The sequence below is a fragment of the Mycobacterium appelbergii genome (assembly GCF_032883035.1).
Classification (GTDB): domain Bacteria; phylum Actinomycetota; class Actinomycetes; order Mycobacteriales; family Mycobacteriaceae; genus Mycobacterium; species Mycobacterium appelbergii.
Map to the genome: position 1 here is coordinate 395391 of NZ_JAMQTH010000006.1, position 51956 is coordinate 447346.

The following is a 51956-nucleotide window of genomic DNA, read 5'->3' on the forward strand; positions in this document are numbered from 1 at the left end:
GTTGGTTTCGGATGTCGGTCACCCTGGGGTCGTCATTGCTGGCCGACTGAAGAAACGTCAGGTCGTGCTGCTGGCGTTGGTCGGCGGCCACAGTCAGGAACTCGAGCAGTGCGGCGCCGGCGTCGGGTGAGCTCGCCAACCGGTGCGCCACGGTGGTGAGCGCGGCCAGATGGTCGCAGACGATGGCCGCGATCAGATCCTCTTTCGTGGCGAAATGGCGGAACACCGTGCCCTTTGCGACACCGGCCCGGCTCGCGATGTCCGCGATTGAGGCGGCCGGTCCTCGTTCCGCGAATTCCGCCTCGGCAGCGACCAGGAGCAACTCGCGGTTGCGGGCGGCGTCAGCGCGCAGCGGGCGGTGGATGGACGGCGGCACGGTGCCACACTATCAAGTTGACCGACCGGTCATGTTTCGCTTACCGTGACTCAGGCAACGTGACCGCTTGGTCATATTAGGTGGATGGGAGATGTAATGAGACTCGAAGGCGCAACCGCACTGGTCACCGGCTCGAACCGGGGTATTGGACGCAACTTCGCCGAGGAATTGCTGCGACGCGGGGCCAAGGTTTACGCCGCGGCGCGACGTCCTGAGTTGGTCGATATCCCAGGCGCCGAAGCGGTGCGAGTCGACATCACCGATCAGGCTTCGGTCGACGCGGTCGCTGCGATTGCCCAGGATGTTGACGTGCTCATCAACAATGCTGCGGATACCGCCGGGGGCAACCTCGTCACCGGCGATCTGAGTGCCATCCGATCGACGATGGATTCGAGCTACTACGGAACCCTCGCGATGATCCGGGCTTTCGCGCCCATCCTCGCGCGTAACGGTGGTGGCGCCATTCTCAACGTGTTGTCGGCAGCCGCGTGGAACACCGTGGACGGCAACACCGCTTACGCCGCGGCCAAGTCAGCGCAGTGGGGTCTGACTAACGGGGTGCGCGTCGAACTTGCTGACCAAGGGACTCTGGTAGCCGCTCTGGTGCCGGGTCTGGTGGGTACCCAGACGCTGTTGGACTATGCCGACAAAGCCGGAGTTGTCCTGCCCCGTGACGCGGTGATGGACCCTGCCGATCTGGTCCGGCTTGCCCTTGACGGGTTGGACGCCGGCGAGATCGAAATCTTGGACCCGCTGGGCGTTTCCGCAAAGGCGTCGCTGTCGGGCCCACCTCGCGCCTTTGCGTGGTGACGGCGTTGCTAGCTTCGGTTCTATGGGGTGGTCTGGCAGAAGCGGATGGTGTTGGAGAACGGATCGACGACCTCCATGGTGGGTCCGCCCGGCGAGTCGGCTTCGATGCCGGGATTCATCCGCGGGTAGCCGGTGGCGTGGAGTTCCTTGTGTAATGCGGTGATGTCGCTGACCGGCACCCACACTGTCGACCCCGGGGTGCCGTCGCCGTGGTGTTCGGACAGGTCGAGGACAAACTGGTCGCGGCGCAATCGCATGTAAAGGATTGATTGTGCGTAATCGAAGCGGTGTTCCCATTCGATGCTGAAATGCAGGTAGTCGAGGTAAAACTCGCGGGCGCGGGTCTCGTCGAGGCTGCGGAGGACGGGCACGGGTGCGCTCATACCGTGGTGAGCCCGCAACTCCGTTGATGCGGTGTTCCAGTCGCGAAAGCCCAACTGTTGGGCCACGATCTCCAGTGCTTTGGAGTGCGTGAGATCGGCGCCGGGTAGTTGATCGCGGAGTACGCGCGCGGCGCGGTTGGCGTCGGCAACCGACAGATCCATCACTTCACCTATGTTTTCGGTGCTGCAGTGCACTCCAAGGTATCGTGACGGTTTCAGTTGAGCAAAGGTAGTGCAGCTTACGCGCGATGCGCGGGCCGATATCACCTGTTCGGCTTTAGTCTTGGCTGCTGTGACCGGACTGGACCGTTATGTGAAACGCTGGAGCACAGCGCTTCACGTAGCGGTTGTGGCATTGATAGTGGCGATCTCCGGACTGGCGATCACGCCGGTAGCGCATGCGGCTGCCGCCGCGGCGAGGTTGTCGGTGTCGTCGACGTGGCAGACCGGTTTCATCGCCCACTTCACTGTCGTCAACGCGGGTACGGTGCCCATGACGGATTGGCGGCTCGAATTCGACTTGCCGGCGGGCGAATCCATCTCGCACGCGTGGAGTGGCACGGTTACGCACTACGGCACGCACTATGTGCTGACCCCCGTGAATTGGAATCGCATCATTGAGCCGGGTGGTTCAGCCAAAGGTGGTTTCAGAGGGGTCCTGACCGGTCGGTACTCACCACCGTCGAATTGTGTGCTCAACGGGCAATATCTCTGCAGCTAGCGGCGATTGTGCGTCGAAGTTCGACTGCTGCCGGCACCGGCGACTGCTCTATGCAGATGCTCTGGCTCGCCCCGTCGCCCATGTGATTCGGTTATAGTCCCGGCCGGGCGAGGATTTCAGCCGCAACTTGACACGGACCACAAGCAGACGCGAGAGGAAACCCATGAGGACGATCGCATACCGGCGCACCGCAGTCGTCGGCCTGGCCGCCTGCACGCTGATCACTGTGGGCTGCAGCAATGGCAACAGCGTCGATGCGTCGGCACCGGCTCAGGTCACGTTGATCGCCACCTCTGCGACTGAAACCCCGGCGCAGGACCCTGAAGTGAAGCTGATCGGGGAGAGAGACGTCGAGGTGACGCTGACCGGTCCGATTGCCGCCAAGTACGCGTCGGCAACCGAAGATCAAAAGGATTTTCTCGGCAAGCCACTGACGGGTGACCACAATGCGGGAACCCGGGAAAGTGGTGTGGTGTTTCAGCAGTTTCAGGGTGGCGTGATCGTCGCCAAGAACGACGAGGCGGGCACGCCGGCATACATCACCGGGGGCAAGACCCGGGAGGCCTGGAATGTCGAACGCAACGCGGACGGCGTACCCGAGATCGGGGGCAAGAACGGATCGCCCGGTCCGCTGGGTGTTCCCACCAGCGACGCGAACGCCGTCGGCGACCTGCAGGTGACGACGTTCGAGCACGGCAAGATCGTGTACAACGCGAAGACTGATCAGGTCGAGGTGACGGTCAACGGCAAGGTCGTACCATCCGGGCTGTAGAGGGTGCTATACAGCTGGAGCAGGCTCTGATCAGCCGACCTAGTTGTTCGCCGGTGGTGGTTGGGGTTGGAATGGGTCGTACCACCACCATTGGGCGCGTTCACCGGTCGGTCCGGGGTATGGGGCTACTGCGGGTGGGGGTGTGGTTGGTGGGCGGGCCAGCGATCCCGCTTCAAGTGGCCGGCCGGCGTTGTCGGTGACTGTGAGCTGGTGGGCGGGGCCGGCGGGTCTCGTGTGCGGACCCGATGACGCGGCCGTGGCGTTCGAACCAGACTTCGCAGGTGGCGTCGCAGGTCAGGTAGCGGTGCTCGTCATCGGAGAGCAGCGGACCTAGATGCAGTGCGGCGATGCGCGTTTGGAGGTCGAGGTGTACGACGACGGTGGTGCGTTGTCCGTGCGGGCGGCGCGCGACCTCGCTGTCCCAGCCGGCCTCGACCAGACTCATGAACCCGTCGACCGTGTCGGGGAACGAAGGTGAGTGCTGAGAGATGTCGTTCCCGTCGGCGTGGTCGTGTTTCCAGTCGGTGACCAGGGCGTCGCGATGTGAGCCGAGTGCGGCCTTGAACGTCGCGGCCTCGTCGTGGGGCAGGGTGATGCGCCAGGTGGTGGACTGTTCGTCGGCGGTCTCGGTGATCGATCGTGGCGGTTCCGCGCGTGGTTCGGGGTCGGGTTCGGGTCGCGGTTCGAGCTTGACGGCCGTGCGGAGTTGGCTGACGGTGGCGCTGGCGGCGAGTTCGGCGTAGTGCTGGTCGGATCCTTCGGCCGCCCGTTCGGCGATGACGCCGACCTGATCGAGGGACAGGCGGCCCTCGCGCATGGCCTCGGCGCAGCGAGGGAATTCCTCGAGCCGACGGGCGACCGCGACGACAATCTCGGCGTTACGCGGGGAGGTGCCGATCTTCCAGGCCACCAACGCCGACACCGACCGCGCACCGGTGGCACCCCAGAGTTCGTCGTGGTCGATCTCGGCCACGATCTCTGCCAGCCGCCCGTCGATCGCGTTGCGCTGCCCGGCCAACTCCGACATTTCCTCGAACAACACTTCAAGCCGCTCAGTCGGACTCACCCCGGAGTCCAAAGACGTTGCAGCCGAAGACATGACTCCATCAAAGCAGAGGCGTCCGACAAGTTAGAGCGTCGGCTCAGACTCGCCGCCGCATCAGGCAGGGATGGCGTTGTCGATGAGGACCGTGGCGATGGCGGCGGCGGTGGCGAGGGTTTCGGTGTTGAGGACCCGGTTACGGGCCGAAGCGCCATCCAGGAGCAGCGCTAGTTGTTCGCCGAGTTGTTCGGGGTCGGCGGCGCCGGCCTCGCGGGCAGCTTCGGTGAACCGCGCGGCAAAGGCCGTCTTGTAGTCGCGGGCGTGGAGGCGTGCCGGGTGGTCCGGGTCATGGATTTCGACGGCCGCCGCGATGAACGGGCACAGGGGTGCCTCAATGTCGAAGGCGGCGAGGAGCCGTTCACGGGGTGTGAGGTCGGTGCGGTCGAACACCTCGGGCAGGATGTCGGGATCGAATCGGCGTAGGTGTTCGGCGATCAGTTCGTCCTTGCCGGTGAAGTGCTGGTAAAACGTGCGCTTGGACACCTGGGCCACCGCGCAGAGCTGGTCCATGCCGGTCGAGTTGATGCCTTGATCGCGGAACAGCTGTCGTGAAGCGTTGAGGATGCGCTCTCGTGCGCCCCTGCCGCGGCGCAGGCCCCGCGGCCCCTTCTCTAACTCCGTCATAGCGCCAGCGTAGTCCAATTCGGTACGGATCGGTGTGCATAGCTTGCGCTCCTCAGCGCCGTCCGCTACGTTAAGCACGCGGATCGGTGTACATAACATCGCCACTATTCGATGAGGAGTGATCGTGGGAAAACTCGATGGCAAGGTCGCGGTGATCACCGGCGCGACAAGCGGTATGGCGCTGGCCGGTGCCAAGTTGTTCGTTGACGAAGGCGCTCACGTCTTCATCACGGGCCGACGCAAGGACGCGCTGGATGCGGCCGTCGAACTGATCGGTCGGAATGTGACTGGCGTGCACGGTGATTCGGCCGATCTGGAGGATCTGGCCCGCTTGTTCGACACGGTCAAACAGGAAAAGGGCGCCATCGACGTGTTGTGGGCAAGCGCCGGGGTGGGCAAGCAGGCCAAGCTCGGTGAGATCACCGAGGCGGACTTTCATGACGCCTTCTGGCTGAACGCGCGCGGCACGCTGTTCACGGTCCAGAAGGCGTTACCGCTGTTCAATGATGGCGGCTCGATCTTCATGACCGGATCGAACGCCTCGTTGCGGGGTTACCCGAACTGGAGTGTGTACGCGGGAAGCAAAGCCGTGCTGCCCGCCTACGCGAGGGTGTGGGTATCCGAGTTGAGAGACAGGAAGATCCGGGTGAATGTGCTGACCCCCGGCCAGGTCGCCTCACCGATGTTGGCCGAAGTGATGGACGAGGAGATGAAGGCGCAGTTCGAGTCCGTGATCCCGCGGCGAGAAATGGGTCAGCCCGAGGAGATCGCGTCGGCCGCGTTGTTCCTCGCCTCCGACGACTCGAGTTACGTCAATGGCATGGAATTGGTCGTCGACGGCGGCACCACGGTGATCTGATTGACCGCCAACGATTTAGGAGCAGTGGTGACCATATTCGCCTCGCACCGCGACACGGTGGAGTTCTTTGTCGACTGCATGCACGGCGGTGCAGACAAGGACGCTCTTGCGGGCATCCTCGCCGAGGACGTCGTGCTGTACGGCCCGCTCGGCGATGAGCCACTCACCGGCCGCGAGGCCGTCCTGGACGCCATCCGGACTGTCGGCACGGTGGCGACCGACCTCACCTACAAGGAAGTCCTCAGCGGCGAGACGCACCACGCCGCATACTTCCGGCTGCAGATCGACGACACGGCGGTCGACGGGATGGACTACATCCTGCTCGACGCCGACGGCAAGATCGCCGAGGTGACCATCTGGTGGCGCCCGCTACCGACCGGCGTCCAGATGCAGGGAAAACTTGCCGATCTCCTCGGCATGCAGCCCTGGGAACTTCGCACGAACGGGGAGTAGCGATCTCTCCCAGACCGCTTGACACGCAGACCAATCCGCACACAGCGCAAGAATCAACCTTCTATTCGAACAAGCAGATAGGACACCTTGTGAGCAACATCAGCATCATCGGTACCGGGAACATGGCCCGCAGCATCGGCGCACTGGCGGTAGCGGGCGGCAACACCGTCGAGGTCGTCGGCCGCGATCAGTCCAAGGCCGCTGACCTCGCCACGGCCCTCGGCGGCAGTGCCACGACGGGGGACTTCGGCGCCGTCCCGGCCGGGGACATCGTCATCGTGGCCCTGAGATACGCCGATGTCGTTCCGGTCGTCACCCAGTACGGAAACGCTTTGGCGGACAAAGTCATCGTCGATATCAGCAACCCTTTCAATGCCGAGGCTGACGGGCTCGCCATCCCCGATGACACCTCGATCGCACAGGAAGTCGCCAAGGCGGCACCGGGCGACGCCCACGTGGTGAAGGCTTTCAACACCGTCTTCGGTCATGTCCTGGAGAAGGGCCGGACGCCGGACGTGTTCTTCGCCGGCGACGATGCGCAGGCCAAGGCTGCCGTGGCGGAATTCATCAAAAGCCTTGGGCTGCGCCCGCTGGATGTCGGTGGTTTGCACATGGCGCACTGGCTCGAAGGAACGGGTTTGGTCCTCATGGGTCTCGCCCGTCATGGGCTGGATAACTTCGACGTCGCCCTCGGCGCCATCGAATTTCCCGGCTGAGTCGCAGATCGTCTGTCTGGAGAGGATGCACGCGATGAAGCTTGGTTTCGTCATTCCTATAGTTGGGCCCGCTGTCAGCAGCGCCGTTGGTCTGAGCGCGTTCTGCCGGGGACTTGAGGAACTTGGTTACGACACGCTGTGGGTCGGCGATCGCCTGGTCACGCCCGTTGAAATGCACAGCACGTATCCGGGTAAGGAGCAGCCATACCCGCCGCAGATGACCCGTTACCTCGATCCGGTGCTGCTGTGGACGGTCGCCGCGACGGCGACCAGCCGGGTGCGGCTGAACGCCAGCACGCTCAGCACGTTCTACTACGAGCCGGTTCACCTGGCCCGGCTGCTGACAACGCTCGACGTGCTCAGCGACGGCCGACTCGACGTCGGTGTAGGAGTCGGGTGGATGAAGGACGAACATGACATCGCCCGCAGTGCGGACTGGCGCCGGCGTGGGCGGATGCTCGATGATGTGCTGGCGTTCCTGCGGCAGTGGTGGACGACCACCCCGGTGTCCTGGGACAGCGAGTTCTTTTCCGTCCCACCGGTCCACGCCGACCTGCGTCCGGTCCAGGCTGGTGGTCCGCCCATCTGGATCGGCGGGACCAGCGAGGCTGCGATGCGTCGGGTCGGCCGCGTCGGCACCGGCTGGCTCGGGGTCGACGGGCTGCAGGACTCTGACCGTTTGTGGTCGATTGCGCGCCGTGCGGCACAGGACGCCGGCCGCGATCCTGACGCGCTGAAGACGGCCATGCGGATCAACCTCGAACCTGGCGTGTCCATTGACTCGGTGGTCGACAAGCTCGAACGTTTCTCGGCGGACGGTGTCGACGAGGCGATCGTGGATGCCTTCGCACTGTTCCCCAGCCTTGACCAGCTGCTCGACTTCGCCGGCCAGATAAAATCGCTTTGGATCCAGAGGTCGTTTCATACTGGTGCAACGCCGAAAGCAAACGTTTAGGCAGTTGCAGATTGACCGAGCAGACCTGTGCCGCACCAGTTCTGCTGGTTGAGGTGGTCGAGCATGGCCACCTCGGCCGCACCCGGATTTCGCCGTGCGCCGACGAGGACGGGCTCGGTCAGGGCAGGCAGTAGTGGGCAGGCCAGTTCTTCGAAGCCTTCGGGAATGGCCGAGGCCGGGACCACAGTGACGCCCAAGCCCTGCGCCACGAGCCGCACCGCGGTGGAGATCTGTGACGCTCGGGCCACCGTGTGCGGGCGCAGGCCCGCGTCGGCGAGCAGGCGGGCGATGTAGTCGTCGAGCAGGCTGGCACGCCGGAACCGGATCCACCCTTCTGACGCCAGGTCTTCCAGGCGCAGGGCGGTGCCGCTCGAGAGGCGCGGATGCCCCTTCGGTAGGACGGCGACGTAAGCTTCCTCGCCCAGAGGGTGGGTGTCGAAGGTGCATCCGGCGGGGATGCGGTGCACGAGAACCATGTCGAGGGTTCCCTGGCGGAGCAGTCGTTCCATGTCCGCGGGATCGGGCTCCTCGTGGAGGGTCACCTGCAGCTTCGGGTGGCGATTGCGTAGGTGTCCCAATGCCTGTGGCAATTGGCGTGCTCCAAGGCCCATGTGGACGGCGATGATGAGCTCGCCTGCCAGTTCGCCGTTGGCGGCGCGGGCGGCGGTGATCGCACGCCGGGATGCTGTCGTCGCGATCTCCGCCTCCGCGAGGAAGGCCCGCCCGGCCACCGTCACCGTAACCCCGCTCGGGGTGCGCGTGAACAGCTCCACCCCAAGGTGCTTCTCCAAGGCGCCGATCTGCTGCGACAGGGACGGCTGAGTGACCCGCAGACGTTCTGCTGCCGCTGTCATGGAGCCCTCGTCGGCGACGGCCAGGGCGTATTCGTACTGGCGCAGGCTCATGCGAATCCACCTTCGACAAGACATAGAGATTGTCAATGCAGACTATACGTTGCCACTATTTGCCTCTATGTCGGGACAGTCATACCGTGGTGTACACCCAGCCGCCCGGGACTGCGCCAATCATCAACGGCAAGAACAGAAACGAAGGAAACGCGCATGAGTCGACCGGTACGCGTTGGAGTGCAACTGTGGCCCGGCGGGGCACCGGACTATCGGACGTGGCGCAATGCGGTGATCCGCGCCGAGGTCTTGGGCGTCGACATCATCTTCGGTTACGACCACTTCCATGCCCCTGCGGCCAGCGGTGTCACCGGCGGCCTGCCGGTACTCGACGAGGTGCAACCCGACGTGAACAACTTCGAGGGATGGACCGCGCTCGCCACCTGGGGCGAAATCACCCAGCGCCCCGAGATAGGGACTTTGGTGACCGGAATCGGCTACCGCAACCCCGATCTGCTCGCCGACATGGCCCGCACCGTCGACCACATCAGCGGCGGCCGACTGATCCTGGGAATCGGAGCCGGCTGGTATGAGAAGGACTACACCAGCTACGGATATGACTTCGGCACGGTGAAGTCGCGGTTCGACCAGTTCGACGCCGGGTTGGAACGCATCACGGCACGGCTATCGACGCTTCAACCTGCCCCGCTGCGCAAGATTCCGATTCTGATCGGCGGCGCAGGCCCCAAACGCGCCCTGCCGGCAGTTGCCCGGCACGCCGACATCTGGCACACCAATTTGCAAACTTTCGAAGAATTCAGCGATGCCACCGCCCGCGTCGACGACCTCGCCGCCGAAATGGGCCGCGACGGCTCGGCCATCGAGCGTTCGGTGCGCTGGCATGGCGCCCCCAGTGCCGACGCGTTTCGGGGTGCGGGAGTAACCACATTCACCACTGAAATTCACCCCACTAGTGATGGCTACGACTTCTCCGTTGTCGAACACATGCTGGCCTGGCGCGATGCGCAGCAATGATCAGTCGTGTTTAGCCTCGTAGCGCAGCAGGACCGTGCCACCCGGGAAGGTGCGGTTCTCCAACAGTCGCAGCGAGATCCATGACGGTAGGTTCGGGAAGAACCGGGTGCCGCCGCCAATAGCGGTGGGCGCGACCACGATCCGGTACTCGTCCACCAGTCCGGCCTGCACGATCGGTGCGGCCAGCGTCGCGCCGGCCACCTCCAGGTGGCCCTCGGTTTCGGCTTTCAGCTTCGTTACCACCTCGACCGGGTCGCCGCGTTCCAGGCGCGAGTTCCAGTTGACGGACTTGCACGTGCGCGAGAACACGACCTTGGGCATGTCGCGCCAGATGTGGGCGAAGTCGACGATCAGGGGGGTGGCGTCCGGGGCCTTGTCGGCGGTCGGCCAGTACGCGGACATCAGTTCGTAGAGTCGCCGCCCGTAGAACGCCACGGCAGTCTGCCGCTCGAAGTCGTTCCAGTACTGGTGTAGTTCGTCGCTCGGATCGGACCAGTCGATGCTGCCTTGCCTGTCGGCGATGTACCCGTCCACCGACACGTTGAATCCATAGATGAGTCTGCCCATGTAGATCAGACTGCACCGGAGGGCAAAACTCATCTCAGGTTTTGTCTCGTTTCTCTGATGCCAGGGTGAACGCTCGGTTGCGGGCATCGATTTGATCTTGGGTGGCCGGCACCTGCCGGTCGCCTCCTCTTAGGACGATGCGCACGGATGGCAATAATGCGCACACATGCGAGAATGTTGACGCGGTCGGCACGCGTGGACCGGATCGGAGTCGGGTGATGCGACCGCATCAGGTGGTGGTCCTCGTACTCGATGGGGCGCTCCCGCTGGACGTCGGGATCCCGGCGGAGGTGTTTCATCCGGAGACGGGCTTCCCCTACGAGGTGTCGGCCTGCGGGGTCACCGCCGGAACGGTGCCGTCGAACGGACGTTTCGGCTACGCGGTCCCGCGGGGCCTGGACGCACTGGCCGGCGCGGACACGATCGTCGTCCCGGGGTACGCCCCGGCGGGTCGGCCGATACCGGTGGAGGTGCGCGAAGCGCTCCGGAGCGCCGCGTCCCGCGGGGCACGCATCGCGTCAATCTGCTACGGCGCGTTCGCCCTCGCCGATGCCGGCCTGCTCGATGGGCTGCGGGCGACGACGCACTGGGATGCGGCGGAGCAACTCGCGCAGCGGCATCCGCAGATCACGGTCGAGCCGAACGTGTTGTTCATCGACGAGGGATCCGTCCTCACCTCGGCGGGGGCCGCCGCCGGTCTCGACCTGTGCCTGCACATCGTTCGCTGCGACCTCGGCGTAAGCGCGGCGAACCAGATCGCGCGAGGGCTCGTCACTGCTCCCTACCGGACCGGCGGTCAGGCCCAGTACCTGCCGAAGACCAGCTCGGCAGCACATGGCGAAACCCTTGCCGCGACGCGCGAATGGGCAATGACGCAGCTCGACCAGCAGCTCACGATCGCCGGACTCGCCGAACACGCGCGGATGTCGCCCCGCACATTCCTGCGCCGCTTCGCCGAAGAGACCGGCACCACCCCGCTGCAGTGGATCCTGCGGGCGCGGGTCGACACCGCCCGCGAACTCCTGGAGAACACGAGGCTGTCGGTCGACCGCATCGCCGAACAGGTCGGCCTGGGAACCGGATCGAACCTCCGCCTGCATTTCCGCCGGCTCCTGGACGTGTCTCCCTCGGAGTACCGCGCCACCTTCGCCGGGCGGAGCTGACGAACTACGCGACGCGACGGGGGAGCGCGACGGTGTCGCCCGCCACGTCGATCGCGACCTTGCCGCTCAGCGCATACAACCGCCTGTTCTCCAGGAGTTCGTGCGCTTCGCCCATGCGAGCGAGCGGAAGAGTCGCGCCGATGACCGGCTTCACCAGACCGCGCTCGACGAGAGTCGTGAGCGCGTCCAGCTTTCCTCGGTTCTGCCGGGTGAAGACGAAGTGATAGGCGGCGTTCTTACCCCACGCCTCGATGAGGTTCTGCGGCTGCCCGATGTCTACGATGCTGACGACGCGTCCAAAGTCAGCCAGAGTCAACGGGCTTCGGGTGAGCGCGTCGCCACCGATCGTGTCGAAGACGACATCGACGCCCTTGCCTTGCGTAACCGCGACCACGGCATCGACGTAGTCCGTCGAGGTGAAGTCGATCGCTGCGTCGGCTCCGAGAGACCGCACGAGCTCATGGTCGGCGGTCTTTGCTGTGGTGATCACTCGCGCGCCGATCGCCTTGGCGATCTGGATCGCGATGGTTCCGACACCGCCCGCGCCGCCATGGATCAGGATTGTCTCTCCGACGGCGAGCTGAGCCCGCGTCACCAGTGCTTCCCAGACCGTGCCGCCGACGAGAGTCAGGCTGGCCGCCTCCAGGTGACTGACGTTATCCGGTTTGCGGCCGACGAGGTCGACGTCGGCGACGTGCTGCTCGGCGTAGGAGCCGGGGCCACCGAAGATTTGGGGCGTGTAATACACGGGATCGCCGGCGCGGAACTCGCCCACGTGGGATCCGACTTTCTCGATTACGCCGGAGATGTCGTGCCCGATGATCGCCGGTAGCGGCACCTGATCGGCGTAGTCTCCGCGACGGATCTGATAATCGAGTGGGTTGACCGCGGTCGCATGGACGCGCACCCGTACCTGGCGGGGGCCGACGTGCGGGACGGGGACGTCGCGAAGCTCGAAGGCGTCGGCTCCTCCGAAACGGGTGAGCACAACGGCCTTCATCGGATCAGTCATAGCGGCATTCCTCATCGTGGTTCTGGGCGCGCCACGCGCCGGGACGGTCGGTTCGGTCTCAGTGTCGTGCGTACCATCCACCCACGCCAGTGGCGGCAATGCCAATATCCGCGAGGATAGCGACACACCCGTCGTGAGGTCGAGATCCGGGACTTGGCCAGATGAGCCTGCCCGTGCAGATCCGACTGCACCGGGGGGCAAAACTCATTGCGACGTGGCGTCTCCTGTTGCTTGACATATCGCCATGTTTGGGTTCGTCGCCCAAGCTGACCCGGTCGCCGGGGTCCAGGCATTCGTCACGTTGTGGAAGGACCTTTTGACGGGCTGCAACTGCTCGCCGGGCTCGTCGCACAGCACACGCGCGGCGCATCGGAAGAACTCACGTGATCGTGAGGCTCGCGGGACGGCAGGTCCTGAGGTAGCTGAGGAACGAGGCCTGCAGTCCGGTGACGTGCGTTTCGTGCAGGATCTCGCTGGTGACCGTTGCGCGGCGTGAGGTGAGGCGGTGAAGGACTGCGGCCGTGTTCTTCGCGAGGCTTTGGTAGACGGCCAGGTCTCCGAGCAGTTCTCGGTCGTTGAACGTCAGGTGAAGCTTCGCGGCACGCTGGCTGTCACCCATCTCGTGCAGCTGGGCGAAGATCTGACTGTCTTCAGCGACGACGCCAGGGCTGCCCGCCCCGATGCTCTCGAAGACTGTGGCGCCGGTGAGCCAGGTGTAGAGGCTGAAAAGTCCTCCGTAGGAGTAGCCGAAGAGGCCGTGACCGCTCGCGGCTGTGCCGTAGTCGCGTTCGATCCGCGGATGCAGTTCCGCGGTGAGGAAGCTCAGGAATGCATCGGCGTGGGTGTCGCGTAATTCGGCGAGGTAGGCGTCGGCTTCCTCGCGTGTCCTCATGCCCGACTGCAGCCCCATCTCCACGGCATCGACGAGCTCCTTGGCGACGGGCTCGCCGGGTGGCACGAAGTCTCTGTTGCGCAGCCGATCCCAGTCCTGTGCCTCCTTGCCCGCGTAGCCGACGCTGACCTGGATGTAGGGCTGGATCCGTTGCATCGGGTCCATCTGGGTGACGATGAGAGGAGCCGTCAGGCCCACGGCCCAGTTCCCGTCGAGCACATACACGGCAGGCGCTGGCGTCGTGGCCTCGTCGTAACCCGGTGGCGTGGTAACCCAGACGCCGTAGTCATGCCCACCACTGGAACGCATCTCGAAATAGTCGGTGTCGGGGAGGCAGCCCTGCCACATGGCGCTCATCGGAGGTCCTTCACAATTCGGCCGGCCTCGCAGCGCGGCACCGTCGGTAGGTCTTATCCATTGGATAATTATTATCCAATGGATAAGCTGCGAGGGTGATCTTGTCAAGCGTGGAACGCAGAAGCGACGCACGCGAGCGTCTCCTGGCTCGGCTTCTCGACGCCTACGGGGAGACCCTTCCCTCGCCGGAGGTTTCGCTGCGTGAGGTCGCCGCCCGGGCCGAGACCAGCCATGCCCTGCTGCGGTACCACTTCGGGTCACTCTCGGGCGTCTTGGCGGCGATGCTCACGGTGCAGCGAGCTCGCGACAACGAGGCGCTTTTCAAGACCGCCCAGCGGGGCACCTTTGACGACCTCGTCGTGGGGATCTGGCGGGCCTACACCCGCCCGAAGCAGCTGACGCGCGCCCGCGGCTTCTTTCACGTCGTAGGACTAGCCGCGTACAGCCCAGGGGACTTTCATGAGTTCATCGACTCGCTCGACGACCTGACCACGTTGCTGGCCTCGCTGGCGGAAAGCGAAGGACACGACACCAAGGAAGCGCGGACGATGGCCACCGTCGCCATTGCCGCGATTCGTGGCCTGCTCTTGCAAGAGGTTCTCACCCCAGCGGTCCGCTCGCGGGACGCGGTCGCCTTGATCCTGCGTATGAGCAAAGGCGGATGCGATCCACGCACATGTCCGGGGCCTCAGGCAAATAGCCGTCGTCCCTAAGATGATCACCGTGAAAACAGATCGAGAGGACGAAGGCAGACGTTCTGACCTCGTTGCGCAACTTCCGAAGGTCGAGTTGCACGTTCATCTCGAAGGCACCCTGGAGCCGTCGATGATGTTGGCCCTGGCAGGGCGCAACGGAGTCGATCTGCCGTGGTCCTCGTTGGAAGAACTGCAGCGGGAATACGATTTCGACGGTCTGGAGCATTTTCTGAAGCTGTTGTTCCTTGGCGCAGGTGTACTTCGCCGGCGCCGCGACTTTCACGACCTGACCTATGCCTACCTGAGTCGTGCGAGCGCGGATGGGGTCACACGTACCGAGATGTTCTTCGGGCCCCAAACCTTCCTGGACACCGGGGTTGAAATCGATGAACAGCTTGGCGGTGTTTTCGACGCGATCGAACACGCACGCACCGACCTTGATATCGACGCGGCGGTGATCCTGACCGCGCAGCGTCATCGGACTGAGAGCGCCGCAATGGAACTCGTCGATATGACCGAGAGCTGGCATCGTCGAATACTCGGGTTCGGGCTCGGCGGGGCCGAGCGCGGCAATCCACCGTCGAAGTTCGAGCAGTATTTCGCGCGCTGTCGCGAGCTCGGTCTGCGCACGACGATTCATGCCGGCGAAGAGGGGTCTGCCGAGAACGTACGCGAAGCGCTGGAACTCTGTAAACCCGATCGGATCGACCACGGGGTTGCCGCTGCGACAGATGCGAACCTCGTGAAACAGCTGGCGGACGAGCGCATTCCGTTGACCATGTGTCCGCTGTCGAACCAGCGCCTGCGCGTGACACCCGACCTGCGCGAGCACCCACTCCTCGGGCTTTACCGTGCGGGTGTGCTCGTCACAGTCAACTCCGACGATCCGCCCTACTTCGGCGGATACATCAACGACAACTATCGAGCGATCGGTTCGGCGCTGGACCTTGGGCCGGACCAGATCGCAGGTCTCGCCCGCAACAGCTTCAGCGCGTCTTTCGCCGATGCGCGCACCGTCGCCGCGGGAACGGCGGCGATCGACGACGTCGTCAACGATTATCTGGGAAGCGTTTGAGGCGCATCGGTTCTAGTGCGGTGCCGGCCGCGGCCGGCGCGGCCTCACCCGTTGTCCCGCCAGGTGAGCACCTCTTTGAGAGACGTAAGGTCGTAACCGTTGTCGGCGGTGAGTTCGGTCTGGAACAACGTCACTCCTGCCTCGCGGAAGGCATCGGCGCTCTCGGCGTTCTCCCACAGCGTGGAGCGTTCGATATCGGCGCCGTTGCGGTCGAACTTCGCCGCCAGCTCGTCGACCAGATCGCTGGACTTGCGGAAGGCATCGAGACTCTGGAACGCGTGCCAGATGTCGGCGTGCTGGGCCACGGCAGGCAGCGAGCGCTTGGGCCCCGTGCCGCCGATGAGGATCGGTAGCTTGCGCACGGGCGGCGGAATCAGTGCAGCGAGCCGGTTCTCGATGCGGATCAAGCTCTCGTCGAACAAATCGAAGCGGGAACCGAAAGTGCCGAAGTCGTAACCGTAGGTGGTGTAGTCCTTTTCATACCACCCCGCGCCGAGGCCGAGGATGAGCCGGCCGCCGCTGATGTGGTCGACGGTGCGCGCCATGTCAGCAAGCAGGTCCGCGTTGCGATAGCCGACACCGGTGACGAGAAGCCCGATCTCGGCGTGTGAGGTGATCTCGCCCCACGACGCGAGCGCGGTCCAACCCTCGAAGTTGGCGACGTCGGGCTGCTCGTCGAACATGACGGGTTTGCCGTCGACGATGCCCTTCATCGCCGGGCGGTGGAAGTGGTCGTAGCCGAAGATGACGTCGACGCCGAGGTCGTCGGCGGCCAGGACCGCCTCGCGCCATGTGCGGTAATCAGGGGTGCCGCCGGGCTGGATCTGCACGGCGACGCGGATGGGACGAGTCATGAATGCTCCTGAGTCGGGAGAGTGCGACTCTTGAGCCAAGTTCACCGGCCGCGGAGTTTATTCCCCGGCCGCTTATCCCAGGATCGCTCGCGCTGCGCGTTCTGCGATCAGCATGACCGGCGCGTTGGTATTCCCGGACGTGATAGAGGGCATCGCCGAGGCATCAACCACTCGAAGGCCGGCGACCCGGTACACGCGACAATCGGTGTCGAGCACGCTAGCGGCCGACCGCGGCAGACCCCGCGTGTCAAAGGCTCCCATCGCGCAGGTGCCCACGGGATGAAAGATCGTGGTACCGAGTTCACGGGCGGCCTGCTGCAGGTCTTCGTCGCTCACCAGTTGCGGGCCGGGAAGCAGTTCCTCTGGGCAGTAGCGGGCCAGGGGCTGCGCTGCCATGATCTGCCGGGTCATCCGAAGGCCGCGCACGGCAATTTCACGATCTGCGTCAGTGGACAGGTAGTTGCAGGAGATCTTCGGATAGGTCAGCGGATCTGCGTCGGATATGCGTACGTGACCGCGCGAGCTGGGACGCAGATTGCAGACTGAGGGAGTGATCGCTCCGAAAGGATGCAGCGGTTCGCCGAACTTGGGCAAAGACAAGGGCTGCACATGCCACTCCAAATCGGGACTGGCCAGTGCGGGATTGCTTTTGGCGAAGGCTCCCAGCGTGGAGGGCGGCATGGTCATGGGTCCTGAGCGCAGCGACAGGTACTGAAGCCCCATGCCTGCCCGCGTGATCCAATTCCGGTACAGCGTATTGACGGTCTGAGCGCCCCGTATCCGGTAGACCGTTCGCAGCTGCAGGTGGTCCTGGAGGTTTTCACCCACTCCCGGCAGATCGACGGCCACCGGCACCTGATGCTCGGTCAGAAGCCCGGCCGGGCCAAGACCCGAAGCCTGCATGAGCTGTGGCGACCCAATCGCTCCGGCGCTCAGGATCACCTCCCGGCGGGCCTGGACATCGATGATCTGGCTGTCTTTGAGCAACCGCACACCGGTGGCGCGGCGCTGCGCAGTGATCCACGCACCGCGACGCTGATCCTCGTGGACCTGGTCGTCCATGAGCAGCTGTAGGGCCTGGGTGTTGGTGTAGATGGTCAGATTTGGTCGACGGGCGACGGGATGCAGGAAAGCATCGGCCATGGACCAGCGACGGCCACGCCGTTGGTTGACATGAAAGTACGCACTGCCGGCGTTGTTTCCGCGGTTGAACTCGTCGATCGGGGAGATACCGACCTGGGCAGCGGCGGCCTGCCAGGCGTCCAAGATCTTCCAGCGCACCCGCGGCCGCTCGACGGCGATCTCACCCCCGGAGCCGTGCCAGTCGTCGGCGCCCCCGAAGTAGTTCTCCAGCTCCTTGTAGATCGACAAGGTCTGGCCGGCACCGTCCCAAAGCCACCGCTCGTCATCGGTGGCCTGTGCCCACAGTTCGTAATCACTGGCCTGTCCGCGCATATGGATCATGGCGTTGATCGACGAGCAGCCGCCGATCACGCGGCCCCGCGCGTAGTGAATGCTGCGGCCGGCCAGACCAGGATCAGCCTCGGTTGTGTAGCACCAGTCGGTGCGGGGATTGGCGATCGTGTACAGATAGCCCACCGGCACCTTGATCCAGAACCAGTCGTCTTTGCCGCCGGCCTCAATCAAGAGCACACGGTGATCAGGGTTGGCGCTGAGTCGATTGGCGAGCAGGCAGCCTGCACTGCCTGCCCCTACGATGATGAAGTCGAAGTCGGCGACGGGGCTCATTTCCGGCATCGTTCCTCCATAGCATCGGACGCGTGTCCTCGTGTGCGATGACCGTCTCATGAAAGGTCGCGAAATGCGTCACCGCGTACTTTCTGCGAATCGGGCGAGCTGGTCCGCGACGGTGCCCCACCCCTCGGCGAATCCCAACTCGGCGTGGCGGTCCCGGGCGGTCGGGTCACCGTGGCGTGCGACGATGCGGTAGTCAGTGCCGTCCGCGTGGTCGTGGAGACTCACCTCTGCCGTCATCGCGACGGGATCTGGGTTCGCCGGACGCCACTGGCTGTCGACGGCGTTGCTGAACACCATGCGCTCGAACTCGTCGACCAGCAAGAAACATGCGTCAAGGTGGGGGACAAATGAATGACCATCGTCGCTCATCTGCGTGACGAACGCACCGCCGGGACGGACCTCCAAACGCTCGACACGGCATGACATCGGCGCCGGGAGCCACCACTGCGCCAGGCTGTCCGGATTGGTCCACGCTTCCCACACGACCTTGCGCGGTGCGCGAATGATCCGTTCGACACGGAGATCGAGATCAGGGTTCATTTCGGGTTCTACTCCTTGGGATTGGCGACGAATTGCTCAAGCCGATCGGTGCGTTCCTCCCAGACGCGTCGCTGCTGTAGCAGCCAGTCTTCGATGACAGCGAGCCGTTCCCGGTTCAGCTGGCATGTCCGTACGCGGCCGACCTTCTCGGTGCTGATCAATCCATTCGACTCGAGCATCCGCACGTGCTTCATGAACGATGGAAGAGTCATCCCGGTGTCGCGGGCCAGGTCGCCAACGCTCGCTGCTCCATGCCCGAGCTGGTGTAGCACAGCCCGTCGGGTGGGGTCTGAAAGTGCCAGGAAGACCCCGTCGAGTTCGGCCAAATACTGTGCCACGAAGCTAAGTATGCATCCGACGCGATAGTTAGCGCAAGGGCTAAGTATTGTGCGCTCTACCGGGCGAGGGGGACCCTGGCAGTACCCGTAGTACGGGGATCTCCTTGGTGTCTGGAATACCGCCTAGCTTGCTATGAGAACGGTCTTGTCCGACCAACGAGAGAGCCGACACGTGGTAGAAAGCCAATTCTCGACGCATGCAGAACTTTTCGACCTGAGTGGTAAGCGCGGCCTCGTCACCGGGGGTACCAGGGGCATCGGAATGATGATCGCGCGCGGACTTCTGCAGGCGGGCGTCCGCGTGATCATCAGCTCACGCAACGCAGAAGCGTGCGCTCAGGCGCAGGAACAGCTGTCCGAATTCGGTGACGTCCGGGCGGTTCCCGCCGATCTGTCTCAGCACGAGGAGTGCGAGCGCCTCGCTCAGCTCGTCATGGCCGATTCTGGGAGTCTCGACATCCTGGTCAACAATGCCGGTGCGATGTGGGACGAGCCGTTGGAGACATTCCCGGACGCGGCCTGGGACACGGTCATCGACCTGAACCTGAAGTCGCCGTTTTGGCTGGTGCAGGCGCTGCTGCCGGCACTTCGTAACGCTGGGACCGCCGACGACCCCGCGCGGATCATCAATATCGGCAGCATCGCCGCCATCCACATCCCCGCGCGGCCCAACTACTCGTACTCCAGCAGCAAGGCTGCACTGCATCAACTCACCCGAGTGCTCGCCAAAGAGCTGGGCCCGCAACACATCACGGTGAACGCGGTGGCGCCGGGACCGTTCCCGTCGACGATGATGGCGGCCACCCTCGACGAGCTCGGCGAGGTGATCGCCGCATCGGCCCCGCTGGGCCGGATCGGCCGCGACGACGACATGGCGGGTGTCGCCGTGTTCCTCGCCGGCCGGGCCGGCGCTTACCTGACGGGCACCATCGTGCCCGTCGACGGAGGGATCGCCACGACTGCGTGAGCCTTTGGCCAACATCGACGCGACGTCAGGCCTCGCCGAGCCTCCAAGGTACTGCCGGTACCTCCCTTCGCTTGCGGTGCGGGCCTACGGTGAGTGGATGCACGCCACGCTTGATCTGCGCAACGAGATTCGAGAGTTTTTGAGGTCGCGTCGCGCCCGCCTCGCGCCTGAGAAGGCCGGCCTGCCCGCTTACGGTGGTCATCGTCGGGTCAAGGGCCTGCGTCGGGAGGAGGTAGCGCTCCTCGCCGGGGTCTCGGTCGAGTATTACGTACGCATCGAGCGCGGCAGCCTGGCTGGCACCTCGGAGCGCGTGCTCGACGCGCTCGCCACGGCCTTGCAGCTCAACGACGCGGAGCGCGATCATTTGTTCCATCTCGCACGCCAGTCCGGGGCGACCGGCGGTCGACGGCACCGCAAACCTCCCGTGACGGTGCGTCCGGCGCTGCAAGAGATGCTCGACGCCATTACCGGCGCGCCGGCGCTGGTCCGCAATGGGCGCTACGACGTGCTCGCCATGAATCAACTTGGTCGTGCGCTGTATTCACCGGTGCTGGCCGACCCGCGACGGCCCGCCAACACTGCGCGGTTCGTGTACTTGCATCCCAGCGAGGCCGAGGCGTTCTTTGTCGACTACGACCAGGCGGCGCGAAACGCGGCTGCGATGTTGCGTATGGAAGTGGGTCGCAATCCCCACGATGAGGAGCTCATCGCCTTGGTGCGCGAGTTATCAACATGCAGTGAGCTATTCCGACAGCAGTGGGCATCTCAGGACGTGCGGCTGAAAGGATACGGGAGCAAGCGTGTGAACCATCCGGTGGTGGGGCTGCTCGAGTTGAACTTCGAGTCCATGGATCTGCCCACCGAACCCGGCCTGCAGTTGAATGTGTACACCGCACCTGCGGGAGCGCAGGGCGCTGACAAGCTGGCCCTGTTGGCGTCGTGGGCCGGCCAGGAGACATTGGCGACCGAGCTTCATGCCGCCGGTGGATAACGCCCTTCAGTCCGTCCGCTTCGTGGTTTGCCCTCGTATACCCGCAAACCTGGTGACTTCTCTGAGATAACCCGGCTAGACCCTGCATGTGGTCACACACCCGGATCCCTGATTTCAATTCGCCGTCTTGGGGAGGCGGCGAGACGTTGGGCACCGAGAGAATCATCAGTTCTCATATGAAATTTGACCCAATCGACAGCGCGGGTGGCTATGTTTAGGACAGTCGATCAGCTACCCGAGGCTGGGAGTGTGAACGGCCGTATGCAAAGAATGGTATCGGCAACGCAAGGAGCTTGACATGGCGGCCCGGGGGATCAAGGCACTGAAGAAAATCATGCAGACAACATTTGATCCAGAGCAGGTGATTCCGAAAGAATTCAGGGTGACGGAACTTACCGGCGATAACAGTTTGTCACGGAAAGACCTATTTCAGCATCCGATTCCCCGTAATTCCCTGATATGGAAATATTGGGGGCGTCTTGACGTTGCATTTTTCGGCAGTCCAGTCATGGGTCCCATTGCAGGGGCGTGGCCGCAGATGGGTCAAGCGACCGCGAGTTCTGTACTTTTCACCGGTGATAGTTCCTTCGGTGCGCGAGCTAAAATTTATAGAATGCGGACTCGGAGATCTCATGAGTACATATATGGAACGGTGTACGATGCTCCAGAAGATGCAAAGAAATACGGGCTGAAAACTCGGAATATGCACAAGCCTGTAAAAGGCACCCTTCAGAATGGCACGTATCATGCTTTGAATGCGGACACCTTCTATTTTGCGCACGTCACCTTCTTTTATCATCTGCTGATAGTAGTAATCGAGCAGCTCTATTTCTGCGGGTCCATGCCGCGCGCGATGAAGGAGCAGATATTTGAGGAATCCAAAGAGTGGTACAGCATGTGGGGCGTGGACGATAGCCCTCAGCCGAGTGCATATGACGATTTCGAGCGGTATCTGGAGAACATCGAGCGTAATCGTTTGGTGAACTCGCAGGTAACTCAGGTCATGCTGGAACAGTTTATGGAGCCCCGCCTGGCGCCGCGGTGGTGGCCTCCGGTCATGAAGAAATTTGTGTGGCCTTGGTTGGTGGGGCGTCGGCAACTCGTTGTCAATAGCTTTTCGCCGCATGTGAAGGAGCTGTTCAATTTAGACTGGACCTCTGAGGACGAGGACATATCTCGCCGCTTTATGCATATGTATCGGCGGTTTTACACGGTTGTCGAGCGACTCCTCCCGCTGAAGTTTTTGTACTTACCAATTGCGGTGAGAGGCTTTGAGCGGGAGGGGATCGATCCACGCAACATCACTCTGGAGTCCGCACAGGAAGCACTCCGGGAGAACCGCGCCCGCCGCGCCGCGCAAGAAAATGCTCCAATAGGTGAGAACAACAGGGTGGCACCTTGACTTCAGCGTGGCCCAGGGCGGAGAGAGGGCGAAGCGCTGGTTGATGTCCTGGATAGGTCGATCACCGCAAACGGGTCACCGGAAGCCCCTTTGCAGGGTTCGGCCTTATCCGCGACATTGGGCGGGATGCTGGCAAACTTAAATAGATTGTCCGACAAGGCGGTAATACAGCGTATTTACTGGTAATCCGCCATATTTGATTCCGCTACATTCCGTGCCGGGGGCAGGCCGTCAGGTCGCCACCGGCGCCCAGATATGTATCCTGGGGCCGTCACCATGCGCTCTACTGATAACTCTGCACATTTGGACGCGGAAAGACCTGCACGGCAACCGAAATGGCGGGAGAGCGGTGGTCGGGACGATGACGCATCTCATGCAGAATGTGTGGTGTTTGCCGGTAACGCTGCGTACTCGATTCAGCCGTTTTCTTGCCCATGCTTCGCAGTCGAACCGTGAGTGGGGCTGGCGGCGATTGTTCGTTTGCTGGCGCGGTTCGAGCAATGACCGACCGGGGCCGGCTTCACCGCCGACTGTGTTGAGCACGACGTCCAGATGCCGGTCACCTGCCCTACTGGATCCCGCCCGAGGCCGAGAGAATTGTTCAGGACAGTGGTAAGTCGATCTTGACGTCGCTTCGGGCGATCTTCCAAGCGTCGTCGCGAAGTTCAAGGTCCATTTCGAAATATCCGGACTCGACCGGACGGACCGGTGGCTCGGGGGCGGTTCGTACTTCGTAGACGATGAATTGCGCGCTGATGTGCGCCTTCTCCTCGTCGACCGTCACAATGTGATCGGCGGTGACGTGGTGGCTGAACCCGCCCGGCGGATGGGGCTTGATCATGGTCGCCACAGCATGTTCGATGTCCTCGGTGTGGAACTCCGGCGCGGCTTCGACATATCTTCCGTCCACTGACCTGCTCCACATCTGGATTACGGCTCCCGGGGCGAACAGTGCGGCCTGTGCGGCGCCGTCGCGGTTGTCGCTGGCGCGCACGTAGCGGGCGAGGATCTCTTCGATTTGTCGTTCTATGCTCATCATCTTCTCCGACCACTTGGGATTTCTTGCTAGGGGAGGGGTTCGGGACTGGCAAGGTCAGGCGGTGCGCCGGAAAGGCCCTGTGAAGTCGATGCCGAACCAGTGCCGCAGAGCGCGTTCGAGGCCGTTGTGGTCGGGTTGCTCGGTCGTGCCCGCCCATGCGACGAAACCGTCAGGCCGGATGAGCATCCGGTCGGCGGCGAGCGGTTCCGTTGGGCTGCCGACGACGATTGCCACGTCTTTAGCAAGTTCGCTGTGGAAGCCGGATACGTCATTGCCGGTGAAGTCGAGCAGGATTGGCTTGCCGTCGCGGGCTAGCTCGGCGAGCCGTTTGCGCCCGGCTCGGGTCTCGATCGTCAGGTCGGGTGCCCACCAACCCGCGAGCGCGTGGGCCCCTTCCGGCACGGGATAGCGGACGTCGGCTCCCGAGAGGAGATCGCTGATGCGACTGGCGGTGTGCGAGTCGGCGAGCAACTCGCCGAAGATCTCCCGCAACGCGGTCATCTCGGGCCCCGGCCGAATAAGCGCGAGCTGTGCCCGGCTGCTGGCGAGCACGCGCAGCGCCATCGGCCTACGTTCTTCCTCATAGGTGTCGAGAATGGCCGGATCCGCCTGGCCGCACACGACTTTGGCGAGCTTCCAACCCAAGTTGACCGCGTCCTGTAAACCCAGGTTGAGTCCAGGCCCGCCCATGGTGAAGTGCACGTGCGCGGCGTCGCCGACGAGGAAAACGTTGCCTGCACGGTAATGGGACGCGGTGCGCGAGTTGATGCCGATGAAGCGGCGGAACTCCACGTCTGCTTCCGACCCGTTGAGCCGCACGGGAAATGGCGCACCGGTGACGCGTTCGAGACTTTCCTGTAGCTCTGTCAGCGTCATCGGCACGACTTCGTCGTCGGGTGCGCGTTCGTCTCGTGCTGTGGGGTCGAGTTCTAAAGTGCCGACCATGGGCGGTTTGCCCGACGGTTGTCCCCAGAAGAACAATCCGCCTGGGCCGCGCCGGAACGGCAGCGGGCCGCCTACGTCATCTGCCCGGTCCCCGGGTGGCAGTACCCCGAACGCCAGCCGGGTGATCACATCCTGGCTGGACATGCCGGGGAAGTCGATTCCGGCGAGCTTGCGCGTCAGACTGTGGCCGCCGTCCGCGCCGACCAGATAACGGGTTGTCAGCTCGTACGGGCCGTCGGGTCCCTCTGTCTCAACGGTGATCGAGCCGTCGTGCTGGACGAAGCCGGTGAGGCGGTGCCCCCACCGTACGTCGATCCCGCGCTCGCCCGCTTCCCGCGCCAACGCTTGGGCCAGCTCGGCCTGCGGTGCGGCGAGCATGTACATCCGCGAGTCTGCTGCCTCCCTGAAATTCACCGGCATCGCACCGAACGAGAACTCCGCGATCGGACGGGGACGCGCAGTGGTTCCGGAGAGCTCTTCATAGAACCCTCGGTGGTCAAGCAGACGGGGTCCTTGGCCGGTCACGCCGGCCGCCCTCGGCTGCAGGTTCGGTCCCAACGTTGGGTCGAGCACCACAGGCCTGACTCCCGCAAGGGCGAGTTCGCATGCAAGCATGAGGCCGTTCGGACCGGCCCCGGCGATGAGAACGTCGATCATGATGCACCTTCTTGTCGAGTCGGAGGCCGGATCGGCGGCTCTCCGTACTGAGATCGGGTTCGATGTTTCTGGCGATGACTAGATGTCGATGACGACTTTGCCGTGCACGTGCCGGCCGGCCTGACGCTCGACCGCGGCGCGGATCTGCTCCATCGGGAAGCTCGCGGCAATGGGCACTCGAAGCAGGCCCGACGCGACTAACCGGGCGATCTCCTCGACGGCACCGGGAGCGGCATGGGCGCCATTGGCCGGGGTGATGCCGTCGATCTGTGCGGCGATGGTGGTGATCCGCTCGTCGGGTACGCCAAGTTCTCGTGCCGCCTGTACCGTTTCGACCCCGTGCAGGTCGATGGCGGCGCTGACTCCGGCGGGGGCCATCGCGCGAACCCTCTCGACCAGGCCGTCGCCGTATGCGACGGGCTCGGCTCCGAGCGAGCGGAGTGCGTCGGCCGACGATGTCGATCCCGTCCCGATCACCCGCGCGCCCGCGATACGGGCCAGCTGGACGGCGAACACACCGACTCCGCCGCCCGCGCCGCCGATGAGCAGGGTGTCGTCCGGACCGGGATTGACGACGGTGAGCGCGGCGATAGCCGTGGCCCCTGCGATCGCGAGGGTGGCGGCGGTGCGGTCGTCGACGCCGTCAGGGGTGTGGTGGGCGTCGCCGCCGGCCGCGACCGTTCCTGCGACGTCAACGAGCACGTAGTCCGCGACCGCGCGGGAGAGGGCACCGCCGAACACCCGGTCGCCGACCGCGAAGCCGGTCACACCGCGGCCGACCTGGTCGACAACGCCGGCGTAGTCGGTGCCGAACCCGCACGGCAGGCTCAACCCGAACCGGGCGGCGGTGTCCACATCGGAGGTCATGAACCAGTCCATCGGGTTCAGCCCAGCGCTCCGGACCCGCACGCGGATGTGCCCCTCGCCGGCCTGCGGTGCCGGTACCTGGTGGAGGGCCAGGACCTCGGGACCTCCGAACGACTCGAGCTGGACTGCTCGGCTGGTGGTCGGCGACGTATCGACGCGCTGTTCCTGCATGCTCAACCTGCTCTTTCCTCCGGCGGAACCATGAACTGGAAATGGACTATGCTCCGTTTCGTGACCAACCGTAACACAAGCGGAGCGTGATCCGTTTTGGATGACTCGGAGGATCGTCGGCCGCGGGCAGACGCGACTCGCAACCGTGAGCAACTCCTCGAGGTGGCGACGCGGGTGTTCGCGTCCGCCGACAGCGAGCCGTCGATGCGGGCAATCGCGCGCGAAGCGGGGGTCGGCATCGCCACCCTGTACCGGCACTTTCCGAACCGCGAATCCTTGGTCGACGCGGTTTACCGCGATCAGGTCGCGCGGCTCTCTATGGGCGCGCGTGACCTGCTCGCTGAGCGTCCCCCGCCGGCAGCGCTACGACGCTGGATGGACCTGTTCGGCCACTGGATCGCGACCAAGAATGGCATGCTCGACACTCTGGTTGCGATGGTCGAATCCGGCGAGATCGCTCACGCCCAGACCCGCACCGAGTTGCTCGCGGCCATCGACAACATCCTCGACGCCGGTCGCATAACAGGTGAGCTCCGCGACGATGTCAGCGCTGAGGACATCGCGGCCGGACTCATCGGAATCTTCACTGTGGCAAAGCCGCCCGAGCACAATGCCCGGGCGAGCCGCCTGTTGAATGTCCTTATGGACGGCCTCCGCATCAGAACGTGAACCGCCTGGGACCGCGACCGGTGTGAAACCGCCTCTGTGGCAGCAGAAACCGCAACTGTCCGAGTCCGCCGTACCGATTCTGAGCGGCCGGCGAAAAGCGTTACCCGCCATATTTCTCTCGTTGAGGAGTACCGCATCGGTCGGTGGAAGGGGAGCGCGCGGTCCTAGCCGACACCCCGAAATACGTGCGGCTGCCTAGATTTTTCGTAGCTCAAATAGCGGGATGACCCGGTCGGGCTTTGGATACGTCTCTATGCGGGGACAAAGTTGCACTACCTTCGTGTACAGATCGTCACGCTCGTCGCCTGTAATCTCCTGTGCCTCGACGTCATAGGACTCTGCTCCGATCTCGACGTGTGCGGCAGGATTGACGCGAAGATTGTGCACCCACGCCGGATTGCGGGGCGCCCCGCCTCTGGTGCCTGCAATGAGAATCCGGTCGCCAACAGTGAAGTATTCCAATGGGGTCTGACGTGGCTGGCCAGATTTGGCGCCCGTCATCGTCAAGAGGACAACATCGGAGTCCGCGAACGGACCACCGACCTTTCCGTGATTGGACCGAAACTCCTCGACGACCGCAGCATTGAAGGCCCGTAGGATCTCCGGATTCGACTGTGTCTCGGCGTGGGTGGGTATCCGAGGGATCCTTGTTTCCTCGTGGGCGGCACTATGCGTCGCCGCGCCTTCGGTGCGAAACGAGGGTGGTTCGTCGAGTATCCGGTCGTCATTCGTCACGACGCCATTGTCAGCGCGCCCACCCCGCCCATCCAGACCCGAGCGCGTCCCGGGAATGTTGAACCGGGGTACCGAAAGACCCATGGTCACCCCGAACCTGGTGCGCGATGATGGAGTCGTGAGCAACCCCGAGTTCGGCGCGTTCCTGCAAGCACGCAGGGCAGCCGTGTCTCCTAGCGCCGCCGGAATACCGGACACCGGTGCACGACGTCGGGTACCTGGGCTACGGCGCGAGGAAGTCGCCGCACTGGTCGGGTTATCCACCGATTACTACGTTCGGCTTGAGCAGGGTCGCGGTGGCCGGCCGTCGGAGTCGGTCCTCGAGGCGATTGCGGCGACACTGCTGCTCGACGAACCCCAGCGCGAGCATCTCCGCCACCTGGCCCATCCGCCTCACCGGCGACCACGCGTGACGAGGGATCGCCTCAGCACCTCGACCCGGACGCTCGTCGACACTTTGACGGTGCCCGCACTTGTGATGACGGCCACCACACAGGTCATCGGATGGAACGACCTCGCCTGTGCCGTGTTCACCGACTTCGGCGGTCGACCCATCCGGGAGCAGAACACGGCATGGCTGCTGTTCCGCGACGTCGATCTGGCGGAGAGGCATCGCAATTGGGAGGCGTCCGCACGCGACACCGTCGGCATGCTCCGGATGGCAGCAGGCCGCAACCCTGACGATCCTGAACTGACGGCGCTCGTGGGCGAGTTATCCGTGCACAGTTCCACCTTCCGGCAGTACTGGAACGAGCACCACGTTTACGAGAAGTCGACCGGGATGACGCAACTGCGTCATCCCGAGGTCGGAGACATCGACCTCGACTTCATCGCGTGGAGAACCCTTGCGACACCGAACCAGACCCTCGTGACCTACACCCCCGAGCCGGGATCCCCGTCGGCCCACGCCGTCGACTTGCTCGGCTCGATGATCGCCACGCATCGCTGATCAACCTCGGTCGATCGCCCGGAGACCGGACGGTTTCGTCGCCCAACCTCTCACATTGTGTGCGATCCGGGCAGGGCCACACGACGAGCAGCTCCACCGTCGGCGGCCGCGACCTCGGTGACGTGTCGAACCGTCGCGAACGTCGGCGAGCAGAACGGCTCGGGCTCGCATTGTCAGCCGATCCAGCACGTTGCCGAATGAATCTCGAGGAATGAGGTGTCGGGTGAAGGTGCGACGATGTGTGGATCATGGTTCTGATCGACCGCGGCGCTGAACGCAGACTGCTCGATGCGGTGCTGCGGGATGTGGGTTCGGGTCACAGTCGGGTGCTGGTGCTCCACGGCGACCCGGGCATAGGGAAGTCAGCGTTGCTGGAGTACCTGGCTGGCCAAGCATCGGGCTGTCGATTGGTTCGTGCTGCCGGGGTCGAATCGGAGATGGAGCTCGCCTACGCCGCGCTGCATCAGTTGTGCGCGCCGATGCTGGATCACCTCGAGCAACTCCCGCCGCCCCAGCGGGATGCTCTGGGGACGGCGTTCGGGCTGAGCGCGGGGCCTGCACCGGATCGGTTTCTGATCGGGCTGGCCGTGTTGAGCCTGTTGACCAATGTCGCCGACGAGCAGCCCCTGCTGTGTCTGGTCGATGACGTGCAGTGGCTGGACCGCGCCTCGGCACAAGCCCTGGCGTTTGTCGGTCGGCGGCTGGTCGCCGAATCGGTGGCGTTGGTCGTGGCGAGCCGTGTCCCGCTCCCTGACCTGGCCACCCTGCCGGGAATGCACATCGCGGGATTGCGGGAGGCCGATGCGCGGGCACTGTTGGATACCGTGCTGACCACGCCGGTCGACGAGCAGGTGCGCGACCAGTTCGTGGTCGAGACTGGCGGAAATCCGCTGGCGTTGCTGGAGTTACCGCGTCGTCTTAGTGTGCATGAATTGGCCGGCGGGTTCGGACTACCTGGGTCTGCGCCACTGTCGGCGGCGGTCGAGGAAAGCTTCCGCCGTGGGGTCCAGGCCCTACCCACGCAGACCCGCCGGCTGCTGCTGCTGGCGGCGGCCGAGCCGCTGGGTGATCCGGTCTTGTTGTGGCGGGCGGCCGCAACGTTGGGCATAGGCACCGACGACGCGGCACCGGCAGCCGCAGCGGGGCTGGCCGACTTCGGTGTTCGGGTGCGGTTTCGCCATCCGCTGGCGCGTTCGGCGGTGTATCGGTCTGCGTCTCTTCGGGAAAGACAGTTGGCGCATGGTGCGCTGGCTGAGGCGACTGATCCGGACCGCGACGCCGATAGGCGTGCGTGGCACCGGGCTCAGGCGACCGAGGGACCTGATGAGGAGGTCGCCGCTGAGCTTGAGCGCTCGGCGGCCCGCGCGCGGGCGCGCGGCGGTTTCGCTGCGGCCGCCGCGTTTCTTGAGCGGGCAACGGTGCTGACGCTTGATTCGGGCTTGCGGGCCGAGCGGGCGCTGGCGGCCGCGTCGGCCACGGTACAAGCGGGCGCGTTCGACGCTGCGCTGGAGCTACTGGCCGTGGCCGAGGGCGGCCCGCTCGACGATCACCAGCAGGCCCGCGCCGACCTGATCCGCGCCCAGATCGCCTACGTCACCGGCCGAGCGGGCGATGCTCCGGCGCTACTGCTCAAGGCGGCTCAACGGCTGGAGACCATCGATGCCACGCTGGCCCGTGCGACCTATCTGGAGGCGCTCACGGCGGGAGTTATCGCCGGCCGACTCGCCGTCAGCGGCATCCTCGACATAGCGTGCGCCGCCCAGGCGTCGACGCGTCCGTCGACTTTGCGGCTACCCGACCTTCTCCTCGATGGACTCGCTGCGTATGCCATCGACGGCTATGCGGCGGCGCTGCCGATCTTTCGCCGGGCAATGAGCACCGCCCGCGTCGCGTCGTCAGATGAACAGCTTCGCTGTCTGTTCCAGATGAGCGTCGCCGCACGGCGTCTCTGGGATGACGAAAGCTGGGAGGTGCTCACGGCGCGCTACCTCGAGGTGGCGCGCGCCGCCGGCGCGCTGGCCGAGCTGCCTCTGGCCCTCGGCGCGCGCGCGTACATGCACGTGTTTGCCGGCGAGCTGACCGCCGCAGAATCGCTGAACGAGGAACTGAAGACGGTCGCAGGCGAGCTGCAGATGGTGACCGAGGCCATCGGCAGCCGCCTCTACCAATACGTTGCTTACGTTGCCCACATGCTCGCTGCATTTCGCGGTGACCAAACGGCGGTAGCCCAGCTGACCGAGGCCACAACGAAGGGGGCGACGACTCGGGGAGAAGGCGGCGGGCTAACGCGGGTCGAGACGATGAATGCGATGTTGTATAACGGGCTGGGCCGCTACGGTGACGCAGTCACCATTGCGCAACGTGCCGCCGAACAGACCGGATTTGGCGAGGTATCGCACTGGGCCGCCGCCGAACTCGTCGAAGCCGCGATACGTAGCGGTGCCACGGACATCGCGGGTGATGCCCTGCACCGGCTGATGGAGACGACCAGTGTCTGTGGCACCGATTGGGCGCTGGGCGTTGAGGCCCGTTCGCGCGCGCTGCTCATGGAAGGCGCCGAGGCCGAGAGTATGTATTGCGAGGCGATCGAGCGGCTTGGCCGGACGAAGGTGCGTACACACCTTGCCCGTGCCCACCTTGTCTATGGTGAATGGCTGGGCCGCCAGTCCCGCCGGATTGAGGCGAGGGACCAGTTGCGCATCGCACTCGACATGTTCGAAACGATGGGTATGCAAGCGTTCGCCGAGCGAGCCCGGCATGAGTTACGGGCCGCCGGGGAGACCACGCGCAAGCGCACCGTCACCGGTTCGCAGCTGACCCCCCAAGAAGAACAGATCGCCCGGTTGGCCGCCGAAGGCCTGACCAATCCCGATATCGGCGCGCGACTGTTCGTCAGTGCCAAAACCGTCCAGTACCACCTGGGCAAGGTGTTCACCAAGCTCGACATCAGCTCGCGCAGCCAGCTTCCTCACGTGCTGCCACGCTGATGCAACCCAGGAGGCGTTAGCTCCGAATCAGCTTGCCTCATAACCTCCCACGTAGCCAGATACCCAACCGGGGAGCTGCCAATATCGTTCTCCGTGACGATGTGAGCATGTCGCGACCGACGGATGAAGCGTGGTTCGTGGGAAAGAAGTGATAGTCACTGGGACCGCTCGGTTCACGCGACACTGCTGACGATCGCGATAACCAACCCGCCCAGGGTCAGGACCCCGACCATCACCGCCGCGGCGATCGCCCGGCCCCGTCGGTGCCGGCATGCGTCGTAGATCGCCACCGCGATGCCGACAAAGATCAACGCTGCATAGGCCGCCAGCCCCACCGTCAGCGCCGCCGTTGACGCGGCGCTGGCCAGGGTCACGTTGTGCACGCCGTGAGGCTACGGCGTGAAACGGAAGCAGCTTCGCGCCGCGTGTCAGTTCGGACCGGTCAGCGCCACGCAGTTCGCGCGTGTTTGAGGAATGCTCCAAGGCTCGATATGGGTGTTTCCCGCCAAACGCGCAAGGGGAGCGTTGCGGCGACACCTACCGGTAAACCGCCATATTCGGTTACGTCGTCTTCCTTCCGACCCGAGGTGCGGAATTCGCCAGAAGCGGCAGGGGAGCGGCTCGGGTCGGGCGACTACCGCAGGGTCGCGTAGATTCTCTGAGAACAATCCGAGCACCTAACGCAGCATTCAACGAAGGCCATCATGTCCGAGGACCAGAACACAGACGTTCCACCGAATCACCTCTCCATCGATCCGCGCAGCGCCTTCTATAGCGAAGAGGTGCTTCGCCGTGACGTGGGTATTCGCTTTAATGGCGTCGAGAAAACCAATGTTCACGAATACAACGTGGCCGAGGGTTGGGTGCGTGTTGAAGTCCCTACCGCGAAGGATCGCCGCGGAAATCCTATGGTCGTCAAGCTCAGTGGCACGGTTGAACCCTATTTCCGCTGAGCAAGATAGCGGTCGCGCCCGTATTTCTGGCGCGACCGTCAACCGGGCGCTGGCAGCGATTTCTCGGCCAGAAGTAGCTTGTTTGAAAACTTGATGCAACGTGGCATGGGTGAGGGCCGCCTGGAACATCGGCGATTCAGCAGATGAAAATGGCGTACTTTACTGGGAGCCCGGCATATTCGATTCGGCCGTATTCCTCGTGGATCGGGCGGCGACGCAAGTGCGCCGGGGAAGACTGGAGCCGACCCGAGGTTGAAATCGGCGGTCGACCCGGGCCGACTCGGCACGAGCATCGGGTTCCTCAGCTTCGACGAAACGCGCCGCGTCGCTGCGGCACTGCGCATCGTCCTCGATCTCTGAGCGCTGCGCAGTCACCACATTGGACAAAAGCAATTGATAGGCAATGTGATACGGCGTGGGCAACTGATGCACTGCCCGAACGGCGCAAAGTACCGTAAATCGTCAAGGGAACGGGCGGTACTGCTGTCCGTCGGGGGGGTAAGGAATATCGTGCGATGGAAATGATCAAGTACGGGACATTCTGTGCGGCCGCCGTCGCGTTGGTAACCGCGTGCGGAGGGGGCGTCTCGCACGACGCCGCGCCTACTGGGCAAGCGGTCGCGCCCGTTACCCCAAGTGAATCCGCATCCCGGTGCTCGTCGGCGACGGCGGATGTCTTGAAGTCGGCCGCGCAACTCGATTACGGGGACGTCTACAAGGTGCTGTGCTCCGGCGATTGGGCGAAGGTCCTGATTGACACGAGGGCCGTCACCAACGCGAATCCCCCCAGCATCGTGCTGTTCCACGACGACGGCGGCGGTTGGCGCGAAGTGCAATACGGCAGTGGGTTCGATTGCACCAACGAGGGCGTACCACCGTCGATCGCCGCGGAACTCGAATGCTAGTTCTGGGAATTCGCCGGAGTTCTCCGATGGGGTGGCGCTGCGCCTGCGTGTCGTCAAGATCGCGCGTCGTTGACATCCCGGCCACACCCTGCCCGCGGAAGTTCACGGCCCGCCTACCAACCCAACTGATATGCCACACGATGATGAAGAACTGTGCGGTCTAGGGGCGGCACCTCGGGCTCAAACGCTCACTTCAATGGTTCGGGCGTGAAGGTGACGTCGATTCCGCCCACGGTCATCGTCACCTGACCTTCGAGCACCATCACCTGAGCCGAGACCCGTCGATCGACAGTCTGGGCCAGTTGCTGCACCGGTGTGTGCGGTATCTGCACCACCGACAGGTTCGGCAGTCCCGCCACTTTGGGGCCGACTGTGCGCCACCAAGTGCCGACGCCGGCCGCGAACGGAAACAGCAGCACCTGGTCGGCCTGGCCGGCCGCCTTGCCCAAGCCGCGTTCATCGGGCTGGCCGACGTTGATCCATTCCAGGATCCGGCCCGTGTAGTCCGCGAGCCGCAAGTCCGGTACGCCAGGGGTGGACAGTCCCGCCCCGAACGCCAACTCACCGTCGATGTCGCTGAGTCGGTGTGCGCGCAGCCCGAAAGCCAACAACCGCACCACCATCCGCTCATCAGTCTCACTGGGATGACGGGCCACGGTCAGCGTGTGATCGGCGTAGTAACCGTGATCGACATCGGAGACTCCAAGGTCGAATTTGAATACTGTTGCAGAAAGGGCCACGCCATAGTGTCCACCCTGATGGTGTTCCCGAGCAGTCAGGCCGCTTCACAGCGGTGGAATGGTCGAAAGTGTCAGCCGCGCTCGATGTTTAATCGCCTGGAACACACACCCGTGCCACGCTCGCGTGCAAGAAGGCCCTTCGGGAGGCGTGGGCGCTGTCGGGCTCGTCGGAACTGGCTGAGTAGACGTTGCTGACTGGAGACCATGCCATGGACATCGCGATCACCATGGCCATCACGTCGAAGGGCTCCCCGTCACGCACCAGTCCGCGACGTTGAGCGTCGGCGATCCGTTCCAGCTTGTCCGAATCGATCCGGTTCACATCCTCGACGAGATGGCCGGTCGGCCGGCGCTCGAGCCGAGACCAGGTAGCCAGCCGAATCAGATCAGGCCGCCGAAGGTACTCGTCGTAGAGCCGCACCGCCCAGTCGGCGAGATCTTCGGCGTCAATGGGAACCACGTTCATGATGCGCTCCAACGATGCAAGGAAGATGGCGTCGAACAGCGCGTCCTTGTCGCCGAAGTACGCGTAGAGCTGTGCCTTGTTGGTGCGGGCTGCGGTCACGATGCGATCGATGCGCGCACCGGCGATGCCGTAGCGGGCGAACTCGTCGGTGGCCGCCTCCACGATGCGCTGCCGCGTCGCGATACCGCGCGCGGTCGCCGGAGTGGCCACCATGTGGTCACCATAACAACAGACCGGTCGGTTTGACTGCTATGGTGACCGAAATAAACCAACTAGTCTGTTTACTGGACTTCAAGGAGTTGCCGTGCGATCCACCTCTGGCTGGGCGGCCGATGCAGAGAACCGATTCCGGCGCGTCACGCTGCAGCGCCGGGACCTTCGAGACGACGACCTCGCCGTCCGAATCGACTATTGCGGTGTCTGCCACACCGACCTGCACGCTCTGCGCTCCCGGGCCGCCGACGATTCCCTTCTCGTCCCAGGTCATGAGTTCACCGGTGTGGTGACCGCCGTGGGCGACGCGGTGTCCGAATTCGTGATCGGCGATCCCGTGGCGGTCGGCAACATCGTGGACTCGTGCGGCGTCTGCAGTATGTGCCGACTGGGCCAGGAGAACTTCTGTCACGAGTTCCCCACGCTGACTTACGGCGGCACGGACCGACGCGATGGTTCGGTGACGTTGGGCGGGTTCTCGGGGGAGTACATCGTGCGCGCGCGGTTCGCGTACGCCCTGCCGCCTGAACTGGACGCCGCCGCCGCGGCACCACTGATGTGCGCAGGCATCACGGTGTGGGAACCGCTGCGCGGACTCGGAGTGGGGCCACGCACCTCGGTCGCGGTCGCCGGCCTCGGCGGGCTCGGCCATTTGGCCGTCAAGTTCCTGGCCGCGCTCGGCGCTGAGACCACGGTGATCGGCCGCTCGCCGGGGAAAGCAGACGATGCACTCGGACTGGGCGCTTCGGCGTACCTGAACTCCACCGACCAGAAGGCGATGGCGGGCGCCCGAGAATGCTTCGACGTCATTCTCGACACCATTCCGGTGGCACACGACCTCTCGCCGTATCTCACCCTGACGGCGCTCGACGGGACGTTGTGCCAGGTGGGCTTTCTCGGGCCGGTCGACCTCGACACCACGGACCTGCTGATCGGGCGGAAACGCCTGACCTCGGCCGGCAGCGGAGGGCGTCCCGCGACCGCCGAGATGCTGAAGTTCAGTGCGCAGCACGGCATCGGCGCCGACGTCGAGGTACTGCCGTCGGCGCAGATCAACGAATCCCTTGAACGCCTGGCCCGCAACGACGTTCGGTACCGCTTCGTCCTCGACATGTCAGATCTCCACGGCGAATGATCCACCACGAAATCGCGTTGAGCGACCTAAATCCTGGCAATCCCTAGTGGGAACTGGCGCCGACGTGAGCAGCGCATGCCTTCTTGAATGCGCTGGCCAGACTAACTACACTATACGGTGTAGTGTGGTTGGAAGTCCGTGAGCTTGGAGAAATGCATGAAGATGAGCAAGGCAGCCCGAGAGCAGTTCCTGGCCGGCCTTCATGTCGGTGTGATCGCCGTGGAGCGCCCCGACCGGGCTCCGTTGGCCACGGCAATCTGGTACGCGTACCAGCCCGGCGGTGAGGTGTCCATCTTTTCGACCGAGGGCGACCTCAAGGTCGCGCTGATTCGTGCGGCTGGGCGGTTCTCGATCACCGTCCAGCAGGAGCAGTTTCCGTATAAGTATGTGACTGCCGAGGGTGACGTCACGTGGGTGGGGCCGGCCGACGAGGCCGAGGCCCGCGCCGTGGCGATCCGCTACCTGGGGGAGGAGGTCGGCAACCGGTTCGCCGACGCGACCCAGCACGCAGACACACAAACGTCGGTCTGCATCCGCATGCAACCCACGAAGTGGCTCAGCAGTGACTTCTCTGACGTCATTGGGCAACTTGACGTCGCCGGCGCCTAGTTTCTCAACCAGTCTCGTTGCCGTAGGCGCGCACGAAGACGTCCACGCCGTCGATCAGGATTTCGTCGACTTCGCCGGACTCCTCGGTCTCGGCACGCTCTAGCGCTTCGAAGGCAAGCTCGAGTGTCAGTGCAACGAAGTGCTCCGCGGCGCGGCGCGGATTGTGGGTGTTGATGACGTCGGCCTCAGCCCACTGCTCGACGCGACTGACGAACAGTTCCATGGCGACGTTGATGGCCGATTCGCGGTCCTGACGCCACGAGCCGCGGCGAGTGGACAGGCGGCGGAAGTGGACGTAGTCGGAGGACGGGAAGGTCTCCAGGACGATGGAGCGCGCGAAATCTAGCAAGCGTGCGCGTAGGTCGCCGGTAGCTTTGGCGTCCCGATCCAGAGCGAACTGAACGGTTTCCGTGAGTCTGTCGCCCACTGCTTCGAGCACCGCGGCGAAGACCGTCCCCTTATCCCCGAAATGGTCGTAGACGGTTCTCTTCGAGACCCCGGCACGCGCGGCAATCGCATCGACGCTGGCAAGCTCGTAACCCTGCGTCACGAACAACTCGCGGGCGGCTTCCAGCATGGCGCGGCGTTTCTCGATTGAGCGACCGCGCTGCCCTTCGCTGCCGTACGTCGAATCCATGTCACAAACTCCCAACCATTGGTGAACCGTACCCGTTCGTGAACTACACTGCACGGTGTAGTGTAACAATGCGGGGCTCAAAGAATCCGCCGACACAGGGAGAGACACTCATGGATCTTGGCTTGAAAGGCCGTCGCGCGCTGATCACAGGGGGCTCCAAGGGGATCGGCCTCGCCACCGCCAGGTGGTTCGCCGACGAGGGCGTCGATCTGTGCTTGGTGGCGCGGGACGCCGGTGCGCTCGCCGACGCGGCGGAGAGTCTTCGCGCATCGACGAGGACGGGCGTCGCGACGATGACCGCCGACCTGTCTCAGGCCTCGGAGCGAGCACGGGTCTGCGAAGCCTTCCCCGACGTGGACATCGTCGTGAACAACGCGGGGTCCATCCCCTTCGGCTCCATCGACCAGGTCGACGAGCAGGCGTGGCGGCAAGGGTGGGATCTGAAGGTGCACGGCTACATCGACCTCACCCGCCGATACCTCGACATCATGCGTCCGCGACAGCGCGGAGTCATCATCAACGTGATCGGCGCCAGCGGAGAGCGACTCCTTGACTCCTACGTGGCGGGCAGCACCGGGAACACCGCCCTGATGGCCTTCACCCGCATCGTGGGTGCCAAGAGCCCGTCATTCGGTGTCCGCGTCGTCGGAGTAAACCCCGGACTGGTCGTACCTGACCGCGGTGGCCGCCTAGCCAGGCCAAACGACGACGCAGGTGACGAGCCCACTCCTTGGTTCCGAGTTCCCTTCGGACGCCTCGCCACACCGGACGAGATCGCAGCCAGCGTCGTGTTCCTGTCCTCGGATCTCTCGTCATACACCAGCGGCACCATCGTGACGATCGACGGGGGAGTCACCTATCAGGGTGAGCCCGCTTAACCTAGGACTTGCAGGGGGAGTTGACCTCGTCGGCGCAGCCCGAAATTCTGGAGGAGTTGGCGCAAACCGACAGAGATTACGCAGCAGGCCGGACCAATAGCGGCTAGGAACGCCGTGTGCGATATAGCCTACCGGAGCGCCGAAAGAGACCTTCGAGTTCGAGAAGTGACGACGTCATGACTTTCATTCTGGGACAATGCTTTCAGTGATCAGGGGAGCGGGAATCTCGGAGACACTTTCCCGTAGGGCCGTGTTGCATGAGCCCAGCAGGTCGATCCCAAGCCACCGAAGTCGTTTCATGGTGGCCTAGCTCGGCGGAGTGTTGCCGATAGAGCAAGAGATTGAAGGCAGTGAAGCCGCTGAGACCAGCGATGGAGTCGCTGCGCAGGACTCGTCGATGACGGTGAGCACTGCTGCGATGCTGCTTAGGGTCTACGGCCTGCGGGAACGCTCAGGTGCTAGACACCGCCGGCTGCCGCGACACCGCTCCCGCCAGGACCACCACCGAAAGCCACAGGGCGAACAGTGCGAGCCCGGCCGCGACCGACGAGCCCCACTCGGCCACCAGGGCCGCCAGTCCGACTCCGGCCGGTACGGCCACCTGAAGACAGGCGTTCTGCAGGCTCAACACGCGGCCCCGGATTCCGTCCGGGATGCGTTGAGCCTGCAGCACACCCAGCACCGCCCCCAGCACCGAGTTGCCGATACCGAACAGCGCGGCGCCCGCGAACACCCAGCCCGGACCGACCAGTGTCGCGAGCAGCAGGAATCCCGCCGTCGTCCCAGTCAGCGCGCACATCAGCCACCGCCGCCGCGACATCCGCGCGCTCACGGCGGCGAACACCGTGGTGCCGACCAGCATGCCGACTGCCAGTGCGGTCAGCACGAAACCCAGTAGATCGGGTCGGGACAACTCGCTGAAGTACAGTGGTAACACCAGGCCCTGCAGTCCGCCGAGCGCAACCGCCAGCCCCACGGTGAGGGCGACGGTGCTGATCAGGAATCGGCTGCCCCGCAGGGCAGTCGCGCCGGCGGTCAGTCGACCCAGCAGCGAATCGTGATCGGCGGCCTCACTTTCCACGGCTCCGAGACGGCCTGGCAGGGTCGCGGTGACCAGAGCTGCTGCCGCGGATGTCGCCGCTGTCACGAAAAGCACCGTGCTGCCGTCGAACAACGTCAGCAGCGTGCCCGCCGCGGCCGGCCCGATCATCAGCGCTGCCGAGGTCATCGACTGACGCAGGCCGAGCAGTCGCTCCAACGACACCCCGGCGTGCCGGGCCACCGCCGGCACCATCACTTGCCGGGCCGTCATGCCGGGGACGTCGCCGAACGACCCGAGGATCGCCAACGCCACCAACCACCCGATGGTCAAGCCGGTTGCCAGGTCCACCAGTGGGATCGCTGCGACCGTCCCGGCCGACACCAGGTCCGAGATGATCGAACAGGTACGCCGGTTCACCCGGTCGATCAGTACCCCGGCGCACAGTCCGACCAACAGCGCAGGCACTGCGGTCGCCGTCGAAACCGCGCCGACACTGAGCGGGCTCCCGGTGGTCTGCAGCACGATCAACGGCAACGCCACCGCCAGGATCCCGTTGCCGAGGAAGCTCAAGAAATGCGAACTCAGATAGGCGACGGCAATCAACGGCATTCGTCCACCAGACGCTGTGCCGCCGCGGCACGGTCAAGTCGCTGTTGACTGTGTCGCTACGTCCGGGTGTTGCATGGCCAGTGTGACGACATTGCTGACCGATTCCGATTACGCGCGCGCCGAACAGATGCTTTTCCCGCACCGTGCCCGGCGAGTGCCGGGCATGGTGCTTACACCGCAGTGGTTCGCCGATGGTGCCCGATTCTGGTACCGGATCGGGACCCGCTACGTCGCGGTCGATCCCGATGCGAAGACGCATCGCGCCGCCTTCGACCACGACGCGCTGGCCGCGGCACTGTCGGTGGCGGCCGGGCAGGCGGTGACCGGTGCCGATCTACCGATTCTGGCCGTGGATATCCGCGCCGACGACACAGTGCTGTTCAGCGCGTTCGGCCGGAATTGGAAGTGGGCGGACGGTGCCTGCACTGAATCCCAGACGGCTACAACCATTCCGGGTGGGATTCCGTCACCCGATGAGCGGTGGGTTGCGTTCTGCCGCGACGGTAACATCTGGGTCCACAACCGGGCCGATGACACCGAACATGCCCTCACCGAGGACGCCGACCCGTTCTTCGACTACGGCGGCCTGCCCGGCACCACCGGCGCACGGGCGCTGACCCGTGCGCTCGGCCTACCGCCGCCGATGATCCTGCACTGGTCACTCGATTCCACCCGCATCCTGGTTGCGCGCATCGATCAACGCGAGGTGCCCGAACTGGTGCTCGTGGAATCGAGCCCGGCCGACGGCGGTCGGCCGGTGGAACACCGCACCCGCTACACGATGCCCGGCGAGAATGCCGTCGCGACGATGACCTGGAATGTGCTCGACGTCGAGCAACGCACGATCGTCCGGCAGCAGACCGAGCCGACACCGATCATGCACAATGTCGCACTCGTCTACGCCTGGTGGAGCGGCAAAGACGTGTACTTCCTGTACCAAGCACGTGATGCCCGCACCCTGGAACTGCGTCGTCTCGATCCGTCGACAGGTGCGGTCAGCACGCTGATCACCGACACGAGCGAGACGCGGGTCGACCCCACCGTCCTGCTCGGCGACCCGCACATGGTGCGGGTGCTCGACACCGGCGAGATCGTGTGGTGGTCGCAGCGCGACGGTTGGGGCCACCTGTACCTCTATTCGGCCGACGGCGCCCAGGTCAACCAGATCACCGCCGGGCCGTGGCTGGTGAGCAGTCTGTTATGGGTCGACGAGAAGGCTCGACAGGTGTACTTCGCGGCCAACGGGCTCATCGAGGCCGATCCGTATCTCCGCCAGCTTTGTCGAATCGGACTGGATGGCAACGGGTTCACCCGCCTCACCGATGATCAACTGGACCATGACGCGGTCAGCCCACCGCAGGGCGGCTACCTGGTGGACCGAGCCTCGAGCCCGAGCCAGCCGCCACGCTCGGTGGTGCTCGACGGGGACGGTCAGGTGGTGGTGGAGGTGGAGGCACCCGACACCGAAGACCTCAAGATTCTGGGCTGGCAACCCCCGGAGCGGTTCCGGGCGACCGCAGCGGACGGTAAGACCCCCATCTACGGTCTGCTCTGGCGGCCGCACGATCTGGACCCGGACCGCACGTACCCGATCATCGAACATATCTATCCGGGGCCGCAGCTTTACCGCGCCGGACCGATGTTCAACCCGCCGCACTATGGCGAGCCGGAGGCCTTCGCAGCGCTCGGATTCGCGGTGGTGGCCATCGACGGTCGCGGAAGCGCGGGGCGCAGCAAGGCATTTCATGACCACTCGTATGGGGACCTCGGCAACGCCGGCGCCCTGGACGACCATATCGCCGCAATCCGAGAACTCGGACAGCGGTATCGGTGGCTGGACACCGCCCGAGTCGGGATCACCGGACAGTCCGCAGGAGCGTTCGCCGCGGCGCGTGCCGTGCTGCGCTATCCGGATTTCTACTCGGTGGCCGTCGCGGTCTCGGGTAATCATGACAACGCGCTCAACCTGGCGATGTGGGCCGAGCACTACCACGGCGATGTCAGCGCCGAGGGCAAAGCGGCACTCTCCAACGCTACGTTGGCCGCCAACCTGAAAGGCAAGTTGCTGCTCATCCACGGCGAACTCGACGACAACGCGCACCCGTACATGACGATGCGGCTGGCCGATGCACTCATCAAGGCGGACAAGGACTTCGACCTAATCATGATTCCGGGTGCCGAGCACTCGCTGATTGGTTGGCTGCACTATTCGCTACGTCGCACCTGGGATTACTTTGTGCGGCATCTGCACGGCAGCGAGCCGCCCGGTTACCGACTACAGCCGTTGCTGCTGCCCTCCCTCGGCTGACCGGCGCACGATCTCACCGGCCTGCTTCAGCACATCCAGCTGCACCGGGTTGTAGAGATCGGACATGGCCATGTCGATCGCCCGCGCGCGTGCTGGCTGGGCTGATTAGCGGCGGTGTAGCGCCCTGACGTCATCCGCAGCCCATGCTACAGTTGCTACATGATGTCGGACTTTGATATCGCCGAGGTGGGCGATGGACTAAAGATCCGCGGCGTCACCCGAGGAGAGCTCACCACGGCGCTTCAGCTCCTCAGTCTCATCGGAGGCACCGAGGGCGCATACGAGGCAATCGGCCTGCGGCAACTGAGCAACGCGATTGTGCATGACCCGCAGGGCGGTGCCCACTTCCGCGAGTTCCTTGAGCTGTTCAATGCGATCCGTACGCTGCAGGCCGAGCATGTTGAAGCCTCCCGCGAAGAGCTCCTCCGAGCGCTGATGGGCCATGGCGTTAGCCTGACACCCGCCGCGACCCTGCAGCAGTCGAAGCGTTTGGCCACCCACCGCAATGCGCTGCTCGCGACACCTTTTCACACCTACACGTCGCTGAGTGAGCAGCGCGATTCGTCGGAGTCCAACACCAGAACGTGGGTGGCTCGACGCCGCCAAGCGCACAAACTATTCACCGTCGACCATGACGGCAGGACCTTGATACCGGCGTTTCAATTCGACGAGCACGGCGAGCTGCGCACCGAGTTGGCCCCGCTCCTCGCAGCGCTTGCCCAGAGGGGAGTGCGGGACTGGTCCTTGTGGACATGGTTGACCAGTCCGACGAGTTTCCTCTCCGGCGAGGTACCAGAGCGCATCGCAACAACTGATCCAGCGCGTGCGCTACGCGCAGCCCAGCGCTTCGCCGCGGGTGCGGCCGCCTAGAACGCCGGCTCGAAGTGACAGCTACGCCTCCGCCGCAGGATCTGGTATGCCCTCATCCGGCCGGCTGTGGCGTAGTCGCGACGTTGCCCACATTGAACACAGTGCCCCTCGACAAGGGCCGGCCGCTATACCGCGTGTACGACGGTAAGTGGGGCTATGACGAATTCAATGCAGGCTGGGGCGACACCCGATTCGCCCCGATCGACGACCCCATCACCGAAAAGCGGTTGTCAAACATGTACCTGGGCGAATCTCCTACCGGGGTGCTGCTTGAGTCGGTCTTCCACGACGTGCACCAGCTGGGCAGCATGATCGCGTACGACGCGCATCTGCACGAGAAGCTGTTGGCGCACATTGAGGTGCCGGCGGATGCCACGCTGGGTGATCTTCGCGATCCGGAGTTGTCGCGGCTGAAGCTCGAGCGCAGCCAATTGATCTCGAGTCCGGCCGAGCACTACCCGTGCACCCGGCGCCTGGCCATTTCAGCGCTTGCGCAGAAACACGATCCGCCGCTTCAGGGACTGATCTGGCATTCCCGTCAAGCCGAGTTGATCAAGACGCCGCCTGAAGAAGTAATCATCCTATTCGGGGAACGGTATCCGTCGAGCCGGGGTTCCTGGCAGCGGTCTGGACCTGGCTCGCAGAACCTCTACGAAGGGCCAGGGCGACTACTCGTCGACGAGATCGCCGAAGAATTGCGTGCGTTGATCGAGACGGATAAGGCGTAAGCGCGGTCGTGGCAGGTGACTACGAGAGGCAGCGGTCGTTATCCATGAAGGCGACGGTAGGCACAAATTCGTTAACGGGCAGGCGCCGTTGCGAAAACCGTCAAATGCACTGATACCGGACTATCAATCAGCCCGGAACCCATTGGAGTGCAGTGTAATACGGCGAAATTACTGGTAACCCGCCATATTTGATCCCGCCGTGATCCTCCCGATGTGCAGCAGTGAACTGGGTGGAATGCGGCAGGGGCGACGTGCTGAATCCTTGCTGGGTGTTGAGAGACAATGGATCTGAGATCAATGACAGCAAATTGATACTCGCTGACGTGGACGAATCGACGTTCTAATCGATGCCTGGGTGACATCCGATCTGAGACGATGCGGACGCCTCGTCCTGGAGTTGTAGTTGTGACACTTGGTTTGAGATACGCGTGTCCGGCGTGTTGATGCTCCCTCCGCGCTCGACGTGGTGGCAGAAAGGGAATCGAGGGTCATGGAGAGCGCAACAGTGCCGGCCGTATGGCCTCGCCTCACTCGTGTTCGAGGAAGTGTTGGGCTGTGGTCAGGCCGATGCTGCTCGTGCCGCCGGTGATGAGGGCGCGTTTGCCTTCGAGACGTTTCATGTTATTACCTCCGGCTTGATCTGGGGCGAGACGGCGTACTCGCCGCAGATGACTGCACGATCTGTGGTATCCCGATACGGACGTTCACCTTCGGTGCCTGTCAGGCGTTGGTCGCCGCGCCAGACGTCCCGGGATTAGCGGTGGGGATGAAGTACTCCCGCATAGCGATGATGCGGCCGTCACGGATTTCGGCGACGCCGGCGACGCGCGCAGACATCAGTAATTCGCCAGCGGCATTGTAGAAGTCATCGACGCGTTCGGTGAACACGTAGGGACCCTGAGAAACAATGAATTTGAAGTCGACGATCATCGTCTCGAACCCGGGTGGCTCGGCGTCGACGAGAGCTTTAGCCTCTTCGATGCCCACCGTGGTGATGAGGCCGACGTTCTCCCACACGGTCTCTGGGGTGAAAAATTCGTCGAAGGCTGCCATCGCGACGGCTTTCGAGATGCTCCAGCGTCCGAAGAACTCGCGGAACACAGCGCTGGGGTCCGTGGCGGACGGGGTGGTGTCGTTGGTGCTGTGTGCTTGTGTCATGCCGTCTAGCGTGCCGAACGGATCCGCGGCGGGGAACGGCCAGTCACAGCCCCGACTGCATGCAACCTAGGACAGGTTCTTCCCTCCCCTGGACTGCTGGGGCGGGAATAATGGGGAGATGGTCAGTCGTTCGGATTCCGCCGGTTCCCTGGGGAGCTTCCTGCGGGCGCGGCGCGCCGAGTTGGACCCCGGTGAGGTGGGGTTACCCGCGCTGGGGGGCCGTCGGCGCGTCCCCGGTCTGCGCCGTGAGGAGGTCGCTCAGCTGGCGGCCATCAGCCACGACTATTACGCCCGACTCGAACAGGGCCGCGTTGCCCCCTCGCCTGCGGTCTTGAACGCTCTTTGCGATGTCCTGCGACTCGACAGCGAGCAACGTAGTTACCTCTATGAACTCGCCGGCAAGCCCGTCCTTGACCGACGTGCGCCCACATCGGATCCCATTCGGCCACAAGTTCAACGCCTCCTCGATGCGATGACGGGGGTTCCCGCCTTCCTTTTCGATCGTCGATTCGACATCCTGGCCTGGAACGCGTTGGCCGCCGCGGTCTACGTCGACTTCAGCGCCATCCCGCCTGGCCAGCGCAATTATGTACACCTGGTCTTCACCCACCCCGACGTCCGCGCGCTCTACGCCGACTGGGATGCCGTCGCCCGGCACTGCGTCGCAACACTGCGCAGATCTGCCGCCCAAAACCCGGATGACCCTCGTCTGCTCGCACTGGTCGACGATTTACGCACCCGCGACGACAGGTTCCGCACCTGGTGGGGAGTGCACGAGGTGGTCAATTTCAGTCGCGGAACCACGATCCTGCGCCATCCGGTCGCCGGCGAGCTCACACTGGACTGGGACACCTTCGCCAGCGACGCCGACCCTGGCCAACGCCTGATGACGATGACCGCACCCCCGCACAGCCCCACCCACCAGGCGCTGCAGTTCCTCAGCTCTTGGAACAACAGCACCGTCCAGTAAAAGTTTCTCTCGCTGAAGAACTTCACGGCCAGGTAACGTCATTCAGGCTGTTCGCAGCCAGTGCGGACACTGCGCCTACGCGCGTAGTGTAATGATCATGCCGGTGGCGGGGTCCTTAACGCCAATTTGCAGGCTGCTGCCTCTGCGCTCAGCCGTTTTGCCTATTGATTCCGCCGTCTCAGTTGCAGTGCCATCCGACAATGTTGAGAGACAGATGATCTGAGACTATTGACGTCTAACTGACACTGGCTGACATGCACGAATCCGCGTTGCGATCCATGCGTGAGTGACGACCAAACTGAGACGGTGCGGAGGTCAGCTGACTTCCCGCGCAAACGGGGACGGCTTTCGACTTCTCGCAGTGTATTGATCTGCAGGAAAGCCCGGATGTTGATCAACCGTACCGATCTAGGACGAGGGTCAGTTGGGCAAGCGAGTTGAGTTGCAGGTCAGCCAGTTCGGCCTCTGCGCGCCGGGCGTGAAGATATCCCCAGGGACCACGACGGATAAGCGCGGTACGTAGCCCAGCGAACCTGGCGGGCAGGATGTCATTGTCGATGCGGTCACCGATGTACATCACCTGGTGACCTTCGAGATGGGCAGCCCGCGTCACCCTGCTGAAGAATTCTTTGGAGGGCTTCGAGATGTTCCATTCGGCCGACGAGGCCACAAAGTCGGCGTTGAAGCCGAGAACTCGCAACTGATCGACCGCGCCAGCCGGCTGGTTTCCGGCAATCCCGACGATGAACCCAGCATATTTGGCTGCCCTGAGGCAGTCGAGTGCATCGGGATAGAGGTCGGCGGGCGTGATGTTAGGAAGGGTTGTCGGAGGGCTGATTCCGAGCATTTCCCATGCGGACCGGTGGTCATCGCCGCGTTCGATCGATGCCCCGATGAGGCCCATCAATGCGAACGGCGTAACGCCCGCCTTTCGGGCTTGGTCGGACCAGGCACGGGATTCGTCCACGAGCGTCTCGCCGACGTCGAAGACGAGTGCACGTACACCCGCCGGTAGTCGTAGATCGCCCACATTGCCATGATCTCATTCGCGCGAGGGACGTCGAGGCAGTCCCGTCTACTCTCAACCAGCCATGGCGTGTCGGCGCTGGAGGAGCTCGTGCGCGCCATTTACCAAAAGCCACCGCTCAACGCCGACCCATTCGAGCGCATCCGACAGGGAAGCTCTCATAGCGGGATCATTTCGTCGTCCGGTCGAGATTCGGTGGGCGATGGCGGGATCCGTGACTATACGGATGACGCGGACGGTCTCAGGGAACAATGCGATTCGGTCGTCGGTACCGTACGAAAAGGTCCCTCGATCGAGCACACGCTGTAGGCGTTCCGGCCTCGCTCGTTCGCCGATGAGGTAGGTGTTGTCGCGAACCAGATCCCATGCGGTCTCGTAGAGTTCGCGGTCGACGAGACCGGACGTGACAAGCCTGCGGAGAAGCTGTTCGGCCTTCCGTAGTTCAGCGCCCGTAACACCTTGACGTTGTACGTCCCCGAGCCACTGTCGATGCCGCCTGCAAAAGGCGAATCGGATATGCGGATAGGTTGCCACGCGTTCACCAACGGTGCAGGACAGGCACGCGGATCGTGACGCTGCCTGTTTGTCCCACAGTCCCCGAAGGTTGGTGTGTCCCACTGAGGCATGGGCGTGGACAGATTCAAAGCGTACTGGAGTGGGGCCGCCCAGTTCGTTGACCGCTTCGCCGAGCGTGGACGCCGTGGCGGTCGTTGAGCCGGCGCGCGTTGATAGCGGTGCGCTGGTCATGCGACGCCGATCTGCCCTACACCGATCAGGTGGTCTTGGGTTATCGCTTCTTTGCCGCTGTCGTCGCGGTCGGCGATTGCGCTCGCCATAGCGAGCGCGAGAATGCTGCGGAGGTCACCGATCTTGCCGTTGCTCATGTTCAAGAGGAGGTCGGCGAAGGGGGAGAGGTGGTTGGGTTCGGCATCGAGAAGGTGCGTCGCATCGCCGAGAGAATTCACCAACGCCGTCCACTGCCCTCGAGATGAGTCGTCGCTTCCGAGGAGTGGGCGCATCTGGGTGACCTGACATCTCGCCATGATCTGCTCGGCCGGCCGGCTCGATAACCCTTGGAGGAGAACGACGCCCGCGAAGACGCATACGGCGCCAGAGTCGTTCATGATCGTCTTCAATGAGTTGATCGCGTCGTCACCAGTCTTGCCGTCGAGCTTGAGCATCTGGAGTTCGTCGATGATGAGAATCTGCGTGCGATGCCTACGCAGGGCGTCGAGTGCCAGGTCGGTGAGCTGGTGCTGTGTCGCAGACTTGAAGTTGTGCGGAATGCCGTAGAAGTTGAGGATCGAGCTGGCAATTGATTTCGGTGAGGCCTTCGGCTCCATCTCGATATAGGCCGTGGGTGCCTGGCCTTGTTCACGAAAGTCCGGACGTCGTTTGTCCACCCACGTTTCGACCTCCGCCGCGAGCCGGACAAGTGCTGTCGTCTTGCCGATGTGGGGAGGACCCGTGAGGACAATCCCACGTTCACCAACGGACGTGGGGTTGTGCATACGCATCAATGCGAGTCCACTCGCGGCCGACGCGCCCCAGAAGCCGAAAGCTGCCGTTGTGAAGGGTCTGAGTAGGGCCGGCTTGCTCCGGCGTCAGTGACACGCGGTTCGAAATTGGGGTCTCAACACTTTGTCAATGAGTCTTAAATAGGGTGTCAGAGTCGCAGATGGCTTGTCACCCGACACACTGGGGCGCTCAAAGCGTTCTTGATTCATCAGATGAACACGGCGACGTTTACTGGTAACACTGCATATTCGATCTCTGCATAATCTTCGACCCAAGAGCTCGAAGATCGACGCCGGGGTACGCGAGACAGTCGGTGTGGAGCACCGTGGCGGCGGACCGCGGCAGGCCACGTGTGTCAAAGGCCCCGCTGAACCCGTGGGGCCCGCTGCGGCAAGTCTCCGTGTTGTGTCGTGCCCCTCGACTGGGCACACAAACACCGACATACCGTTGTCGCGACACTGTCTGATGCTGGTGTCATGAACAAGAACATGGTGGATACAAACTCGGTTGCTGCGGATGCGGCGCTCGCGGTGTGGTTGGAGATGTGGAACACCGACAGTGAGATCGCTCGTCGGATCTGCAGTGAGGATTTCCGGATTCATTTCCTGATCTCCGAGACGGATGGGTCGAACCCGGGCGACGACGTGCTGGGCGCGGAGAGTTTCGTTCGGTTCCTGGATCGGTATCGCGAGCAGCATCCGGATGTGGTGTTCACCGAGGTCGCGCGGGCCGTGGACGGCCCGCGCGGGCGGATGCTGTGGAACGTGCAGGACGGGGAGGTTGCTGCGGGAGGGATCGATGTCTTCGACTTCACCGAGGATGGGCTGATCCGTGAGGTGTGGTCGGTGGGCGGGACGCGTGCGCACCTCACCTGAGACCGGGGGAGACTCACATTCATGAGGAGAGCCGAGCGGTTGTACGCGCTGGTCGATCTGCTGCGGGGATCACGCCGGCCGTTGTCGGCCGCTCGGCTCTCTGAGGAGTTCGAGGTGTCGAAGCGCACGATTGAGCGTGACATCCAGTCGCTCCAGCTCGCGGGAGTCCCGATCTATGCCGACTACGGGGTGTCGGGCGGGTATTCGATCCTGCGGGAACACTCCCTGCCGCCGCTGAATCTCTCGGTACCGGAGTCGCTGGCGGTGCTCGCGGGGCTTGGTTTGCTGGAGAACTCTCCATATGGTGCGGCGGCGCGTCGGGCGCGGGGCAAGGTCCTCGCGATCAGCCGCGAGGATCAGCTCGCGCCAGTCGATCAGGCGTTGGCGTCTATGTTCGTCATCGACGCCCAGTCGCCGTCCGAGGCGGCGATCTCGCTGATTCCCGAGGCGGTCGCCGCGCGCCGGGTCATACGGCTGGACTACACCTCCGAGGACGGCGAGACCCACACCACCCGTGACGTGGAGGCGATGGGTCTGCTGCGCGGCGGTGATTCGTGGATGATCGTCGGGTGGTGTCGGCTGCGTGAAGGCATCCGCGGATTTCACCTCGGCCGCATCCGGCACCTGGAGATCACCGGAGAGGTGTTTCCCGAACGCGATCCTGCGGTGCTCGACGCGGATCTGTCGCGCTGGCGCACTCGGCGGCTCGGGTGATGCCCCAGCCGGCAACCGCGGGCATGTCGCGGTGCGCCCAACTTCGATGAGAAAGCCGCCAAGTCCGATGCGACCCGGACAGCCCGATAGGCGAGAACCGTTGGGCGGCAGAGCAGTATGCAGTAGATTACTGGTAACGCTGCATATTCGATCGCTGCATATTCTTAAGCCCCTGCGCAGGGTTGCCCATGTTCGTTCTGGTATCGGTTAGCTTTCGTTGATGCCGGGTTAGGGTGCCAATTTTTCGAGTTCCGTGACGTCGTTGTCGAGTGCGGTGATGATGTCGCCGACTCCGTGGCAGCTGCAACAGCAACAGCAGGAAATTCTGGCGAAGGACGAGGCGACGGCCGTCTTGCCCCGTAGAAATGACGCGAACGCGTACCGTCGTAGCGTGGTCCACGATGTGCGGTACCGGCCAGGGGATTCAGCGCAGAACCTGATCTTGCGCAGCGCCCTTTGGGATGCCTGGAATTACCGTTGTTGCTGGTGCAGCCATCCGCGCGACCTCCTCGACGTGGATATCGACCACTTGATTCCCCAGAGCTATTCCCGTGCCCAGCTGGAGGCCACTCTCGACCAGAATCTCACCGACGAGCTCCGCGCCCTGCCGTTCGACATCCACGCACCACACAACCTTGGGCCCGGCTGCCGCCGTTGCAACGTCGAGAAAGCGAACCGCGATTTCTCGACCGCCCCCCGCTTCATCGCACTGCTGGCGAAGGCTCGGCAACTCGAACCCACCGTCATACACACGGTCGGAAAGTTCCGCAGCGGCAACGCCTTCACCAAGGCACTAGCCACCGTCACCGGGGTCGACCCAACCGATAACGAGGTCATGGGAACCCTCGCTGAACTTGGTCCCGCGCTGATCAACAGGCTGCGCTACATCGCCCCACACATTCTCGAAGGCCCGTCGAACTACGGCTACGTCGATCCCGACGGAGACGCCACCGACGAATACGTTGTGACTGTCACCCTCGACGAAACGTCACGAAGGGCCAGAGTCCTGCTAGAAGACGCATACGGCTGCGGTTTCGACTCCGCGCTCGTCAAAGTAGTGCGCGCGGTGATCGAGGAAGTCTGCCAGCAGCTCGGTCGAGCGATCGTGCACGAGCTGGAGAAGCGCGGGTACGACCCCGACGTGGCGCCGGTGAATGCCCGAATCGAACTCGCGGTTAATCGCCTCACCGTCGACCCAGACGGACCACGATTCGAGCTGCACGGGACCTACCAAGCCGAGGGCACCGCCGAGGCCGCGATACAGAACTACCAGAATGATTCGGGGACGTCCTGGACCCAACGAGACGCAGACGACCAGGGCCACTTCACGGCGGCTTTCTTCCCCGACGATGCCCCCGACGTTGAAGTCGATTACATCGACCTCAGGAAAGCCCGAGTCAGAGTGCCCGGTAGAAGCTGATTAAGCAGTAGACGCGCGACACCAGGTGTCCTGAGGTCGGGGCCAAGGCGTGTCAGGGCCATCGGGCTGGCAAATGTGCCGGTGTAGCCGGTCGCGGCCGCGCGGGCGTCAAGTTGCCCGTTCTGATCGCCGTGGGGTGACAAGCTGAGCTCATGCCTGAGGACGACCTCAACCTGTATCTGTCGCAGTACCTCGGCCTCGCGCCCGACGTGCTCGAGCAGTACGGCGCATTTGATGTGTCGGTTGCTTCCGATCTCCCCCTATTTATCGACCCGTTTCTCCTGTTCCACAGCGACAAGCCCGAGTACCAGCAGTTGCACGAGAAGGTGCTGCGCTACTTGCGTTTCCTGCGCAATAAGGCGTCATCTGGCCCGTTGGAGGCAGCGCTGGTCCGGAGCTTGTTCCGATTTCCGGAGGTGCGGCAGAACTGGCTCGGGTTCTCCGTGCTTGGTAACGGCGGTCTCGGCCTCGGCGCGAAATTTGCCTCTGCACTGCATGAGTCGCTAACCAGCATTCTGAACGATTTCGGCGCGGAGCAGATCACAAGGTCGAGTCACCTCGAGAAGGTCGGCCTCATCCGTCCCGGTGTGGGCCGCGACGGCATCTCGGACTTCACGACGAACCTGATAAAGGAATACCTGCTGGAGTACACGCAGACATTCGCTCGCCAGCACCTGAGCCCAGATCAGTGTCGAGAGTTTGGCGTGCGCCATGTGCGCTTCAGCTACGACACCGAAGCGTGGGAGTCGGGAACCTACTACCTTCCAGTGCTCTGGGGTGACTTCGTCCTGCTGACGCCGATCGACATGTTGACTCGAGATGATGGCGTGTTCCCGGTGAATGAGTCCCACCAGTTTTAGAGTCCTGTAGCCCGATGTCGGGCGAGAAGGGACGATGAAA

At 63.8% G+C, this 51956-nt stretch carries 53 protein-coding genes and 1 pseudogene (1 of these 54 only partly in view); 30 read left to right on the forward strand and 24 right to left on the reverse strand.

The genetic code is table 11. The features are described from left to right. Positions 1-376, reverse strand: the 5' portion of a protein-coding gene (locus tag M1247_RS16420) for a TetR/AcrR family transcriptional regulator (protein WP_317157402.1). The gene continues 230 nt to the left of window position 1, outside the view; 376 of the gene's 606 nt are visible here — the first part of the coding sequence; its start codon is at positions 374-376; its stop codon lies beyond the left edge, outside the window. 96 nt (positions 377-472) lie between these two features. Between M1247_RS16420 and M1247_RS16425 the strand changes: the two genes are divergently transcribed. Continuing rightward, a complete protein-coding gene (locus M1247_RS16425; protein ID WP_317157403.1) occupies positions 473-1186 on the forward strand; it encodes an SDR family NAD(P)-dependent oxidoreductase in 714 nt (237 codons plus the stop codon). 20 nt (positions 1187-1206) lie between these two features. Here the strand turns inward: M1247_RS16425 and M1247_RS16430 are convergent, their stop codons facing one another. After that, on the reverse strand, positions 1207-1731 hold the full coding sequence (locus M1247_RS16430) for a glyoxalase superfamily protein (RefSeq protein WP_317157404.1): 525 nt from the start codon (positions 1729-1731) through the stop codon (positions 1207-1209). A 130-nt stretch (positions 1732-1861) separates the two neighbouring features. Here M1247_RS16430 and M1247_RS16435 point away from each other — a divergent pair, with 130 nt between their 5' ends. After that, positions 1862-2290, forward strand: coding sequence for a cellulose-binding domain-containing protein (locus M1247_RS16435; protein WP_317157477.1), 429 nt, complete (start codon positions 1862-1864; stop codon positions 2288-2290). A 163-nt stretch (positions 2291-2453) separates the two neighbouring features. Then, complete coding sequence (locus M1247_RS16440) at positions 2454-3062, forward strand: LGFP repeat-containing protein (RefSeq protein WP_317157405.1); 609 nt, start codon at positions 2454-2456, stop codon at positions 3060-3062. A gap of 39 nt (positions 3063-3101) precedes the next feature. Here the strand turns inward: M1247_RS16440 and M1247_RS16445 are convergent. Together M1247_RS16445 and M1247_RS16450 are read right to left on the reverse strand one after the other, a co-directional pair. Further along, positions 3102-4161, reverse strand: a pseudogene (locus tag M1247_RS16445) (DUF222 domain-containing protein). Positions 4162-4221: 60 nt separating this feature from the next. Beyond that, entirely contained in the window at positions 4222-4788 is a 567-nt protein-coding gene (locus M1247_RS16450) for a TetR/AcrR family transcriptional regulator (RefSeq protein ID WP_317157406.1), read from the reverse strand. Positions 4789-4912: 124 nt separating this feature from the next. On the opposite strand from M1247_RS16450, the gene M1247_RS16455 reads away from it, so the two are divergent. From M1247_RS16455 to M1247_RS16470, 4 genes are all read left to right on the forward strand, one after another. After that, positions 4913-5647, forward strand: coding sequence for an SDR family NAD(P)-dependent oxidoreductase (locus M1247_RS16455; protein ID WP_317157407.1), 735 nt, complete (start codon positions 4913-4915; stop codon positions 5645-5647). Positions 5648-5674: 27 nt separating this feature from the next. Further along, complete coding sequence (locus tag M1247_RS16460) at positions 5675-6100, forward strand: nuclear transport factor 2 family protein (protein WP_317157408.1); 426 nt, start codon at positions 5675-5677, stop codon at positions 6098-6100. A gap of 89 nt (positions 6101-6189) precedes the next feature. Further along, on the forward strand, positions 6190-6816 hold the full coding sequence (locus tag M1247_RS16465; RefSeq protein WP_317157409.1) for an NADPH-dependent F420 reductase: 627 nt from the start codon (positions 6190-6192) through the stop codon (positions 6814-6816). A 34-nt stretch (positions 6817-6850) separates the two neighbouring features. Then, positions 6851-7771, forward strand: coding sequence for a TIGR03619 family F420-dependent LLM class oxidoreductase (locus M1247_RS16470; protein WP_317157410.1), 921 nt, complete (start codon positions 6851-6853; stop codon positions 7769-7771). Here the strand turns inward: M1247_RS16470 and M1247_RS16475 are convergent. Then, complete coding sequence (locus tag M1247_RS16475; RefSeq protein WP_317157411.1) at positions 7768-8676, reverse strand: LysR family transcriptional regulator; 909 nt, start codon at positions 8674-8676, stop codon at positions 7768-7770. The two genes, M1247_RS16470 and M1247_RS16475, sit on opposite strands and share 4 nt — an antisense overlap. Positions 8677-8832: 156 nt before the next feature. On the opposite strand from M1247_RS16475, the gene M1247_RS16480 reads away from it, so the two are divergent. Further along, positions 8833-9651 (forward strand): LLM class F420-dependent oxidoreductase, encoded by an 819-nt coding sequence (locus tag M1247_RS16480; protein WP_317157412.1) that lies wholly within the window; start codon positions 8833-8835, stop codon positions 9649-9651. On the opposite strand, the gene M1247_RS16485 is transcribed toward M1247_RS16480, so the two are convergent. Next, positions 9652-10218 carry a dihydrofolate reductase family protein gene (locus M1247_RS16485; protein WP_317157413.1) on the reverse strand — a complete coding sequence of 189 codons (567 nt, stop codon included), beginning with the start codon at positions 10216-10218 and terminating at the stop codon, positions 9652-9654. A 218-nt stretch (positions 10219-10436) separates the two neighbouring features. Between M1247_RS16485 and M1247_RS16490 the strand changes: the two genes are divergently transcribed. After that, on the forward strand, positions 10437-11381 hold the full coding sequence (locus tag M1247_RS16490) for a GlxA family transcriptional regulator (RefSeq protein ID WP_317157414.1): 945 nt from the start codon (positions 10437-10439) through the stop codon (positions 11379-11381). 4 nt (positions 11382-11385) lie between these two features. On the opposite strand, the gene M1247_RS16495 is transcribed toward M1247_RS16490, so the two are convergent. Together M1247_RS16495 and M1247_RS16500 are read right to left on the reverse strand one after the other, a co-directional pair. Further along, positions 11386-12393 (reverse strand): zinc-dependent alcohol dehydrogenase family protein, encoded by a 1008-nt coding sequence (locus M1247_RS16495; RefSeq protein ID WP_317157415.1) that lies wholly within the window; start codon positions 12391-12393, stop codon positions 11386-11388. Positions 12394-12772: 379 nt separating this feature from the next. Further along, positions 12773-13642, reverse strand: a complete 870-nt coding sequence (locus M1247_RS16500; protein WP_317157416.1) for an alpha/beta hydrolase — start codon at positions 13640-13642, stop codon at positions 12773-12775. Positions 13643-13737: 95 nt separating this feature from the next. Between M1247_RS16500 and M1247_RS16505 the strand changes: the two genes are divergently transcribed. Both M1247_RS16505 and add read left to right on the forward strand, forming a co-directional pair. Further along, complete coding sequence (locus M1247_RS16505) at positions 13738-14355, forward strand: TetR/AcrR family transcriptional regulator (RefSeq protein WP_317157417.1); 618 nt, start codon at positions 13738-13740, stop codon at positions 14353-14355. Positions 14356-14365: 10 nt separating this feature from the next. Further along, entirely contained in the window at positions 14366-15412 is a 1047-nt protein-coding gene (add, locus tag M1247_RS16510; RefSeq protein WP_317157418.1) for an adenosine deaminase, read from the forward strand. Between the two features lie 44 nt (positions 15413-15456). On the opposite strand, the gene M1247_RS16515 is transcribed toward add, so the two are convergent. The 4 genes from M1247_RS16515 to M1247_RS16530 form a co-directional block, all read right to left on the reverse strand. After that, positions 15457-16266: an LLM class F420-dependent oxidoreductase gene (locus M1247_RS16515; RefSeq protein ID WP_317157419.1), complete on the reverse strand. Its 810-nt coding sequence runs from the start codon at positions 16264-16266 to the stop codon at positions 15457-15459. A gap of 72 nt (positions 16267-16338) precedes the next feature. After that, entirely contained in the window at positions 16339-18015 is a 1677-nt protein-coding gene (locus M1247_RS16520; protein WP_317157478.1) for a GMC family oxidoreductase, read from the reverse strand. Between the two features lie 78 nt (positions 18016-18093). Continuing rightward, on the reverse strand, positions 18094-18564 hold the full coding sequence (locus M1247_RS16525) for an SRPBCC domain-containing protein (RefSeq protein WP_317157420.1): 471 nt from the start codon (positions 18562-18564) through the stop codon (positions 18094-18096). An 8-nt stretch (positions 18565-18572) separates the two neighbouring features. After that, positions 18573-18902, reverse strand: a complete 330-nt coding sequence (locus M1247_RS16530) for an ArsR/SmtB family transcription factor (RefSeq protein WP_317157421.1) — start codon at positions 18900-18902, stop codon at positions 18573-18575. A gap of 133 nt (positions 18903-19035) precedes the next feature. Between M1247_RS16530 and M1247_RS16535 the strand changes: the two genes are divergently transcribed. The 3 genes from M1247_RS16535 to M1247_RS16545 all read left to right on the forward strand — a co-directional run bounded on the left by M1247_RS16535 (position 19036) and on the right by M1247_RS16545 (position 22262). Then, on the forward strand, positions 19036-19869 hold the full coding sequence (locus M1247_RS16535; RefSeq protein ID WP_317157422.1) for an SDR family oxidoreductase: 834 nt from the start codon (positions 19036-19038) through the stop codon (positions 19867-19869). A gap of 97 nt (positions 19870-19966) precedes the next feature. Continuing rightward, positions 19967-20860, forward strand: coding sequence for a helix-turn-helix transcriptional regulator (locus tag M1247_RS16540; RefSeq protein ID WP_317157479.1), 894 nt, complete (start codon positions 19967-19969; stop codon positions 20858-20860). Positions 20861-21158: 298 nt separating this feature from the next. Then, entirely contained in the window at positions 21159-22262 is a 1104-nt protein-coding gene (locus M1247_RS16545; protein WP_317157423.1) for an oxygenase MpaB family protein, read from the forward strand. 601 nt (positions 22263-22863) lie between these two features. Here M1247_RS16545 and M1247_RS16550 read toward each other — a convergent pair. From M1247_RS16550 to M1247_RS16560, 3 genes are all read right to left on the reverse strand, one after another. After that, positions 22864-23298 carry a nuclear transport factor 2 family protein gene (locus M1247_RS16550; RefSeq protein ID WP_317157424.1) on the reverse strand — a complete coding sequence of 145 codons (435 nt, stop codon included), beginning with the start codon at positions 23296-23298 and terminating at the stop codon, positions 22864-22866. Between the two features lie 57 nt (positions 23299-23355). Continuing rightward, positions 23356-24903 carry an FAD-dependent monooxygenase gene (locus M1247_RS16555; protein ID WP_317157425.1) on the reverse strand — a complete coding sequence of 516 codons (1548 nt, stop codon included), beginning with the start codon at positions 24901-24903 and terminating at the stop codon, positions 23356-23358. Between the two features lie 78 nt (positions 24904-24981). Next, positions 24982-25941, reverse strand: a complete 960-nt coding sequence (locus tag M1247_RS16560; protein WP_317157426.1) for an NADP-dependent oxidoreductase — start codon at positions 25939-25941, stop codon at positions 24982-24984. Between the two features lie 96 nt (positions 25942-26037). On the opposite strand from M1247_RS16560, the gene M1247_RS16565 reads away from it, so the two are divergent. Further along, positions 26038-26610, forward strand: coding sequence for a TetR/AcrR family transcriptional regulator (locus tag M1247_RS16565; RefSeq protein ID WP_317157427.1), 573 nt, complete (start codon positions 26038-26040; stop codon positions 26608-26610). Between the two features lie 195 nt (positions 26611-26805). Here M1247_RS16565 and M1247_RS16570 read toward each other — a convergent pair whose 3' ends face one another. Continuing rightward, on the reverse strand, positions 26806-27345 hold the full coding sequence (locus M1247_RS16570; RefSeq protein WP_317157428.1) for a nitroreductase/quinone reductase family protein: 540 nt from the start codon (positions 27343-27345) through the stop codon (positions 26806-26808). An 82-nt stretch (positions 27346-27427) separates the two neighbouring features. On the opposite strand from M1247_RS16570, the gene M1247_RS16575 reads away from it, so the two are divergent. Together M1247_RS16575 and M1247_RS16580 are read left to right on the forward strand one after the other, a co-directional pair. Then, positions 27428-28294 (forward strand): helix-turn-helix transcriptional regulator, encoded by an 867-nt coding sequence (locus M1247_RS16575; RefSeq protein ID WP_317157429.1) that lies wholly within the window; start codon positions 27428-27430, stop codon positions 28292-28294. A 248-nt stretch (positions 28295-28542) separates the two neighbouring features. Then, positions 28543-31281: a helix-turn-helix transcriptional regulator gene (locus tag M1247_RS16580; RefSeq protein ID WP_317157480.1), complete on the forward strand. Its 2739-nt coding sequence runs from the start codon at positions 28543-28545 to the stop codon at positions 31279-31281. Between the two features lie 173 nt (positions 31282-31454). Here M1247_RS16580 and M1247_RS16585 read toward each other — a convergent pair whose 3' ends face one another. Next, complete coding sequence (locus M1247_RS16585; protein ID WP_317157430.1) at positions 31455-31664, reverse strand: hypothetical protein; 210 nt, start codon at positions 31662-31664, stop codon at positions 31455-31457. A gap of 321 nt (positions 31665-31985) precedes the next feature. On the opposite strand from M1247_RS16585, the gene M1247_RS16590 reads away from it, so the two are divergent. Then, the gene (locus M1247_RS16590) at positions 31986-32234 is read left to right on the forward strand and encodes a DUF3297 family protein (protein WP_317157431.1); all 249 of its coding nucleotides are present in this window, start codon (positions 31986-31988) and stop codon (positions 32232-32234) included. 515 nt (positions 32235-32749) lie between these two features. Then, positions 32750-33139, forward strand: a complete 390-nt coding sequence (locus M1247_RS16595; protein WP_317157432.1) for a polysaccharide deacetylase family protein — start codon at positions 32750-32752, stop codon at positions 33137-33139. A gap of 188 nt (positions 33140-33327) precedes the next feature. On the opposite strand, the gene M1247_RS16600 is transcribed toward M1247_RS16595, so the two are convergent. Both M1247_RS16600 and M1247_RS16605 read right to left on the reverse strand, forming a co-directional pair. Further along, a complete protein-coding gene (locus tag M1247_RS16600; protein WP_317157433.1) occupies positions 33328-33879 on the reverse strand; it encodes a YaeQ family protein in 552 nt (183 codons plus the stop codon). Between the two features lie 88 nt (positions 33880-33967). After that, positions 33968-34558 (reverse strand): TetR/AcrR family transcriptional regulator, encoded by a 591-nt coding sequence (locus tag M1247_RS16605; RefSeq protein ID WP_317157434.1) that lies wholly within the window; start codon positions 34556-34558, stop codon positions 33968-33970. 91 nt (positions 34559-34649) lie between these two features. On the opposite strand from M1247_RS16605, the gene M1247_RS16610 reads away from it, so the two are divergent. Together M1247_RS16610 and M1247_RS16615 are read left to right on the forward strand one after the other, a co-directional pair. Then, complete coding sequence (locus tag M1247_RS16610; RefSeq protein ID WP_317157435.1) at positions 34650-35693, forward strand: NAD(P)-dependent alcohol dehydrogenase; 1044 nt, start codon at positions 34650-34652, stop codon at positions 35691-35693. A gap of 162 nt (positions 35694-35855) precedes the next feature. Next, positions 35856-36302: a pyridoxamine 5'-phosphate oxidase family protein gene (locus M1247_RS16615; RefSeq protein ID WP_317157481.1), complete on the forward strand. Its 447-nt coding sequence runs from the start codon at positions 35856-35858 to the stop codon at positions 36300-36302. Between the two features lie 4 nt (positions 36303-36306). Here the strand turns inward: M1247_RS16615 and M1247_RS16620 are convergent, their stop codons facing one another. Then, positions 36307-36939, reverse strand: coding sequence for a TetR/AcrR family transcriptional regulator (locus M1247_RS16620; RefSeq protein WP_317157436.1), 633 nt, complete (start codon positions 36937-36939; stop codon positions 36307-36309). 110 nt (positions 36940-37049) lie between these two features. On the opposite strand from M1247_RS16620, the gene M1247_RS16625 reads away from it, so the two are divergent. Then, positions 37050-37817, forward strand: coding sequence for a short-chain dehydrogenase/reductase (locus tag M1247_RS16625; protein ID WP_317157437.1), 768 nt, complete (start codon positions 37050-37052; stop codon positions 37815-37817). A gap of 451 nt (positions 37818-38268) precedes the next feature. Here M1247_RS16625 and M1247_RS16630 read toward each other — a convergent pair whose 3' ends face one another. Next, on the reverse strand, positions 38269-39468 hold the full coding sequence (locus tag M1247_RS16630) for an MFS transporter (protein WP_317157438.1): 1200 nt from the start codon (positions 39466-39468) through the stop codon (positions 38269-38271). Between the two features lie 82 nt (positions 39469-39550). Between M1247_RS16630 and M1247_RS16635 the strand changes: the two genes are divergently transcribed. From M1247_RS16635 to M1247_RS16645, 3 genes are all read left to right on the forward strand, one after another. Beyond that, positions 39551-41776 (forward strand): S9 family peptidase, encoded by a 2226-nt coding sequence (locus M1247_RS16635; RefSeq protein ID WP_317157482.1) that lies wholly within the window; start codon positions 39551-39553, stop codon positions 41774-41776. A gap of 159 nt (positions 41777-41935) precedes the next feature. After that, positions 41936-42646, forward strand: a complete 711-nt coding sequence (locus M1247_RS16640) for a hypothetical protein (RefSeq protein ID WP_317157439.1) — start codon at positions 41936-41938, stop codon at positions 42644-42646. A 101-nt stretch (positions 42647-42747) separates the two neighbouring features. Continuing rightward, positions 42748-43374, forward strand: a complete 627-nt coding sequence (locus M1247_RS16645; protein ID WP_317157440.1) for an RES domain-containing protein — start codon at positions 42748-42750, stop codon at positions 43372-43374. Between the two features lie 720 nt (positions 43375-44094). Here the strand turns inward: M1247_RS16645 and M1247_RS16650 are convergent. Next, a complete protein-coding gene (locus M1247_RS16650) occupies positions 44095-44532 on the reverse strand; it encodes a limonene-1,2-epoxide hydrolase family protein (RefSeq protein ID WP_317157441.1) in 438 nt (145 codons plus the stop codon). 118 nt (positions 44533-44650) lie between these two features. On the opposite strand from M1247_RS16650, the gene M1247_RS16655 reads away from it, so the two are divergent. Further along, positions 44651-45502, forward strand: coding sequence for a helix-turn-helix domain-containing protein (locus M1247_RS16655; RefSeq protein WP_317157442.1), 852 nt, complete (start codon positions 44651-44653; stop codon positions 45500-45502). Positions 45503-45896: 394 nt separating this feature from the next. Here M1247_RS16655 and M1247_RS16660 read toward each other — a convergent pair whose 3' ends face one another. Together M1247_RS16660 and M1247_RS16665 are read right to left on the reverse strand one after the other, a co-directional pair. Then, positions 45897-46532, reverse strand: coding sequence for an HAD family hydrolase (locus M1247_RS16660; RefSeq protein WP_410506881.1), 636 nt, complete (start codon positions 46530-46532; stop codon positions 45897-45899). A 740-nt stretch (positions 46533-47272) separates the two neighbouring features. Further along, positions 47273-48046 carry an ATP-binding protein gene (locus tag M1247_RS16665; RefSeq protein WP_317157444.1) on the reverse strand — a complete coding sequence of 258 codons (774 nt, stop codon included), beginning with the start codon at positions 48044-48046 and terminating at the stop codon, positions 47273-47275. Positions 48047-48523: 477 nt separating this feature from the next. Between M1247_RS16665 and M1247_RS16670 the strand changes: the two genes are divergently transcribed. From M1247_RS16670 to M1247_RS16685, 4 genes are all read left to right on the forward strand, one after another. Beyond that, positions 48524-48922: a nuclear transport factor 2 family protein gene (locus M1247_RS16670; protein WP_317157445.1), complete on the forward strand. Its 399-nt coding sequence runs from the start codon at positions 48524-48526 to the stop codon at positions 48920-48922. 21 nt (positions 48923-48943) lie between these two features. Further along, positions 48944-49636: a helix-turn-helix transcriptional regulator gene (locus M1247_RS16675; protein ID WP_317157446.1), complete on the forward strand. Its 693-nt coding sequence runs from the start codon at positions 48944-48946 to the stop codon at positions 49634-49636. Positions 49637-49913: 277 nt separating this feature from the next. After that, entirely contained in the window at positions 49914-51056 is a 1143-nt protein-coding gene (locus M1247_RS16680; RefSeq protein WP_317157447.1) for an HNH endonuclease, read from the forward strand. A gap of 152 nt (positions 51057-51208) precedes the next feature. After that, positions 51209-51916, forward strand: a complete 708-nt coding sequence (locus M1247_RS16685) for a DUF8370 family protein (RefSeq protein WP_317157448.1) — start codon at positions 51209-51211, stop codon at positions 51914-51916. The last annotated feature ends 40 nt before the right edge of the window (positions 51917-51956 follow it).

Excerpts from the sequence above, each read along its gene's own strand:
- M1247_RS16595 (WP_317157432.1), top strand. The coding sequence starts at position 32,750 with ATGGAAATGATCAAGTACGGGACATTCTGTGCGGCCGCCGTCGCGTTG.
- M1247_RS16550 (WP_317157424.1), bottom strand. The coding sequence starts at position 23,298 with ATGAGCATAGAACGACAAATCGAAGAGATCCTCGCCCGCTACGTGCGC.
- M1247_RS16620 (WP_317157436.1), bottom strand. The coding sequence starts at position 36,939 with ATGGATTCGACGTACGGCAGCGAAGGGCAGCGCGGTCGCTCAATCGAG.
- M1247_RS16520 (WP_317157478.1), bottom strand. The coding sequence starts at position 18,015 with ATGAGCCCCGTCGCCGACTTCGACTTCATCATCGTAGGGGCAGGCAGT.
- M1247_RS16490 (WP_317157414.1), top strand. The coding sequence starts at position 10,437 with ATGCGACCGCATCAGGTGGTGGTCCTCGTACTCGATGGGGCGCTCCCG.
- M1247_RS16680 (WP_317157447.1), top strand. The coding sequence starts at position 49,914 with ATGATGTCGCCGACTCCGTGGCAGCTGCAACAGCAACAGCAGGAAATT.
- M1247_RS16630 (WP_317157438.1), bottom strand. The coding sequence starts at position 39,468 with ATGCCGTTGATTGCCGTCGCCTATCTGAGTTCGCATTTCTTGAGCTTC.
- M1247_RS16515 (WP_317157419.1), bottom strand. The coding sequence starts at position 16,266 with ATGACTCGTCCCATCCGCGTCGCCGTGCAGATCCAGCCCGGCGGCACC.
- M1247_RS16540 (WP_317157479.1), top strand. The coding sequence starts at position 19,967 with ATGCACGCCACGCTTGATCTGCGCAACGAGATTCGAGAGTTTTTGAGG.
- M1247_RS16590 (WP_317157431.1), top strand. The coding sequence starts at position 31,986 with ATGTCCGAGGACCAGAACACAGACGTTCCACCGAATCACCTCTCCATC.
- M1247_RS16655 (WP_317157442.1), top strand. The coding sequence starts at position 44,651 with ATGGTCAGTCGTTCGGATTCCGCCGGTTCCCTGGGGAGCTTCCTGCGG.
- M1247_RS16430 (WP_317157404.1), bottom strand. The coding sequence starts at position 1,731 with ATGGATCTGTCGGTTGCCGACGCCAACCGCGCCGCGCGCGTACTCCGC.
- M1247_RS16575 (WP_317157429.1), top strand. The coding sequence starts at position 27,428 with ATGGTCACCCCGAACCTGGTGCGCGATGATGGAGTCGTGAGCAACCCC.
- M1247_RS16685 (WP_317157448.1), top strand. The coding sequence starts at position 51,209 with ATGCCTGAGGACGACCTCAACCTGTATCTGTCGCAGTACCTCGGCCTC.
- M1247_RS16425 (WP_317157403.1), top strand. The coding sequence starts at position 473 with ATGAGACTCGAAGGCGCAACCGCACTGGTCACCGGCTCGAACCGGGGT.
- M1247_RS16615 (WP_317157481.1), top strand. The coding sequence starts at position 35,856 with ATGAGCAAGGCAGCCCGAGAGCAGTTCCTGGCCGGCCTTCATGTCGGT.
- M1247_RS16605 (WP_317157434.1), bottom strand. The coding sequence starts at position 34,558 with ATGGTGGCCACTCCGGCGACCGCGCGCGGTATCGCGACGCGGCAGCGC.
- M1247_RS16580 (WP_317157480.1), top strand. The coding sequence starts at position 28,543 with ATGGTTCTGATCGACCGCGGCGCTGAACGCAGACTGCTCGATGCGGTG.
- M1247_RS16475 (WP_317157411.1), bottom strand. The coding sequence starts at position 8,676 with ATGAGCCTGCGCCAGTACGAATACGCCCTGGCCGTCGCCGACGAGGGC.
- M1247_RS16555 (WP_317157425.1), bottom strand. The coding sequence starts at position 24,903 with ATGATCGACGTTCTCATCGCCGGGGCCGGTCCGAACGGCCTCATGCTT.
- M1247_RS16450 (WP_317157406.1), bottom strand. The coding sequence starts at position 4,788 with ATGACGGAGTTAGAGAAGGGGCCGCGGGGCCTGCGCCGCGGCAGGGGC.
- M1247_RS16665 (WP_317157444.1), bottom strand. The coding sequence starts at position 48,046 with ATGCGTATGCACAACCCCACGTCCGTTGGTGAACGTGGGATTGTCCTC.
- M1247_RS16640 (WP_317157439.1), top strand. The coding sequence starts at position 41,936 with ATGATGTCGGACTTTGATATCGCCGAGGTGGGCGATGGACTAAAGATC.
- M1247_RS16650 (WP_317157441.1), bottom strand. The coding sequence starts at position 44,532 with ATGACACAAGCACACAGCACCAACGACACCACCCCGTCCGCCACGGAC.
- M1247_RS16485 (WP_317157413.1), bottom strand. The coding sequence starts at position 10,218 with ATGGGCAGACTCATCTATGGATTCAACGTGTCGGTGGACGGGTACATC.
- M1247_RS16545 (WP_317157423.1), top strand. The coding sequence starts at position 21,159 with ATGGCGGCCCGGGGGATCAAGGCACTGAAGAAAATCATGCAGACAACA.
- M1247_RS16480 (WP_317157412.1), top strand. The coding sequence starts at position 8,833 with ATGAGTCGACCGGTACGCGTTGGAGTGCAACTGTGGCCCGGCGGGGCA.
- M1247_RS16535 (WP_317157422.1), top strand. The coding sequence starts at position 19,036 with ATGAGAACGGTCTTGTCCGACCAACGAGAGAGCCGACACGTGGTAGAA.
- M1247_RS16675 (WP_317157446.1), top strand. The coding sequence starts at position 48,944 with ATGAGGAGAGCCGAGCGGTTGTACGCGCTGGTCGATCTGCTGCGGGGA.
- M1247_RS16495 (WP_317157415.1), bottom strand. The coding sequence starts at position 12,393 with ATGACTGATCCGATGAAGGCCGTTGTGCTCACCCGTTTCGGAGGAGCC.
- M1247_RS16560 (WP_317157426.1), bottom strand. The coding sequence starts at position 25,941 with ATGCAGGAACAGCGCGTCGATACGTCGCCGACCACCAGCCGAGCAGTC.
- M1247_RS16525 (WP_317157420.1), bottom strand. The coding sequence starts at position 18,564 with ATGAACCCTGATCTCGATCTCCGTGTCGAACGGATCATTCGCGCACCG.
- M1247_RS16625 (WP_317157437.1), top strand. The coding sequence starts at position 37,050 with ATGGATCTTGGCTTGAAAGGCCGTCGCGCGCTGATCACAGGGGGCTCC.
- M1247_RS16670 (WP_317157445.1), top strand. The coding sequence starts at position 48,524 with ATGAACAAGAACATGGTGGATACAAACTCGGTTGCTGCGGATGCGGCG.
- M1247_RS16470 (WP_317157410.1), top strand. The coding sequence starts at position 6,851 with ATGAAGCTTGGTTTCGTCATTCCTATAGTTGGGCCCGCTGTCAGCAGC.
- M1247_RS16500 (WP_317157416.1), bottom strand. The coding sequence starts at position 13,642 with ATGAGCGCCATGTGGCAGGGCTGCCTCCCCGACACCGACTATTTCGAG.
- M1247_RS16440 (WP_317157405.1), top strand. The coding sequence starts at position 2,454 with ATGAGGACGATCGCATACCGGCGCACCGCAGTCGTCGGCCTGGCCGCC.